The organism is Pseudomonas sp. 1 (assembly GCF_056626735.1).
The window spans coordinates 1-56,582 of sequence record NZ_JBWXMQ010000005.1 but is presented as its reverse complement, the minus strand read 5'-3'; the positions used below and the strand labels follow the sequence as shown (position 1 = coordinate 56,582).

The following is a 56,582-nucleotide window of genomic DNA, read 5'->3' as shown; positions in this document are numbered from 1 at the left end:
AACGCCTTCACCAGCGACGACTTCACCGCTTATTACCAGGTGCTGGCCCGCGACCGTCTGGGCGTGGCCTTCGAACTGGAAGCCGACCGCATGGCCAGCCTGCGGCTGCCGGCCGACGAGTTCGCCAAGGAAATCGAAGTCATCAAGGAAGAGCGCCGCCTGCGCACCGACGACAAGCCGATGTCCAAGGCCTACGAGCGCTACAAGGCCATGGCCTACCCGGCCAGCGGTTATCACACGCCGACCATCGGCTGGATGGCCGACCTTGAGCGGATGAAGGTCGAAGAGCTGCGTCACTGGTATCAGTCCTGGTACGTGCCGAACAACGCCACATTGGTGGTGGTCGGCGACGTGACCCCGGACGAGGTGAAAAGCCTCGCCCAGCGCTACTTCGGGCCGATCCCGAAACGCGACGTGCCACCGGCGAAAAAGCCGCTGGAGCTGGCAGAACCGGGTGAACGCCAGATCACCCTGCACGTGCAGACCCAACTGCCAAGCCTGATGCTCGGTTTCAACGTTCCGAGCATCGCCACCGCCGAAGACAAACGCTCGGTCAACGCCTTGCGCCTGATTTCGGCGTTGCTGGACGGCGGCTACAGCGGCCGCATCCCGACCCAGCTGGAGCGCGGTGAAGAGCTGGTGTCCGGCGGTTCGTCGAGTTACGACGCCTACACTCGCGGCGACAGCCTGTTCACCCTATCGGCCACGCCGAACACCCAGAAGAAAAAGACCATGGCCCAGGCTGAAGCCGGTCTGTGGAAACTTTTGGATCAGCTGAAAACCACCGCACCGTCCGCCGAAGAACTGGAGCGCGTGCGTGCGCAGGTTATCGCCGGCCTGGTCTTCGAGCGCGATTCGATCACCAGCCAGGCCACCGCCATCGGCCAGCTGGAGACCGTCGGTCTGTCGTGGAAACTGATGGACACCGAACTGGCCGATCTGGAAAGCGTCACCCCGCAAGACATCCAGAACGCCGCCAAGCTGTATTTCACCCGCGAACGTCTCAGCGTCGCCCACGTCCTGCCATTGGAGACGACTCATGAGTGAGCGCAAAACCCCACGCCTGCTGCTCGGCCTGATCGCCGTGGCCGTCATCGGCTCCGCTGCGTTCTATCTGGTGCCGAGCGACAACACCAAGGCCAGCGAAGCGCTGGATAACGCCAAGTCCAGCCAGAAGCTGCAATCGCTGGCGGAACTCGACGGCAAGGCCCCGGCCAGCCGCAAGCTCGACGTGCAGACCTGGAATACCGCCGAAGGCGCCAAGGTGCTGTTCGTCGAGGCCCGCGAATTGCCGATGTTCGACATGCGCCTGATTTTCGCCGCCGGCAGCAGCCAGGACGGTAACGCGCCGGGCCTGGCCCTGCTGACCAACGCCATGCTCAACGAAGGCGTGGCGGGCAAGGACGTCGGTGCCATCGCCCAAGGTTTCGAAGGCCTGGGCGCGGACTTTGGCAACGGCGCCTATAAAGACATGGCCATCGCCTCGCTGCGCAGCCTGAGCGCCGCCGACAAACGCGAGCCGGCGCTGAAACTGTTCTCGGAAGTGGTGGGCAAACCGACCTTCCCGGCCGACTCCTTCGCGCGCATCAAGAACCAGATGCTCGCCGGTTTCGAGTACCAGAAACAGAACCCCGGCAAACTCGCCAGCCTGGAGCTGATGAAGCGTCTGTACGGCGATCACCCATACGCCCATTCCAGCGATGGCAACGCGCAAAGCGTGCCGAAAATCACGCTGGCGCAACTGCGTGAGTTCCACGCCAAGGCCTATGCGGCGGGCAACGTGGTGATCGCACTGGTGGGCGATCTGTCCCGCAGTGAAGCCGAGGCGATTGCCAATCAGGTGTCCGCTGCGCTGCCAAAAGGCCCGGCGCTGGCTAAAATCGAGCAACCGACCGAACCGAAGGCCAGCGTCGGCCACATCGAATTCCCGTCCAAGCAGACCAACCTGATGATCGCGCAACTGGGCATCGACCGTGACGACCCGGACTACGCCGCGCTGTCGATGGGCAACCAGATCCTCGGCGGTGGCGGTTTCGGCACCCGACTGATGAGCGAAGTGCGTGAAAAGCGCGGCTTGACCTACGGCGTGTATTCAGCCTTCAGCCCGATGCAGGCTCGCGGACCGTTCATGATCAATCTGCAGACCCGTGCGCAAATGAGCGAAGGCACCCTCAAACTGGTGCAGGACGTGCTCGGCGACTACCTCAAGACCGGCCCGACCCAGAAAGAACTGGACGACGCCAAGCGCGAACTGGCCGGCAGCTTTCCGCTGTCCACCGCGAGCAATGCCGATATCGTCGGTCAACTCGGCGCCATGGGTTTCTACAACCTGCCGCTGAGTTATCTGGACGACTTCATGCGTCAGTCCCAGAGCCTGACGGTCGAGCAGGTTCGCGATGCCATGAACAAACACTTGAGCACGGATAAACTGGTCATCGTCAGCGCTGGCCCGACCGTGCCGCAAAAGCCGTTACCGGCCCCATCTGATAAACCTGCCGAGCAGCCGCTCGGGGTTCCGGAGCATTAATGGCCAGTCCAAAGAAACCTGTACAAAAACTGCACAACGGGGTGAACCAGTTGCGCATCATCGGCGGCGAATGGCGCAGCCGCAAACTGAGCTTTCCTGATGCGCCGGGCCTGCGTCCGACGCCGGATCGGGTACGCGAAACCCTGTTCAACTGGCTCGCGCCGTACGTTGCCGGGGCCAAGGTTCTCGATCCGTTCGCCGGCAGCGGCGCACTGTTTCTGGAAGCGCTGTCCCGTGGCGCAGCAATGGGTCAGGCCTTGGACGCCAGCCATGTTGCGGTCTCCAGCCTGAAAGAACACCTCGGCACGCTGCGCTGCACCAACGGCCACGTACAGACCGCCGATGCGCTGCGCTACCTGGAAACCCAGACCGCGACTCCGTTCGACCTGGTGTTCCTCGACCCGCCGTTCAACCAGAACCTGCTGCCGTCGGTGTGCACATTGCTGGAAGAGCGCCAATGGCTGGCCGAAGATTCGTGGATCTACACTGAAAGCGAAACCGCACCATCGACCCTCGGCCTGCCGGGCAACTGGCGCCTGCACCGCGAGCAGAAATCCGGGCGGGTGTACTACGCGTTGTGGCAGCGCAGCCTGCCCGCTCTCTGACACCGTCGATCCACGCAATGCCCGGCGTGCGGTAGATAACTACCGCACGCCTCCCCTGCAAAATCTCCACAGTGGATTACGCCATTTCCGTAATCCACTGAGGATGAATCACTTATGGACACTTTGTGCAGCAGGATGCTGCCTTGCCTGGCCCTCGCCCCGCTGCTGGCGCTGGCCGATCCACCACCGACCACCCATGAGTTTCGGCTGGACAATGGCCTGAAGGTCGTCGTCCGCGAGGATCACCGGGCCCGGCTGGTCACCTCGCAACTCTGGTTCAAAGTCGGCTCGGCTGACGAATCGCCGGGCCAGACCGGACTGTCCCACGCGCTGGAGCACATGCTTTACAAGGGCAGCAGCAAGACTTGTCCGGGTGAGGCATCGGCCATTCTGGAATCCCTGGGCGCATCGGAAAATGCCTTTACCAATAAGGACGTCACGGCCTATTACCAGACGCTGCCCAAGCCTTATCTGGGCGTCGCGTTTGAGCTGATGGCCGACCTGATGTCGACCGCTCACCTCAGACCTGAGGATTTCACCCCCGAGATTGCCGTCATTCAAGAGGAACGTCGCTGGAGTGTTGAAGACAGTCCTCTCGACACCGCAATGGAACGCCTGGAAGCTCTGGCCTATCCCTCCAGCAGCTACCGAACGCCCGTCATCGGCTGGATGAATGACCTGCACGGTCTGAACGCCACTCAGTTGCGGGGCTGGTATGAGTCACGCTATTCCCCCGGCAATGCCACGCTGGTTGTCGTCGGTGACGTCACGCTCGATTACGTTCAGCCCTTGGCTCAGCGTTACTTCGGCGGCCTGCCCGGTCGCGCCTTTCCACAAGCCGTGAAACCTCATGAACTGCCGGAGCCGGGCGAACGCCGAATCACACTCAAACAACCGGTTCCTGCCCCACAACTGATCATGGCAATCAACGTTCCCAGCCTGGCTACGGCAGACACCGATCGGACCGCACACGCACTGCAGCTGATCAGAATGTTGCTGGCAGGCTCCCAGAGCGCACGCCTGCAAAAACGCCTGTTGCACCAGGAGCATTTGCTCAGTCAAGTCGACGCCAGCTACAACCTTTACAGCCGTGGCGACACCCTCCTGATAGTGCGCACCCGGTTCGACAATTCGCAATCGGCCACGCCTGACAAGGCGCAATCACGCGTCTGGGATCTGTTCGAGGAGCTGCGCACAACGCCTCCCTCCATCGATGAACTGGAACGCGCGCGAACCCAGTTGATCGCCCAAAGGGTTTTTGCACGAGATTCTATCGAGAGCACTGCCCAACAGCTGGCCGCCCTCGAGAGCATTGGCCTGTCGTGGCAATTGCTCGATCAGGAGATTGCCGGGTTAAAGAACGTGACGCCCGAGGACATCCGTCAGACCGCTGAAAAATATCTGATCCGCGAACGCCTCAGCACCGCCCATGTGCTCATGGAGAAAAAACATGGATAAATCGGCGCGCGTCTTTGAGTCTGTCCTGGCCTGTTTCGCACTCATCGGTTGGCTGTCAGCCAGCCAGGCTACTGCCGCCAACTCGCCAGCCGGCTTTCCCGACACTCGATTGCAATCGTTGCTGGAAACAGACTCCACACAACAGGCTCCACGCCCCTTTACCATCAAGGGCTGGAAAACCACGACAGGCATCAAAACGTTATTCATCCGCACCACGGATCTGCCAATGTTCGACGTTCACGTCAGCTTCGCCGGCGGCAGTGCGCACGATGGCGACACACCCGGTCTGGCAGCGGTGACATTCAGTCTGTTCAACGAAGGCGTCGCCGACATGAGCGATCTTGCAGCGATCGCCGAAGTGTTCGACGGGCTGGGAGCGAAGCTCGGGATGGACCTGGATCAGGAACGTGCCACTTTCACGTTGCGCAGCCTGAGCGATCCAGACAAAAGCAGCCGGGCTCTGCAGCTGTTTACGCAAATGCTGGGGCAGCCCGCTCTTACCGAAGAAGCTCTGCTCAGGGTCAAGCGCGAGCTTCGTGGCTTGCAGCTGGCAGAACAGCAACAACCTGCGCAAATTGCCTCGCTGCGCCTGCAGGATCTGCTGGCTGCGGACACGCCATACGCCCGTTCGATCTACGGAACCGATGCCGGCCTGACCTCGCTCACCCGTCAGGCCGTTCAAACGTTTCACAGCCAGACCCACTCGGCAAGCCAGACACAAATTACATTGGTGGGAGACCTTTCCGTCGAACAGGCACAGGCCATCAGCCTGCAAATCGCCAACGCGCTACCCGCGCCCCTCGTTGCATTGCCCACTGTCGAACCGCTCAAGGCGTTCGGTACTGAAATGCATCGCCATGTCGAGCGCACACAGGAACAGGTTCACGTATTGCTGGGACAACCCAGCCTGTCGCGCCAACACGAAGACTTCGTTGCGCTGTATGCCGCGACGCTGATTTTCGGCAGTGGAGCAAACTCCCGTCTGATGACAGAACTGCGGCAAAAACGCGGCCTGGTGTACGACGCCAGCATTCGCACCAAAGACTGGGCGGGCAGCGGCCTGACATCAATCACCCTGCAGACCAGCCCTCAATTCGCGAATGAAACGGTGGCCCTGGTGAAATCGATGCTCAGCAAATTCCGGCGTGAGGGCCCGACACAGGAGGAATTGGCTCACTTCAAACGCCGACTGGCCAACGCCAACATCGTTGGCAGCGCCAGCAACGCGCAGATTCTCGGGCGCCTGGCCGAGATCAACCGGCATCACTTGCCACTGGACCTGGACTTCTTCGCACAACAGGTGCAGCGCCTGACGCTTGAACAGATCAGAAGGGCAATGGACAAACATCTGCCGGACGATCAGTGGCGGGTAGTGACGGTCGGTCCGACGGTACCCCAAGTGGCGCTCCCGCAACCGGCCATTTTCCCGACCGTCGAGCCGTCGGGGCATTCGTGTCGCGCCGATGCAGGCTTTGTGGCAAGTTAGACCTCCCTTGAAGTGACAGCCCTTGTATGACTGTCACTTCATGCATGACACCGTCGAGATTTACCGTGCGCGCACTTCTTTCTCCTTCCGAACCAGGTTTTCTTTTCACGCCCGCCTTCGGCCTTGGCAATCCGCACCTGCAAACCTTGTGGGGGCCGCTGTGGCGCAAGACCGTTCACCTTGACCGCCAGCGCGAACGGCTATGGCTGGAGGATGGCGACTTTCTCGACCTCGACTGGTACGGTCCGCACAGCGCCGAAGCGCCACTGGTGCTGGTGTTGCACGGGCTGACCGGCTCCTCCAATTCGCCTTATGTGGCCGGAATCCAGGCAGCGCTCGCCGCACAGGGCTGGGCCAGTGTTGCGCTGAACTGGCGCGGCTGCTCCGGCGAGCCGAACCTGTTGCCGCGCAGCTACCATTCCGGCGCCAGCGAAGACCTCGCCGAGACCATCCGCCATCTGAAAGCCAAGCGGCCACTGGCGCCGTTGTATGCGGTCGGCTATTCCCTCGGCGGCAATGTGCTGCTCAAGCATCTGGGGGAAACCGGCAGCGCCAGCGGCGTACTGGGTGCCGTGGCGGTGTCGGTGCCGTTTCGCCTCGATCAATGCGCCGACCGTATCGGCCAGGGTTTCTCCAAGGTCTATCAGGCGCACTTCATGCGCGAGATGGTGGCCTACATCAAGAACAAGCAGCGCCAGTTCCAGCACGACGGGCGCGAGGACGGTCTTGCCGCACTGGCCGCTCTCGGCTCGCTGGAAAACATGCGCACTTTCTGGGATTTCGATGGCCGGGTGACCGCGCCGCTGCACGGTTTCGTCGATGCCGAGGATTACTATCGCCGGGCATCGAGCCGTTACTTTCTTGGCGAGATTCGTACGCCGACCCTGATCATTCAGGCGGCGGACGATCCGTTCGTGTTTCCCCACAGTTTGCCTTCAGCCAGTGAGCTATCGAGCTCGACCGTGTTCGAATTGCAGAACAAGGGCGGGCATGTCGGCTTCGTCGACGGCACGCTCCGCCAGCCAGGCTATTACCTGGAACGACGGATTCCGCAGTGGCTGGCCGACGCGGGTCGCGGGTGAGGTCATGAGCGATCAGGGCGAGTCGATCCGTTTCTGGCAAGCCGCGCCTCTGGCCGGGGTCGAGCTGTTGACCGCGCGCTACATCGAGCAACGTTTCGCCCCGCACGTCCACGACGGTTATGTGATCGGCATGATCATGGCCGGTGCCCAGCGCTACCGTTATCGCGGCGCCGAACACCTGGCGGGCAGCGGCACGCTGGTGCTGATCAATCCGGATGAATTGCACACCGGCCACAAGGGCACCGAGGACGGCTGGCTGTACCGTGCGTTCTACCCGGACACCGGCAAGATTGTCTCGCTGCTTGAAGAACTGGAGCTGCCGACCGCGCCAATGCCGGCCTTTGGCGCAACGCTGTATCGCGACCCGGATCTGGTCACCGGCTTCAGTCAGTTGCACCGCTTGCTGGAAAGCCCCGCCACCGCGCTGCAACAGCAAACGGTGTGGCGCGAAATGATGATGCGGCTGTTGCAGCGTCACGCGGCGGTGCAAATCAACGGCAACCCCGGCAAGGAGCATCGCGCGGTGGCGATGGCCAAGGAGTTGCTGCACGCGCAACTGGCGGCGCCGCCCTCGCTGGAAGAACTGGCGGCGGCCGTGAACCTGTCACCCTTCCACTTCGCCCGGGTGTTCCGCCGCGCCACCGGCATGCCGCCGCACAGCTGGCTGATGCAGCAGCGGATCGCCTGTGCGCGGGGCTTGCTGCAGAGCGGCTGCGTGCCGGTGGAAGTCGCCGCGCAGCTGGGATTTGCCGACCAGAGCCATCTGAGCCGGCAGTTCAAACAGGTTTATGGTGTGGGGCCGGCGGCCTATCGCAGCGCGCGGCTGGGTCGCTGAGCGCTTATTCGCCCGTCGCGATACCGCGCGACGGCTCGTTGATCCACTCGCTCCACGATCCGGCATACAGCGAACCCAACGGGTAACCCGCCAGACACAGGGCGAACAGGTTGTGACACGCTGTCACCCCGGAGCCGCAGTAAGCCACCAGATCGGCCGGCGAACGCTCGCCGAGTTTCGCGGCGAAACGCTGCTTGAGCTGATCGGCCGGCAGGAAACGCCCGTCGCTGCCCAGATTGTCGGTAAACGCCGCGCACTGCGCGCCGGGAATGTGCCCGGCGATCGGGTCGATCGGTTCCACTTCACCCTTGAAGCGCGGCAACGCGCGGGCATCGAGCAGGGTCAGGGCCGGTTGGCCGAGGCGCTGCTGCAATTGCTCGGCGCTGAGCAGCAGGTTCATGTCCGGCTGGCCGCTGAAGTTGCCGCGGACCGCTGACGGTGGATCGAGGCTCAGCGGCAGCCCCGCCGCATGCCAGGCCTTGAGCCCGCCATCGAGAATGAACACGCCGTCGCGCTTGCCCAGCCACGCCAGCAACCACCAGGCCCGCGCCGCATAGGCGCCCGGGCCGTCGTCATACAGAACCACGTCACTGTCGTTGTTGATGCCGAAGGCTTGCAGGCGATCAATCAGCGCCGTCGGCTCCGGCAGCGGATGGCGACCGGTCACGCCTTTGGTCACCGGGCCGCTGAGGTCCCGCTCAAGATCGGCGAAATGTGCCCCGGCAATGTGCCCCTCGGCGTAGCTGCGCTGGCCGTAATCCGGGTCTTCGAGGGCAAAACGGCAATCGAGAATCACCAGCCCCGGCTGCGCCTTGCGGGCATCCAGGGCGGTCGGGCTGATCAGTTGCGCAATCGGCATAGCGAACGACTCCAGTGAGGAAATGGAATTACGGTCTCTCTTCGAGGGCCTGGGCCAGCGGCACGTAGAACTCTTCGAACAAGGCGTTGACCTCATCGCGGGCCTGCTCGGTGACGAACCCCGCTTCCAGCACCAGCACCTGATACACGCCACGTTTGATGGCCTGTTCGCTGAGGTGATTGGAATTTTCTCGGGTCGTGCACAGGAAGCGCACCCACGAGGTGAGGATGATCCACGCGTTGAGGGTCAGGGATTCGATCTGCACCCGGTCCATCTTCAGGATCCCGGCGGCAACGAAGCCTTCGTAGATCGCCGCGCCCTGGATCACGCAGCGCTGGGAGAAGCGCCGGTAACGCTCGGCCAGATCCGGATCGCTGTCGAGCAGATGCTCGAGATCGCGGTGCAGGAAACGGTAGCGCCACATCGCCGACAGCAATTCCTTGAGATAGAAACGCTTGTCTTCGACCGTCGCGGCCCGGCCCTGGGGCGGACGCAGGAAGCTGTCCACCAGGCTTTCGTACTCACTGAACAGCACGGCGATGATCGCCTGCTTGTTGGGGAAGTGGTAGTACAGATTGCCCGGAGAAATCTCCATGTGGGCGGCGATGTGATTGGTGCTGATGCTGCGCTCGCCCTGCTGATTGAACAGCTCGAGGCTGTTCTGCACGATGCGCTCGCTGGTTTTGATCCGTGGGGCCATGGCTTGAGCTTTAATTCAGAGTGCGTTGGGGGGCATCTTACGACCTAACCGGAACCGGATAAAACCAGGATGCGCAAGGAAGCCATTTGACTTTCTAGAGCATAGACTCTAAAAAGTTCGTCACAACAACATCTCCGGAGCTGACAATGACTGCCGATATTGCCTACCTGCAAACGCTGCAACAGCCGCTGGAAGAGCTCAATCGGCTGTTCGATGCGCAGCGTGCCGCCTACGCCGCCAACCCGATGCCGCCGGCGGCCCAGCGTCAGCAATGGCTCAAGGCCCTGCGCGATTTGTTGAGCAGCGAGCGGCAGGCCCTGATCGACGCCATCAGCTCCGACTTCAGCCACCGCAGCGCCGATGAAACCCTGCTCGCCGAACTGATGCCGAGCCTGCACGGCATTCACTACGCCAGCCGGCACATCAGCCAGTGGATGAAACCTTCGCGGCGCAAAGTCGGCGTTGCCTTCCAGCCGGCATCGGCGAAAGTCGTGTACCAGCCGCTTGGCGTGGTGGGCGTCATCGTGCCGTGGAACTACCCGCTGTTCCTGGCCATCGGCCCGTTGACCGGCGCCCTCGCGGCCGGTAATCGGGTGATGCTGAAACTCAGCGAATCGACCCCGGCCACCGGCCTGCTGCTCAAGCAACTGCTGGCGCGAATCTTCCCCGAGGATCTGGTGTGCGTGGTGCTCGGCGAGGCCGATGTCGGCGTGGCGTTTTCGAAGATGCGCTTCGATCACCTGCTGTTCACCGGCTCCACCAGCGTCGGCAGGCACGTGATGCGCGCGGCGGCAGAAAACCTGACCCCGGTGACGCTGGAGCTGGGCGGCAAATCCCCGGCCATCGTCTCCCACGACGTGCCGCTCAAGGATGCCGCCGAACGCATCGCCTTCGGCAAGACCCTCAACGCCGGCCAGACCTGCGTGGCCCCGGATTACGTGCTGGTGCCGGAAGCGCGAATCGGCGGTTTCGTCGAAGCCTATCGCCAGGCCGTACGCGGGTTTTATCCGACACTCGCCGACAACCCGGACTACACCGCCATCATCAACGAGCGCCAACTGGCGCGACTGAACAGCTACCTCAGCGACGCCACCAGCAAGGGCGCGCTGCTGATTCCGCTGTTCGAGCAGGGCCAGGGCCGGCGCATGCCGCACAGCCTGCTGCTGAATGTCAGCGACGAGATGACGGTGATGCAGGACGAAATCTTCGGCCCGCTGTTGCCGATCGTGCCGTATCAGGATCTGGATCAGGCATTTGCTTACATCAATCAGCGGCCACGTCCTCTGGCTCTTTACTACTTCGGCTACGACAAACGCGAACAGAAGCGCGTGCTCAGCGAAACCCATTCCGGCGGCGTCTGCCTCAACGACACGCTGCTGCATGTGGCGCAGGACGACATGCCGTTCGGTGGCATCGGCCCGTCGGGCATGGGGCATTACCACGGGCACGAAGGTTTCCTGACGTTCAGCAAGGCCAAGGGCGTGCTGGTCAAACAACGTTTCAACGCGGCGAAACTGATCTACCCGCCCTACGGCAAATCCATTCAGAAACTGATCCAGAAACTGTTCATTCGCTAACGTCACCGCCGGGTAATAACAACAATGCACCCAAGCCTGACCGAAACACCTGCCCTCTCGCGCCGTGGCCTGCTGAAATTCAGCCTGGGCGCCACAGCTTTCCTCGCCACCGCCGGCCTTGGTGCCAGCCTCAGCGGCTGTTCATCGAGCGTATCGGCCCACGGATTCACCACGCTGCGCAGCGGTGACCTGCTGTTTCTGCGCGCGCTGATTCCGGTAATGCTCGATGGCGCCGTCGCGGTGGAAAAGATGCCCGCCGCTGTCGATGGAACCCTGAAGTCGCTGGATTACAGCCTCGATCACCTGTCGCCGGAAATGCTCAAGCTCACCCGGCAACTGTTCGATGTGCTGGGCATGGCGGTGACGCGCGGGCCATTGACCGGAATCTGGGGCAGTTGGGAAAACGCCAGCCCCGAGGCGATCCGCCATTTCCTCGATCGCTGGGAAAACAGCTCGCTGAGCCTGCTGCGCATGGGCCACAGCTCATTGCTGCAAATGGTGATGATGGCCTGGTACACCCGCGCCGAATCCTGGGCCCATTGCGGTTACCCCGGCCCGCCCGCCGTTTGAGCCTGGCGACCCACGCAAAACAATAATAAGAGAACCTGATCGATGCCCGTACCCGACCCGTTTCGCGAAGGCCTTGCCCGTGGCTGGAAAACCTACAACGGCGCGCAACTCAGCGATGACCTGACCCTGGCAACCGATGTCGCCATCATCGGCAGCGGCGCCGGCGGCGGCACCACCGCGGAAATCCTCAGTGCCGCCGGCTACAAAGTGCTGTTGATCGAAGAGGGTCCGCTCAAGACCAGCAGCGATTTCAAACTGCTGGAAGACCAGGCCTACAGCAGCCTCTATCAGGAAGGCATCGGCCGCATGAGCAAGGACGGCGCGATTACCATCCTTCAGGGCCGCGCGGTTGGCGGCACCACCCTGATCAACTGGACATCGAGCTTTCGCACGCCGGAGCCGACCCTCGAACACTGGGCCAAAGAACACAACGTCAAAGGCCACAGCCCCGCCGACATGGCACCGTGGTTCGAGAAAATGGAGCAGCGCCTCGGCGTCGCCTCGTGGAGGGTGCCGCCCAACGCCAACAACGACGTGATCCGCAAAGGCTGCGAACAGCTCGGCTACAGCTGGCACGTGATTCCGCGCAACGTGCGCGGCTGCTGGAACCTCGGTTACTGCGGCATGGGCTGCCCGACCAATGCCAAGCAGTCGATGATGGTCACGACCATTCCGGCGACGCTGGAAAAGGGCGGCGAACTGCTCTATCTGGCCCGGGCCGAAAAACTGTTGATCAATGGCGACAAGGTCACCGGGCTGCAGTGTGTGGCGATGGACGAACGCTGCGTCGAGCCGACCGGACGCACGATCACCGTCAAGGCGCGGCATTACGTGCTGGCCGGCGGCGGGATCAACAGCCCGGCACTGCTGATGCGTTCGGATGCACCGGATCCGCACAAACGCCTGGGCAAGCGCACCTTCCTGCATCTGGTGAACATGTCCGCCGGGCGTTTCGACGAGGTGATAAACCCGTTCTACGGTGCGCCGCAGTCGATCTATTCGGATCATTTCCAGTGGAAGGACGGCACCACCGGCCCGATGGCTTACAAGCTTGAAGTGCCGCCGCTGCACCCGGCGCTGGCTGCCACATTGCTCGGCGGGTTCGGTCAGGAAAGTGCGCAACACATGGCGGACCTGCCGCACACCCACGCGATGCTGGCCCTGCTGCGTGACGGTTTTCACCCGGACAGCCAGGGCGGCAGCGTCGAGCTGCGCGGTGACGGCTCGCCGGTACTCGACTATCAGGTTTCGCCTTACGCCTGGGAGGGTTTGCGTCGCTCCTTCCACAGCATGGCCGAGATCCAGTTCGCCGGCGGCGCCAAAGCAGTGATGCCGATGCACGCTGATGCGCGCTACGTGAACAGCCCGGCCGAGGCCCGCTCGTTGATCGACAGCCTGAGTCTGCAGTTGTATCGCACCCGCCTGGGCAGTGCCCACGTCATGGGCGGCTGCGCGATGGGCGAAGACCCGAAAACCGCCGTCACCGACAGCCTCGGCCGCCATCATCAACTGCGCAATCTGTCGATTCATGACGGCTCGCTCTTTCCCACCAGCATCGGCGCCAACCCGCAGTTGTCGGTCTACGGTCTGACGGCGCAACTGGCGACATCCCTCGGCGAACGGCTGAGAAACCCGTGAAAAAGACGAAAATTCCGATCGTCTATAGTGCTTTCTTACCCAACAGGCGACTTTCCCGACCGGGACGGCTGCGATACCATCCGACTCCCCAACGGATTCCCGCCAGGACGACGCGATGAACCGAGTGTTGTACCCAGGTACCTTCGACCCTATTACCAAGGGCCATGGCGATCTGGTCGAACGCGCCTCGCGCCTGTTCGACCACGTGATCATCGCCGTCGCCGCCAGCCCCAAGAAGAATCCGCTGTTCCCGCTGGAACAACGGGTCGAGCTGGCCCGCGAGGTCACCAAACACCTGCCGAACGTGGAAGTGGTCGGCTTCTCGACGCTGCTGGCGCATTTCGCCAAGGAACAGAACGCCAACGTGTTCCTGCGTGGCCTGCGCGCGGTGTCGGACTTCGAATACGAATTCCAGCTGGCCAACATGAACCGCCAGTTGGCCCCGGATGTGGAGAGCCTGTTTCTCACCCCGTCCGAGCGTTATTCGTTCATTTCCTCGACCCTGGTGCGGGAAATCGCGGCCCTGGGCGGCGATATCAGCAAGTTCGTCCACCCGGCGGTGGCCGAAGCCCTGACCCTGCGCTTCAAGAAGTAACGACCGTTCAAACGGCGCCCGCGTGCACTACGGGCGCCAATGCGGCACAATTGCGCGCATTGATTCATAGCGCCCGGGCTCCCCGCCCCGGCTGGAGTTAGCATGTCCCTGATCATCACCGACGATTGCATCAACTGCGACGTCTGCGAACCCGAGTGTCCGAACGCCGCCATTTCTCAAGGCGAAGAGATCTACGTGATCGACCCGAACCTGTGCACCCAGTGCGTCGGCCACTACGACGAGCCACAGTGTCAGCAGGTCTGCCCGGTGGATTGCATTCCACTGGACGAAGCCCATCCGGAGACTGAAGAACAGTTGATGGAGAAGTACCGCAAGATCACCGGCAAGGCCTGAGTTTCTGACCGTGATCGCAGCAGCAGGCTGCGATCACGTCATTCACGCTGTTCGAATCCCTCTCCAGTGCAGCCCAGGCAACGCACGAACGCCGCTTTCGCCGGCGCCACCACCAGCGCCTCTCCCGCATCGCCAATCCCGCCACCCAGCGCGGTGAACGGCAACGACACAACGAACGCCCCGGCACCGATCACCGTCGCCACCACCAGTAACGGACGGGCAATCAGCAGATCGCCGAGCATGGCGTAGGCCGGTGGATTCTGGATGGCGTAACGAGGATCGCCGCTGCCGCCTTCCGCGGCCTGAATGGTCAGGCTGAAGCACAGCAGCAGGGCGACGATGAGGGTTTGCAAGGACTTCATGGCACGATCCTTCGGGCTGAACAGTGAGACAACTCACTATAGACCGTAGGCGTTTTTCGGACGTCCAGCTCAGCTTTGGCAGCGCGGGCACCAGACGCTGGCGCGCTGGCCGAGCTTCATTTCCCGCAAGCCTGTGCCGCAGACCTTGCAGTGCTCGCCACCGCGACCGTAGACAAACAGCTCCTGCTGGAAATACCCCGGCTGCCCGTCGCCACCGATGAAATCACGCAACGTGGTGCCGCCGCGCTCGATGGCAGCAGCGAGGATGCGCTTGATCTCGATCGCCAGCTTCAAATACCGCGCCCGGGAAATGCCTTTGGCTTCACGGCGCGGATCGATACCGGCGGCGAACAGTGCTTCGGTCGCGTAGATATTGCCGACCCCCACCACCACCGCGTTATCCATGATGAACGGTTTGACCGCCATCGAGCGCCCGCGCGACAGCTGATACAACCGCTCGCCATCGAACAGATCGGTCAACGGCTCAGGGCCCAGACGGATCAGCAACTCGTGATTGAGCGGGTCATTGCTCCACAGCATCGCGCCGAAACGTCGTGGATCGGTGTAGCGCAAGGCCAGTCCGGAATCCAGTTCGATATCGACATGCTCATGCTTGGCCGCCGGCATCCCGACCTCAACCAGCCGCAAGTTGCCGGACATGCCCAAGTGGCTGATCAGCGTACCGGCCTCGGCGTTGATCAGCAGATACTTGGCGCGTCGCTCGACCAGCACGATGCGCTGCCCGGACAGCCGCACATCGAGGTCTTCGGGAATCGGCCAGCGCAGCCGCCGGTCCCGCACGATCACCCGGCTGACGCGCTGGCCTTCCAGGTGCGGGGCGATGCCGCGACGGGTGGTTTCGACTTCCGGCAGTTCAGGCATGGATTCCTCGAATCATCAGCTTCTCTAATCAGTGCGCGCCAAGTTCGCGGATCGTCTGCTTCAACGTTTCGAAGTCGTAATCCGAGAGGCCGATGTACTCAAGCACCAGCGGCCCGACAGCCTGCCATTCGAAGTCTTCGGTCTGGTTGCCCAGCACCCGGTACGACGCACAGATGTGCTCGGCCATCTTCAGGATCGCCAGCAGGTTCTTCATCTGACTGTTGCGCGAGGTCTCGTCGCTGAAGATCGCCAGGGCATTGTGGTGGTTGGCGATGGCCGCGCTGACATGTTCCGGCAGGCGCCAGGACTTGGCGGTGTAATAACCGACCACCGAGTGATTGGTGTTGTAGACATCGTTCTCGGTATCCACGACCCGGCGCTCGGCACTCGCGTTGGCGTAGGCCTTTTCGAGCGTCGTCATGTAATCCGGGAACCGCTGAAGCATCAGCGGCACGCCGCAGTCGTGGAACAGACCCAAGGCGTAAGCCTCGTCGCTCGCCTCGGTGCCGACGCGCTTGGCCAGGGTCAGGCAGGTCATGGCCACGTCCTGGGCGGTGTCCCAGAAACGGTTCAGGGTGACGATGGTGTCGTCGTTCATCTCGCCCTTGATCGACATGGCATTGATCAGATTGATGATCGAACGGCTGCCCAGCAGGTTCACCGCGCGCTTGATCGAGGTGATCTTGTTGCTCAGGCCGTAATACGGCGAGTTGACGATTTTCAGCAGCGAGCCGGAAAGGCCGGGATCCTGGGAGATCAGCTTGGCGATCGTCTCCAGGTCCGGGTCGGGCATGTATTGCTCCATTTGCAGATCCACCATGATCTGCGGCTGCGCGGGCACGCTGATGCCTTGCAGGGACTGTTGAATCTGTTCGGTGGTCAGCTCTTGGGACATAAGTACACACTCTGGGACAGGCGGCGATTCTAACCTCTAAAAACCGCCGCACGACACACCAGTGGGCAATTCGCAGGAACTTTCACTTTTGCCCGGCCTTCGGAATCTGTAGTGCCCGGAACAGTTCTCGATCTGTCCCGGGCTGTAATCCCAACAGACTCAGGAGCTTAACGATGGCAAATTCTCTCGGCAGCAAGCGCGTCGCTTTTCTGGTAACCGATGGTTTCGAGCAAGTTGAACTGACCGGTCCCAAAAACGCACTCGAGCAGGCTGGAGCGCAGGTTGACATCCTCTCTGCCGAAACCGGCAGCGTCAAAGGCTGGAACCACGATAAACCTGCGGACGATTTCAAGGTCGACCAGACTTTCCAGGGCGCAAGCATCGATCAGTACGACGCCGTGGTGCTCCCGGGCGGCGTGCAGAACTCTGACACCATCCGCATCGACCAGGACGCGCAACATCTGGTCAAGACCGGTGCCTCCGCCGGCAAACCGATCGCGGTGATCTGTCACGGCAGCTGGCTGTTGATTTCGGCCGGGCTGGTCAATGGCAAGACCATGACCAGCTACAAGACCGTCAAGGACGATCTGGTCAACGCGGGGGTGAACTGGGTCGATCAGGAAGTCGTAAAAGACGGCAACCTGATCAGCAGCCGCCAACCGGACGATATTCCGGCATTCAGCAAAGCGCTGATTGACGCGCTGTCGGCATAGAGCACAGGCGAGTGGACACGGGGGTGGGCCTGCTTGTAACGAGGCCCGCCGCGTTTCATCGCACGCCAAACCCGGCATAAGGCGCAACACGGTATACTCCCGCTCTTTTTTCCGGAGCGACGTCATGTCCCTGCCTAGCTTGCGCCTCAAAGCCAACGCCGACCGTCGCCTGCGCGCCGGTCACTTGTGGATCTACAGCAACGAAATCGACGTGGCCGCGACCCCGTTGCACGGCTTCAAGGCCGGCGACCAGGCGATCCTCGAAGCCGCCGGCGGCAAGCCGCTGGGCATCGTTGCCATGAGCCCGAACAACCTGATCTGCGCCCGCCTGCTGTCGCGCGACATCAAGCTGGCGCTGGACAAGTCGCTGCTGGTGCATCGCCTCAACGTGGCCCTGTCGCTGCGCGAGCGCCTGTTCGACAAACCGTTCTATCGTCTGGTCTACGGCGATTCCGACCTGCTGCCGGGTCTGGTGGTCGACCGTTTCGGCGACATCCTCGTGGTGCAACTCGCTTCGGCGACCATGGAAGCCCATAAAGATGACGTGATCGCGGCGCTGACCCAAGTGCTCAAGCCAAGCGGCATCCTGTTCAAGAACGACTCCGCTGCCCGCGATGCCGAAGGCCTCGAGCGTTACACCGAAACCGTCTTCGGCGTGGTGCCGGAGTGGGTAGCACTGGAAGAGAACGGCGTGAAATTCGAAGCACCCGTCGTTCAAGGTCAGAAAACCGGCTGGTTCTACGATCACCGCATGAACCGCGCCCGCCTGGCCCCTTACGCCAAGGGCAAGCGCGTGCTGGACCTGTACAGCTACATCGGTGGCTGGGGCGTGCAAGCCGCCGCATTCGGCGCCAGCGAAGTGTTCTGCGTCGACGCATCGGGCTTCGCCCTCGACGGCGTTGAGCGCAACGCCGCACTGAACGGTTTCGCCGACAAGATGACCTGCATCGAAGGCGACGTCTTCGAAGCCCTGAAGGAACTCAAGGCCGGCGAAGAGCGCTTTGACGTGATCGTTGCCGACCCGCCTGCGTTCATCAAACGCAAGAAAGACCTGAAAAACGGTGAAGGCGCCTACCGTCGCCTGAACGAGCAAGCCATGCGCCTGCTCAACAAGGACGGCATCCTGTTCAGCGCTTCGTGCTCGATGCACCTGCCGGAAGACGATCTGCAGAACATCCTGCTGACCAGCGCCCGTCACCTGGACCGCAACATCCAGCTGCTGGAGCGCGGCGCTCAGGGCCCGGATCATCCGGTACACCCGGCCATCCCGGAAACCCGCTACATCAAGAGCATCACCTGCCGCCTGCTGCCGAACAGCTGACAGATCCACGGCATTGACGCTATCGAGAGGGGAGCCCACGGGCTCCCCTTCTTTTTGTCTTTGATTTTGCTTTCCTACATTTATATTCCTACCAACGTGCAGGATATTTCCGCAAATACTTTATTTGCTGAAATTTAACTTACACAATCAGTTCCAGCCAAAGATCACTCCGACAAAATTACTGGATTATTCCTACTTAATATTTGCTTGCGATTAATCCATTACAAACTATTATTAAGTCGTCACCACGGAGGTGACACCAACTAATCCAAGTAACAATGAACAAGGAGTTCAATCATGAAAGCAATCACTCTGGAATCCCGCACCCTCGCAAACCTGGCTTTTCTGGTCGCACCTAAAGCCCGTTAAATAAGGTGGGCGCTGGGTATAGCCGGCTACCCAGCGCCTCTGACAAAGCAACTATCCAGAGCAGCGTGTCCCAACATGCATATAAACCCTTATTTATTCATACTGCCGCGAACTCCCGGCCAGATAGTCTGGAATTACAGAGACCATACTCAACATGAACTTGATCTTGAGTATTCCTCACGACTGGCACAACTTATTCACAACCCCGACTTATATGACAGCAGCAACATAATAGATACACAGCTATTAAATGCCGAAATACTGACTTCTTCAAAAATCTCCGCCCCTGCCTGGGGCTGGGATGAACTGTCCATGATCTACCATATCGGGACTCGGGATATTCCTTGCGAACATACTCCCCAAAATATTCAGGAATGGTCCAGGCAATACCTCGAACACTGCAACACCGTGCTCGCCACTCCACCGCCACACGACATGCCTGTGGATATCGGTCCGAACGCACTCATCGCCCTGCCCGAGCCGCTGGCATTGAATGACGACAGCCTGTCGAATTCGCTGACCCGGCGAAAGACCTGCCGATCCTTCACCGGCGCCGCCGTGTCGCTGGACGATGTCGGCACCTTGCTTTATCTGTCACTTGGTTACCTGCGAGAACGCGACGCCGATCGCGACGACAGCATCGCCGATGGACTTGGCGCGCGACGCAGCAGCCCTTCCGGCGGCGGCCTCAATGCCTGCGCCGGGTTCGTGCTGGTACAGAACGTCGACGGACTGGCGCCCGGCGTGTATGCCTACCGCCCCACCGAACATGCCCTGAGCTTCATCAACCCTTTGCCCGATACCGCGCCCGGCAATCTGCTGGGAGGCCAGCACTTCATCAATAACCTGCCATTGGGGCTGTTCATCACCGCCCGTTTTGACCGGCTCTGGTGGAAATACCCGCATTCGCGTGCCTATCGAATGGCATTCGTCGAAGCCGGGCACCTTTCGCAGGCGTTTCAACTGGTGGCCACGGCCCTGGGCATGAACACCTGGCTCACGGGCGCGTTTTCCGATGAGCAGGTCGAAACGTTGCTGCAACTCGAGAACAGTGCGGAGCAACCCTTGTTTTTCGTCGGTTGCGGGGAAAGCGACGGTCAGGCGATGTGTCAGGAAATGCGCGACCTGCTGCGTGAGGCACAACCATGAACGCCCTCGCCCCGGCACCGGTTTTCCAGTTCACCCTGAGTGACTGGAACACCCGCGCCTCGGTCCGCACCAGCCCTCACGATTACCGCTTGCCGGACAACGTGCAGGAACAACTGGAGACCCGGCACTGGTTTCCGCCGACATTCCTGCCCTACCTGGCCCACCCGGCCATCAAGGCAGCGGGCCGTTCGATGCTGCATCGGCTTACGGCCCGACATCTGGTGCATTTTCTCGACTACACCACATTGCTCGAACACCGGATCGTCAATCGCGCCGTCGAAACCATCGTCCACGAAGAACTGCCGGTCGCGGTGCCGGCGCCGATGAAAACCGCCGCACTGCAGCTCTATACCGACGAGGGCTATCACGCTCTGTTTTCCAGTCAGGTGGCGGAGCAGATCGCCAGCCTCTACGCCATCACCGGGCGCCCGGTCATGCCCGGACGGATCACCCGGATGAACCTGCTGATCGCACGCACCGGGCAGGAGCACCAGCCGCTGGCGCGCTTTCTTCTGGGTTTCGTCTCGGAAACCATCATTGCCCGTGAACTGCTGGATGTCTGCCGCGACAGCCTGGTGTCCGGCGTCAACGATATGTTGCGCGATCACCTTACCGACGAAGCGCGCCACAGCCGCTATTTCACCGAAGTGTTCCACTACCTCTGGTTGCACCTGGACCCGCGACAGCGAACGTTCACCGCAACGACCTTGCTCGACATTCTGGAAATCTTCTTCGAAGTGGATGAGCACTGGCTGCAGGAAAGCCTCTGTGGCGAGGGCATTGCCGACACCACGGTGATGGACATTCTCGGCACGATGACTACAGCGCAGGCCATTCGACAGCGAGCACGCTCCGGCAGCCTCGCCACGATAAGCGCATTGAAGAAAGCCGGATTTTTCGCCGAACCTCAAAACCAGACACTTTTTGCCAGGGCGGGACTGATCGATGGATGACGGACAATCTGTGGTGACCGGACGTCAGCGGCGCGGAGCTGTCAGTCTTTTGCTGGCGATGGTGTTGCTCGGCGTCTTTCCGCTGGATGTCCTGCTGCCTTCGTTCCCGGCACTGGCCGAACACTTTCACCGCACCCCGGCAGACATCGCCCTGTCGATCAGCCTGTTCGCCGTCGGTATCGCCTTCGCCCAGTTGCTGATCGGGCCGCTGTCGGATGTGATCGGACGCAAAGGCCTGCTGCTCGCCGGCATGAGCGTTTCTATGCTCGGCGCCCTCGGGTGCGTGATGACCTCGGACTATTCGCTGTTTCTGACGTTCCGGGTGGTGCAGGCGCTGGGGTGCGGTTGCTTCGTGCTGTCCCAGGCGCTGGTGCAGGATCTGTTCGAAGGCGAAGAACGCGATCGCCTGCGGATCCTGATGGTCACCGCCGGCGGGATATTCATCTCGGTATCGCCGCTGGCAGGCACCTTTCTTCAGGCGACACTGGGTTGGCGCGGCAGCTTCTGGGTGTTCATCGGCTTATCCGCCGCAGTGCTGCTCAAGGCCTGGCTGCTTCTGGAAAACACCCGACCGACCGCCAGTGACACACGTACGAACTTCCTCATGGCCTATCGACGGGTTCTGGGAGATTTCGACTTCGTCGGCTACTGGCTGATTTCAGCGTTTGCATTCGCCTGCCACTTTTCATTCATCGTGATCTCGCCGCTGATCTTCATGGATCGGCTGCAACTTTCCGCTTACGAATTTTCGTTGATCCTGCTGATCTACGGTGCGGCTTACGTCACCGGGGGTATCCTCGCCAGCCTGTTGAGCAGACGCCTCAACAGCGACCAGCAGATGGTCGTCGGCCTGAGCCTGATCCTGTCCGCGGGCCTGAGCATGCTTTACCTGTCATCAAGCTTTGCACTGGCTCCGGCGACCGTGCTGATCCCGATGCTGATCTGTACCGCCGGCACTACCATTGCACGGCCGGCGGCCACTTCCCGGGCCATGAGCCTGTTTCCGGAAAACGCCGGCACCTCGGCCTCGGCCGGCAGCACGATCATTTTCATCTGCGGCGGCATGATCAGTGCCTTGATCAGCCTGAGCCCGGCCAACCTGCAATCCACGCTCGGCTACAGCTTCGTGATACTCAGCGGGGTAGCACTGGCATTGAACGTCCGGATCAGTCGGCGCAACGATCTCGTGGGGCGACCGGACAGCGATTAACCTTGCCGGTCGTCATCCCGAACGCTTCGTCAGCACTGGAACAACGCTTTGCGCCATTCCCTCCTGACGCCAGCGGTGTAGAATCGCGAGATTCATCGCCATTCATCCCCGGCGGGTTTATGAGCTCAGGCTGAGACCAGCGGCGATCCCGCAACGTCATCGGCAACATCAGGACACACGGCCATTTCTGAGTGTTCCAGACGTCAATAGAAGCTCACTCCCTTTTGATACCTGATTAGCCGCCCGGAGTGCTCCATGCCAGATTACCGCTCGAAAACATCCACCCACGGCCGCAACATGGCCGGCGCCCGCGCACTGTGGCGCGCCACCGGGATGAAAGATGACGACTTCAAGAAGCCGATCATCGCCATTGCCAACTCCTTCACCCAGTTCGTACCGGGCCACGTTCACCTGAAGGACCTGGGCCAGCTGGTTGCTCGCGAGATCGAACGCGCTGGCGGCGTCGCGAAAGAATTCAACACCATCGCCGTGGACGACGGCATCGCCATGGGTCACGACGGCATGCTCTATTCGCTGCCGAGCCGCGAGATCATCGCCGACTCCGTCGAGTACATGGTCAACGCCCACTGCGCCGACGCCATCGTCTGCATCTCGAACTGCGACAAGATCACCCCGGGCATGCTGATGGCTGCGCTGCGCCTGAACATACCGGTGATCTTCGTCTCCGGCGGTCCGATGGAAGCCGGCAAGACCAAACTGGCCAGCCACGGTCTCGACCTTGTCGACGCCATGGTGATCGCCGCCGACTCCAGCGCTTCTGACGAGAAGGTTGCCGAGTACGAGCGCAGCGCCTGCCCGACCTGCGGTTCGTGCTCCGGCATGTTCACCGCCAACTCGATGAACTGCCTGACCGAAGCCCTGGGCCTTGCATTGCCGGGCAACGGTTCGACCCTGGCCACCCACAGCGATCGCGAACAGCTGTTCCTGCAGGCCGGCCGCACCATCGTCGAACTGTGCAAACGCTACTACGGCGAGAACGACGAATCGGTTCTGCCGCGCAACATTGCCAACTTCAAGGCGTTCGAGAACGCGATGATGCTCGACATCGCCATGGGCGGTTCGACCAACACCATCCTGCACTTGCTGGCCGCCGCCCAGGAAGCCGAGATCGACTTCGACCTGCGTGACATCGATCGTCTGTCGCGCAAGGTGCCGCAACTGTGCAAGGTCGCACCGAACATCCAGAAGTACCACATGGAAGACGTGCATCGCGCTGGCGGCATTTTCAGCATCCTCGGTTCGCTGGCCCGTGGCGGCCTGCTGCACACCGACTTGCCGACCGTGCACAGCCGCAGCATGGAAGAAGCCATCGCCAAGTGGGACATCACCCAGACCGACGATGAAGCCGTGCACCACTTCTTCAAGGCAGGCCCGGCCGGCATTCCGACGCAAACCGCGTTCAGCCAGTCGACCCGTTGGGAAACCCTGGACGACGACCGTGAAAACGGCTGCATCCGCAGCTTCGAACACGCCTATTCGAAAGAAGGCGGCCTGGCCGTGCTGTACGGCAACATCGCCCTGGATGGCTGCGTGGTGAAAACCGCCGGCGTCGATGAGTCGATCCACGTCTTCGAAGGCAACGCGAAGATTTTTGAAAGCCAGGACAGCGCCGTGCGCGGCATCCTCGCCGACGAAGTGAAGGAAGGCGACATCGTCATCATTCGCTACGAAGGCCCGAAAGGCGGCCCAGGCATGCAGGAAATGCTCTACCCGACCTCGTACCTGAAATCCAAAGGCCTGGGCAAAGCCTGCGCCCTGCTGACCGACGGCCGTTTCTCCGGCGGTACTTCCGGCCTGTCCATCGGCCACGCTTCGCCAGAAGCTGCGGCCGGCGGCGCGATCGGTCTGGTGCAGGACGGTGACAAGGTGCTGATCGACATTCCAAACCGCTCGATCAACCTGTTGATCAGCGACGAAGAACTGGCGGCACGCCGGGTCGAGCAGGACAAGAAAGGCTGGAAACCGGTCGAGAAGCGTCCACGCAAAGTGACCACGGCCCTCAAGGCCTACGCCCTGCTGGCGACCAGCGCCGACAAAGGCGCGGTGCGCAACAAGGCGATGCTCGACGGACTGTGATGCTTAACCGTCGTGCATAAAAATGCCCCGCCAAGTGCGGGGCATTTTTTTGCCTTCAGTTTGATCGTTCCCACGCTCTGCGTGGGAATGCAGCCCATGACGCTCCGCGTCACTGGACGCGGAGCGTCCCCGTAGGCATTCCCATGCGGACGGTTCGACGCCTCGACGTGGGAACGATCATCGTAGAAAGGTTTACTGGATTTCTTCCGGCTTCACGATCACCCAGTTCTTGTCCGCCGTCACCGGCAAACCTTCTTTCGCCTGGGCCGCTGCGTGCTTGGCCATCATGCCGTTGAGCTGGGTCATGTACTTGTCCTTGCGGTTGATCCACAGGTGAATACCGCCCTTGGCCACGTCCACATCGTGGAACAGCATGTAGCCGTCGCTGGTCGGCGTGTCGCCACCCACCAGGACCGGTTTTTTCCACTCGTCGATGTAGGTCAGGATCGCCGCGTGCTTGCCGGCCATCCAGGTCGCCGGGGTCCACAGGTACGGAGTCAGTTCGAGGCCGAGGTTGGCCTTCTCGTCATACTTGCCGGCGGTGATCTGCTTGCGCGCGGTGGTCAGTTCGCCGGTCTCGCGGTTCTTCAGCAACGTGGTCACGCCGATCACGTTCTGCGGTTTGACGTTGTAGCCATACTTCGGATCGGCCGCGACCATGCGCACCAGTTCTTCGGAGGCGGCGGTCATCACGTAGACCTCGATGCCGTTTTCCATCAACTTGTTGTACAGCTCTTTCTGGCCGGTGAAGATCTTCGGCGGGTTCACATCCAGATTCTTGACCACATCACCTTCGTAATAGGTCGTCGGCACCGGTTTGCCTGAGGCCATCAACTCATCGACGTAGCCCTTGAGTTCCTTGAGGGTGAAACCGGAAAACACCTGCGCGACCCATGGATAGCAAACCATGTCGTCGACTTCGCAGAGACGGTAGTAGTAGCTGAACAGGCTTTCCTTGTGGTCGGCGGTGTCCTTGAACGGCATCAGTTTCAGGGAAGGGTCGAGCTTGTCGCGGGTGATCAGGCCCTTGTTTTCCATGAACGGCAACAACGACTCTTCGAGGTCGTAGCGGTAACTGGTGTTGTCCATGTCGAACACCGCGTAGTTACCCTTGTTGGCATTGGCGGCGATCATCGCGTCCAGTGCCTTGGCCTGATCCGCCGGCCAGTGTTTCAGGTCGGTGGCGAATGCCTGAGTGACCAGGCCCATTCCCACAGTCAGTGCGACAGCCAGAAATTTCGGTGCAAACTTCATTGGCGCTTCTCCCTGGGTCAAAGAAATCGACGCTAACAAATAAATGTGACAGTCCCCGTCTGTCAGCGACCATCCGCGTCCGTTTCGCGCCAGTTGCATCCCCGTGAGCGACACCCGCTTATTCCAAAACCGACGGACGACCTTTGATTTCGGTATTAAATCATTGGAAATCAAACTGTTAGGCTTGCCGGTTCGCAACAGCCCCGGAAGGTTGTTGGCACAGTCTTTTCTGGAGTTCTCATGAATCTGCCCCTGATTCTCAACTTGCTGGTGTTCCTTGCCCTGCTCTTCGGCCTGGCGCAAACCCGTCACACCACGTGGAGCCTGGCGAAAAAAGTCCTGCTCGCGCTGGTGCTGGGCGTGGCATTCGGCGTCGCGCTGCACACGATCTACGGTGCCGGCAACCCGGTGCTGAAAGCCTCGATCGGCTGGTTCGACCTGGTCGGCAACGGTTACGTGCAACTGCTGCAAATGATCGTGATCCCGCTGGTGTTTGCCTCGATCCTCAGCGCCGTGGCCCGTCTGCACAACGCTTCGTCGCTGGGCAAGATCAGCTTCCTGACCATCGGCACGCTGCTGTTCACCACCGCGATTGCCGCGCTGATCGGCATCGGCCTGACCAACCTGTTCGGCCTGACCGCCGAAGGCCTGGTCGCCGGGACGCAGGAAATGGCCCGCCTGCAAACCATTCAGACCGACTATGCCGGCAAGGTCGCCGACCTGAATGTGCCGCAATTGCTGCTGTCGTTTATCCCGCAGAACCCGTTCGCCGACCTGGCGCGGGCCAAGCCGACCTCGATCATCAGCGTGGTGATTTTCGCTGCGTTCCTGGGGGTTGCCGCGCTGCAACTGCTCAAGGATGACGTCGAGAAAGGTCAGAAAGTGATCAACGCCATCGACACCCTGCAAGCCTGGGTAATGCGCCTGGTGCGTCTGGTCATGAAGCTGACCCCGTACGGCGTGCTGGCACTGATGACCAAAGTGGTTGCCGGTTCCAACCTGCAGGACATCATCAAGCTCGGCAGTTTCGTGGTGGTGTCGTACCTCGGTCTGGGCCTGATGTTTGTGGTGCACGGCCTGCTGGTGTCGGCGGCCGGGATCAACCCGCTGCGTTTCTTCCGCAAGATCTGGCCGGTGCTGACCTTCGCCTTCACCAGCCGCTCCAGCGCGGCGAGCATTCCACTGAGCATCGAAGCGCAGACCCGTCGTCTGGGCATTCCGCAATCGGTGGCAAGTTTCGCCGCTTCGTTCGGCGCGACCATCGGCCAGAACGGTTGCGCCGGTCTGTACCCGGCGATGCTGGCGGTGATGGTTGCGCCAACCGTCGGCATCAACCCGCTGGATCCGCTGTGGATCGCGACGCTGGTGGCGATTGTTACCTTAAGTTCGGCCGGTGTGGCGGGCGTGGGGGGCGGTGCGACCTTCGCCGCGCTGATCGTGCTGCCGGCCATGGGCTTGCCGGTTTCGCTGGTGGCGTTGCTGATTTCGGTCGAGCCGCTGATCGACATGGGTCGCACGGCGCTGAACGTGAGTGGTTCGATCACCGCCGGTGCGATTACCAGCCAGGTGATGCAGCAGACCGACAAGGCCCTGCTGGATGCCGATGAGCATGCGGAACTGGCTCAGGCTTGATTGACGTTGTGGCGAGGGAGCGTGCTCCCTCGCTGATCGTTCCCACGCTCCGCGTGGGAATGCAGCCCGTGACGCTCTGCGTCACTGGACGCGGAGCGTCCCTAGAGGCATTCCCACGCAGGAGCGTGGGAACGATCGAGATTCAGGCTTTTTCCCAGACTTCGAAGTTGTAAGCCGGTTTGTCGCCTTCAGCCGGATTCGGCACGTTCGACACCAATTTCCACTGGTTCAGATCGAACTCCGGAAACCACGCATCGCCTTCCGGGCTCAGTGCCACACGGGTCAGATACAGACGATCCGCCTGCGCCAGTCCCTGCGCATACAGTTGCGCCCCGCCAATCAGCATCAACTCATCGACGCCCTGCTCTTTCGCCCAAGCTTCGGCGCGAACCACGGCCGCTTCCAGCGATGGATAGACTTCGGCGCCTTCCAGCACCAGATCCTGCTGACGGCTGACTACGATGTTCAAACGGCCCGGCAATGGACGACCGAGGGAGTCCCAGGTCTTGCGACCCATGATGATCGGCTTGCCGAGCGTCGTGGCCTTGAAGTATTTGAAGTCCCCCGGCAAGTGCCAGGGCATGCTGTTGTCGACGCCGATCACGCGGTTTTCACCGAGGGCTGCGATCAGGCTGAGGGGGAGAGATTTAGTCATGCCGGCGAGGATACCAGAGCCGCGCTTACCCCGATAAGCGCCACAGCGGTTATGCTCACGGCTCAATCAAGCAACGGGATGCCGCGTGACTGAACTGACTCCACTGCAAAACCTCTGGCTCACCGAAACCGTGCGCCTGCGCGAAGAACACGCAGGCCCGCTGGACGATCCGGAAGCCAATCGCCTGGCCCGCGCGGCCGGCGGCGATCTGCCCGGACGCATTCAACGCCGCGCCCTGTGGCTGGCCGAGCGCGATGGCCTGACCTCGGCGCTCAAGCACTGGCTGCAAGGCGCGCGCCTGGCGCTGGTGTTGTTGGCGATCTTCGCGGTACTGAGCGGCGCCGGCCTGGCCTTCGCCGCACTGGGCCAGACCCCGGTCAATGTGTTCTGGGCGCTGGGCAGCCTGCTCGGGCTGAACCTGATCCTGCTGTTGAGCTGGGCGCTGGGGCTGATCTTCGCTGGCGAACATGGCGCCACTCTCGGCCGCTTGTGGCTGTGGCTCAGTGAAAAACTCGCCCGCGACGCCAAGGCTGCGCAACTGGCGCCGGCCCTGCTGCTGATGCTGCAGCGCCGGAAACTCAATCGCTGGGCGCTCGGCACGCTGGTCAATGGCCTGTGGTTGCTGGCAATGCTCAGCGCGCTGGTTTTGCTGCTGACGCTGATGGCGACCCGGCGCTACGGCTTCGTCTGGGAAACCACGATTCTCAGCGCCGACACGTTCATCAACATGACTCAGGCCCTCGGCGCCTTGCCGGCGCTGCTGGGCTTTAACGTGCCCACGGTCGAAATGATCCGCGCCAGCGGTGACACCGCGCTGAACATCGAAAGCGCCCGTCAGGCCTGGGCGACCTGGCTGGTCGGCGTGCTGGTGGTGTACGGCGTGCTGCCGCGTCTGCTGTTGGCGCTGTTCTGCTTCTGGCGTTGGAACAGCGGCAAGGCTGCGCTGCGTCTGGACCTGAACCTGCCCGGATACGCCCAGTTGCGCGAACGCCTGATGCCGACCAGCGAACGTCTCGGCATCACCGATCCCGAGCCTGCGCAATTGCATCGCGTCGAAAGCACCGTCGGCGAACACGCCAGCGATGGCGCGTTACTCGTGGCCATCGAACTCGATGATCAACACCCATGGCCGCCGACGCTGCCGAAAAACGTCAGCAACGCCGGCATCCTCGACAGCCGTGAATCGCGCAACAAACTGCTCGAACAACTCAGCCGCTTCCCGCCGGCGCGCCTGGCGATCGCCTGCGACCCAAGGCGTTCGCCGGATCGCGGCAGCCTGGCGCTGATTGCCGAGTTGGCGCGCAATGCCGCCGCCACCCGCGTCTGGCTGATGCAGGCGCCGCAAGGACAAGCACTGGACGCCGAACGCCTCGGCGACTGGCATGTGGCTCTGCAACAACTCGAACTGCCGTTTGCCGATTGCGCCCCGTTGAACTGGCTGGAGCACGGACATGACTGATGCCTGGAAAGCGCCGCTGAAACTGGCGGTAGTCGGCCACACCAACGTCGGCAAGACTTCACTGTTGCGCACCCTGACCCGCGATGTCGGCTTCGGCGAAGTCTCCCATCGCCCAAGCACCACGCGGCATGTCGAAGGCGCGCGGCTGTCGGTGGATGGCGAGCCGTTGCTCGACCTCTACGACACGCCGGGCCTGGAAGACGCCATCGCCCTGCTGGATTTTCTCGAGCGCCTGGAACGCCCCGGTGAACGCCTCGACGGCCCGGCGCGATTGGCGCGGTTTCTCGACGGCAGCGAAGCGCGCCAGCGTTTCGAACAGGAAGCCAAAGTGCTGCGGCAACTGCTCGCCTCCGATGCCGGCCTGTACGTGATCGACGCCCGCGAACCGGTGCTGGCCAAATACCGCGACGAACTGGAAGTACTGGCCAGTTGCGGCAAGCCGTTGCTGCCGGTGCTGAATTTCGTCAGCAGCGCCAACCACCGCGAGCCGGACTGGCGCGAAGCACTGGCGCGTCTCGGCCTGCATGCGCTGGTGCGTTTCGACAGCGTCGCCCCGCCCGAGGATGGCGAGCGGCGGCTATATGAAAGCCTCGCCCTGTTGCTGGAAAACGCCCGCCCACAACTTGAACGCCTGATCGCCGATCAACAGGCCCAGCGCCTCGCCCGCGAGCAAAGCGCCGCACGCCTGATTGCCGAATTGCTGATCGACTGCGCCGCGTGCCGACGCAGTGTGGCGAGCAACGCCGAACAGGAACAACAAGCCATCAGCGAATTGCGCAAAGCCGTGCGTCAGCGCGAACAACGCTGCGTCGAAGCGCTGCTCAAGCTCTACGCCTTCCGCCCACAGGACGCCGCCGCGAGTGATCTGCCGTTGCTCGACGGGCGCTGGGGCGATGACCTGTTCAACCCGGAAACCCTCAAGCAGCTCGGCGTGCGGGTCGGCGGTGGAATCGCCGCCGGTGCCGCAGCCGGTGCGGGTGTGGATCTGCTGGTCGGCGGCATTACGCTCGGCGCTGCCGCTCTGGCCGGTGCCATTGCCGGTGGCGCCCTGCAAACCGCCCGCAGCTATGGCAATCGCCTGCTCGGCAAGATCAAAGGCCAGCGAGAACTGACGGTCGACGATAACGTGCTGCGCCTGTTGGCCCTGCGTCAGCGGCAATTGCTGCAAGCGCTGAACGCCCGAGGCCATGCGGCGCTGGACAGCATTCAGGTGGCAACGCCGCAGGACAAGACCTGGCGCGAAGGCAAGTTGCCGGAGGCGCTGAACAAGGCGCGGGCGCATCCGCAGTGGTCTTCGCTGAACCCGCATCCGAAGCTGAATCAGACGGAGCGGCAGGAAGAGATTGAGTCTTTGGCCACAGAGCTGTAGTGCCTGATCCGCCGTCTTCGCGAGCAAGCTCGCTCCCACAGGTACTTTGAGCGTTCACAGGATCTGTGTTTACCAAAGATCTTTGTGAGAGCGAGCAAGCTCGCGAATGCAGCAGCCCGGTCCAAAGACTTACACAGCAAGCAACCGCGCTGCCTTGCCCTTCAGCACGCCCAGATCCATCACCGGCACGGCCATTTCCTTCGCCAGCTCATCCCACCGGCGCATCCGCAGGCTGACGGCACACAACGGATCCTGCTCGAACGCATCGGCTTCAGCCTCGGTCATCACCCCGCCCTGATAGTCCAGGGTGCGGCGACTGGCTTCGCTCAAGCGCTCGTAATAGCCCGACTCCCTGAGCGTCAGATAGCGCTTGGCCTGGACGTGATACTCGACCAGCCGCGCCAGGCGCTCGCTGAATCCGGCCTCGCGCAAATAATCCGCGCCGAGGCGTTCGTGGCTGACCACGCCGTAACCACCCATGTTCTCCGCACCTTCGGCACACAAATGGCCGATGTCGTGGAAGAACGCGGCGAGCACCACTTCGTCGTCGAAGCCTTCGGCGATGGCCAGTTGCGCCGCCTGGGACATGTGTTCGATCTGCGATACCGGTTCGCCGATGTAGTCGCTGGCGCCGAAGCGCTCATAGAGGCCGAACACCCGGTCGATGACTTGCTCGTGACTCAACATCAGTTCTCTCCCAAAAGCTGTGCGACATTGCGCTCGGCCATGGCCGGGCCGACGCTCATACCGACGCCGCTGTGCATCAGCGCCACACTCAGCCCCGGCGCCGGGCGCAGGAACGAAAACGGCCCCGGCCCCCGGGAACCATAGACACCCTGCCAGCGCTCGACCACTTGCACCTTGCAACCGAGAGTCTGCTCGGCCAGTTCGAGCATCCAGTTGTCCACCTGCTCGGCGTTGAACGGCGACGGATCGCTGCCGTAATGGTGCGAATCGCCGATGATCAGCTCGCCATAGGGCGTCGGGCTGATCAAAAGGTGGATGCCGTTTTCCTGCAAGTGCGGTTGTTCGCGCAGGATTTGCGCCTGCACCGCCGACGCTTCCGGCAAGTCAGCGAAGGCGCCGTAGTGCACGCAGCTGAGGCCGGTGAGCAAGGCATGTTGCAAGTTCAGGTCGATTTGCGGCCGGACGCGAAGCATTTGCAGGCGGCAGATTTGCGGGTCGAGGGCGGCAATCGGTTCGGCCAGCAAGGTCTGATAATCATGGCCGGAGCAGACGATGATCTGCTCGGCGGTGAAGGTGCCGGCCGTACTGTGCAGGCGTCCCGGTTCGACGTCGCGCACCAGCGTCGAGAAGTGAAACCCGACGTTGAGTTCGCGGCGCAGGTATTGGATCAGCGCCGGAATTGCTTCCCGGGAATACAGTTGTTGATCGTCCATCCCGTGCAGCGCGGCGCGGTGATGGCTGAACTGGCCGCCATACAGATCGCGCAGCGCGGCACCGCGTAGCAGCTCGACGCGGTAGTCGTGCTCGACGGCGCGCCCGGCGCAGAAGGCTTCGAGCAAGTGTTCTTCGGCCTCGGTGCGGGCGAACAGGTACGAGCCGTTGCGCTTGAGTTGGAGGCCGGCGAGCTGCGCCCACTGGCCCCAGATTTCGCGGCTGGCCTTGGCCAGCTCCAGCATCGGGCCCGGTGGCTGGCCGGTGACCAGCGCCTGGCCGAAGTTGCGTACCGAGGCGCCGAGAGGCGTGGCAGTGCGCTCGAAAACCGTGACCCTGAGACCGCGCCGGGCGGCGGCGTAAGCGTGGGACAGGCCCAGGATGCCGGCGCCGACGATCAGCAAGTCTTTGTGGTGTGTCATGCAGCCCCCAATGATCGTTCTCGCGTCCAGGCGCTTCTCGTTCCCACGCTCTGCATGGGAATGCAGCCAAGGACGCTCCGCGTCCTCTGTGACGCAGAGCGTCACGGTATTCATTCCCACGCGGAGCGTGGGAACGAGCGGGCAAGAAGATTTACTTGGCGGCGATTTTCTCGGACTTGCCGTCATAGCGCTTGCGCCATTCGGTCAGGATCTCGTCGCGGTTCTTCGAGGCCCAGGCGAAGTCGTTCTTGATCAGGCGCTGCTCGTAGTCGGCCGGCAGTTCGGTCTGCGGCTTGGCGATGCCCGGCTGGGCGAGGACGGCGAAGTTTTCCTTGTACAGGTCCATCGCCGGGGCGCTGGCGGAGAAGTCGGCCAGTTTCTTCGCGGCCTCTTCATGCGGCGTGCCTTTGATCACGGCAGTCGCTTCGATCTCCCAGCCCAGGCCCTCTTTCGGCAGGATGATGTCCAGCGGCGCGCCCTGACGCTTCAGCTGAACGGCCGGGTACTCAAAGGAAATCCCGATCGGGAATTCGCCCGCTGCCGCCAGTTTGCAAGGCTTGGAACCGGAGTGAACGTACTGGCCGATGTTCTGGTGCAGACCGTCCATGTAAGCCCAGCCCTGTTTCTCGCCGAAGGTTTGCAGCCAGGCGCTGACGTCCAGAAAACCGGTGCCGGACGAGGCCGGGTTCGGCATCACGATCTTGCCTTTGTACTCAGGCTTGGTCAGGTCTTGCCAGCTCACCGGTTTGGTCAGGCCCTGCTTTTCGGCTTCGACGGTGTTGAAGCAAATGGTCGCGGCCCAGACGTCCATGCCGACCCAGGCTGGCGGGTTGGCGGCGTCGCGGTAGTTTGCGCCGATCTTGCCCAGGTCCTTCGGCGCATAGCTTTGCAGCATGCCCTGTTGATCGAGGATTGCCAGGCTCGACGCCGCCAGGCCCCACACCGCGTCGGCCTGCGGGCGATCCTTTTCGGCCAGCAGTTTGGCGGTGATGATCCCGGTGGAATCACGCACCCACTTGATCTCGACGTCCGGGTTGGCTTTTTCGAAGGCCTCTTTGTAGGACTTCAACTGCTCGGCTTCGAGGGCGGTGTACACCGTCAACTCGGTTTTTGCCGCGAAGGCATTCAGGCTGAAAGTAGCGAGCACAGCAGCGGCCAGGGCCATAGGCTTGAACATGATCGTTTTCCTGTAGGTGAGTTGAGCGATAGGGGACAAGTCGTGGATCAGTGGCCGGGCGCCGTTTGCCGCCAGGCCTGGGAACGGCGCAGCAAGCCGCGCGAAGCCCACGCCAGCAGCAAGGACACGCCCGCCGAGGTGAACAGAATCAGGGTCGACATCGCCGCCGCGCCGCCGACGTTGCCGGCGTCATCCATGTTCAGTACCGCCACCGCCGCGAGGATGGTGTCGGGGCTGTAGAGGAAAATCGCGGCGGACACGGTGGTCATGGCCGAGACGAACAGGTAGCGCACGATGTCCAGCAGCGCCGGCAGGCAGATCGGCACGGTGACCCGCAGGTAATGTCGGTACAGCGGCGCCTTGAGCGACAGCGCGGCGGCTTCGAACTCGGCGTCGAGCTGACGCAGCGCGGTGGTGGCGGTCATCTGCGCAGTGGTCAAATAATGAGCAATGGTGCAGACGATCAGCAGGGTCATGGTCCCGTAGAGCACGTGCAGCGGGTTGCCGGTCAGGTTGAAAAAGAAGACGTAACCCAGACCGAGCACCAGCCCCGGTACCGCCATCGGTACGAAACTGAGCATGCGCAGTGTCAGATTCAGCCCGCGCTGGCTGCGGGTCTTTTCCATCAGGTAGGCGCCGGTGAAGATCAGCACACTGCCGATCAACGCCGTGCCCAGCGCCATCTTCAAACTGTTGCCGTAGGCCAGCCAGCCACCGCCGGCGGTCTCGTTGAACTGATAGTGGTTGAGCGACAGCGACAGGTTGTACGGCCAGAACTTCACCAGCGACGAGAACACCGCCATGCCGAACACCAGCAGCAACGAGGCGCTGATCAGCAGGACAACGGCGAGATAAAAGGCATCACGCTTCTTCGACGGCGCCGGTTTGAACACCTGGGCGCGGCCGCTTATGGAGTCGCCGTGACGACGACGCAACCAGGCATCGACGCCGAAGCTGAACAGCGCCGGCAGCAGCAGAACCATGCCGATCAACGCACCGCGACCGAATTGCTGCTGGCCGACCACGGCTTTGTAGGCTTCCAGCGCCAGCACCTGATAGTCGCCACCGACCACCACCGGTACACCGAAATCGGTGATGGTCAGGGTGAACACCAGACAGAACGCGGCGAACACGGCCTGACGGGTCGCCGGCCAGGTGATGCTGCGAAAGGCTTTCGCGGGACTGGCGCCCATGCTCGACGCAGCGTCGAACAGTCGTGCATCCGCCAGTGACAGGGCTGACAGCAAAATCATCAAGGCATGTGGGAAGGTGTAGATCACCTCACCCAGAACAATCCCCCAGAAACCGTAGATGTTGTCCGAGAGCAGTCCGCGCAGCATGCCCTGATTGCCGAACAGATAGACCAGCGCGATCCCCGGCAACATCGACGGCGCCATCAATGGCAGCAACGAAATCCCACGCCAGATGCCCTTTGCCGGAATCAATGTGCGCTGCAAGGCGTAAGCAAACAGGTAGGCCAGCGGTACGACGATGGCCGCGACGCTGAGGGAAACTTTCAGGCTGTTGCCGAGCAGCCAGTGGAAATTGTCGCTGGTCACCAGTTCCTTCGCGGCGAGCCAGCCACCGCCCTGCCCGGCTTCGCTGCTGAAGCCGCGCCAGAAGATCGCCAGCAATGGCAACAGCACCGCCACACCGAGCAGCACCAGCAGCAGGAGTTTGCCGCCGAGGACGAAGATCCGGTCGCCGACCTCGGCCCCGGACACCTGCCGCGCCTGCTTTTGCGGTAGTGGCAGTGCGAGGTTGCTGTTCATCAGGCAAACACCTGCAGGCTGCGGGGCGGCAAAGCAACCATGATCTGCTGGGCGCCGAGGCGCGGCATGGCTTCCGGCGCCAGTTCGGCGAGCAAGGCATGACCGGGCAATTGATCGAGCTCGAAGCTCATGCGGCAGCGATTGCCGAGGAAGGTGATCTCGCGGACCCTGGCCGGGAACAGGTTTTCCTCATGCACCAGCGGATTGACGTTGATCGCTTCCGGGCGGCAGAACAGTCGGCCCGACGGACTGTGGACGCTGCCGTCGGCCAGGCGCAGGTCCATCCCGCCAACCTTGGCGTGGCCGTCGCTGCTGCGCTGGAACGGCAGCCAGTTGCCCTGGCCGACAAACTCGGCCACGAACGGTGTGGCCGGGCGGTTGTAGATTTCCTGCGGGGTGGCGTACTGCTCGACCTTGCCGTTGTTCATCACCGCAATCCGGTCGGCCATCAGCATGGCCTCGTCCTGATTGTGCGTGACCATCAGGGTGGTGATGCCGAGGTTGCGTTGCAGTTGGCGCAGCTCGGTGCACAGATGCTCGCGCACCCGGGCATCGAGGGCCGACATCGGTTCGTCGAGCAACAGCAGCGACGGCGCGGGGGCCAGGGCTCGGGCCAGGGCTACACGTTGTTGCTGGCCGCCGGACAACTGGCCCGGGTACTTTTTCTCACTGCCGCTGAGGCCGACCAGTTCCAGCATCTGACCGACACGACGGCGCACTTCATCGCGACCACTGCCGGCGAGGCCGTAGGCAATGTTCGCTTCGACGGTCAGATTGGGAAACAGCGCGTAGGACTGAAACAGAATGCCGTAGTCCCGAGCCTGTGGCGCGAGGTGGGAAACGTCGCGCTCACCGAGGTACAACTCGCCGCTGTCCTGCTTCTCCAGACCGGCGATGCAACGCAACAGCGTGGTCTTGCCACAGCCCGACGGGCCGAGCAGGCACACCAGCTCACCGGCCGCGACATCGAGGGAGACATTATCCAGCGCGGTGAAGGCGCCGAAGCGCTTCTGCACGCCACGCACTTTCATCGGTGCGCCGGGGTTGGTCAGGGCAGTTGCGATTGCAGGGTTCATGGACAGGCCTCATCAAGCGGATGAGGCAGATCCTAGAGTTGTAATGCGTCGGTCATATGGCAACGAGGCAAAAACGACCGATAGTGGTATTCAGGGATTTTGGTTCCCCGCGGATCGTTCCCACGCTCTGCGTGGGAATGCAGCCCGGGACGCTCCGCGTCCCAAGAGCGGACGCAGAGCGTCCAATGAGGCATTCCCACGCAGAGCGTGGGAACGATCATTACGATCAGGCCGGGGACATTTCCTGCGCCAGTCCAAGAAACGCTGCCGGCAACCGGGCGCTCTTGCGCTCCTTGAGGCAGTAGAGGTATTCGGGAATCTGCGGTGCATTCTCCAGAGTCAGCACCCGCAATTGCGGATCATGCGGCACTTCCTGACGGGCGATGATGCTGATGCCGATATTGCGCAGCACCGCTTCGCGGATCGACTCGCGGCTGCCGATCTCCAGCAACGGCCCGAAACTGACGCCGGCGCCGGCCAGCAACTCTTCGGTCAGGCGACGGGTGGTCGAGCCGGATTCACGCATCAGCAAGGTATGCCCGGCCAGCGCACTCAGCGCTACATGGTCGTGCGCTGCCAGCGGATGATTGCGATGCACCGCCAGCACCAGCGGATCGCTGCCGAGCACTCTACGGATCAACCGCGCATCGTCGAGCAGCTGCGACGACGCCGCGACATCCACCCGATAGTCCTCCAGCGCTTCGAGCACCTGCTGCGAGTTGCCGATTTCCACCGACACTTCCACCTGCGGCAGTCGCTCACGGAAGGTCTTCACCAGATCGAGGATGTAATACGGCGCGGTGGCAGCGATACGCAGCGTGCCCTGCACCTGACCACTGTTGCGCAGGAAGAACTCGATATCGGCCTCCTGCTGCAACAGCGCCTTGACCATCGGCAACAGCCGCGCGCCTTCGTCGCTGACACTCAGGCGCCGGCCGCCACGGTAGAACAGTTCCACCGAATACTGGCTTTCCAGATTGCGGATCTGGGTGGTCACGGTCGGTTGGCTGAGGCCGAGCTTTTTTGCCGCCAGCGTGATGCTGCCCAGACGGGCCACCATGTAAAACGCTTTCAGCTCGGCACTCAGCACAACCGTCCCTCTTCCTCTACTTGCGCAACAGGCGCAAACCGTTGAACACCACCAGCAGGCTCACGCCCATGTCGGCAAACACCGCCATCCACATGGTGGCGAGCCCGGCGAAGGTTACCCCAAGAAAGATCGCTTTGATCACCAGTGCCAGCGCGATGTTCTGTTTCAGGATAGCGGCGGTATGGCGCGACAGGCTGATGAAGGCCGGAATCTTGCGCAGATCGTCGTCCATCAGGGCGACATCGGCGGTTTCGATCGCTGTATCGGTACCGGCCGCCGCCATCGCAAACCCGATCTCGGCCCGAGCCAGCGCCGGCGCATCGTTGATGCCGTCGCCGACCATGCCGACTCGACGGCCCTGCGCGTACAGATCTTCGATGGCTTGCAGTTTGTCGGTCGGCAACAAGTCGCCCTTGGCCTGATCGATCCCGACCTGCGCCGCAATCGCCTGGGCGGTGTGGACGTTGTCGCCGGTCAGCATCAGGGTTTTCACGCCCAGATCATGCAACTGGCGGATCGCCTCGCGGCTGGTTTCCTTGACCGTGTCGGCTACGGCGAACAGCGCCAGCGGGCCGGAACGGTCGAGCAGCAACACCACGGACTTGCCCTGTTTCTCCAGCGCGAACAGCTTTTCTTCCAGTTGCGGCGAGCACAGACCCAGCTCTTCGACCAGTCGGTGGTTGCCCAGGTGGTAGGCCTGACCGTTGACCTCACCTTTCACACCGCGCCCGGCCAGCGCTTCGAAGTTATCCACAGCCAGGGTCGCGAAGCCTTTATCCACAGCCGCGTTGGCGATGGCCAGCGAGACCGGGTGATCGGAACGCCCGGCCAACGCGGCGGCAATCGCCGGAGCCGTGGCGTCGGCGGTCGGGTCGAGGGACAGGTAATCGGTCTGCACCGGCTTGCCGTGAGTGAGGGTGCCGGTCTTGTCGAGGGCCAGATAGTCGAGTTTGAAACCGCCCTCCAGGTACACGCCACCCTTGACCAGAATGCCTTTGCGCGCCGCCGCCGCGAGGCCGCTGACGATGGTCACCGGGGTGGAAATCACCAGCGCACACGGGCACGCGACGACCAGCAGCACCAGCGCACGGTAGATCCAGTCGAACCACGCGGCGCCCATGAACAGCGGCGGGATGATCGCCACGGCCAGGGCCAGGACGAAGACCACCGGGGTGTAGATTTTCGAGAACTGATCGACGAAGCGCTGGGTCGGTGCCCGCGCGCCTTGCGCCTGTTCTACGGCGTGGATGATCCGCGCCAGAGTGGAATTGTTCGCCGCTGCGGTCACCGCGTATTCCAGCGAACCAGCCTGGTTGATGGTGCCGGCAAACACTTTGTCGCCGACGGTTTTCTCAACCGGCAGGCTTTCGCCGGTGATCGGCGCCTGATCGATGGTCGAACTGCCGCTGACAACTTCACCGTCCAGCGCAATACGCTCGCCGGGTTTTACCCGCACGCGGGCGCCGATATCGACGCTTTTCACCTCCAGATCGACCCAGTTGCCGTCCGCCTGCAACACCGTCGCCCGCTCCGGCGTCATCTGCATCAGGCCGCTGATGGCGTTGCGCGCGCGATCCAGCGAGCGCGCTTCGATCAGCTCGGCCACAGTGAACAGGAACATCACCATCGCCGCTTCCGGCCACTGGCCGATCAACACCGCACCGGTTACGGCGATGCTCATCAGCGCGTTGATGTTGAGGTTGCGGTTCTTCAGGGCGATCCAGCCCTTTTTGTAGGTGGTGAGGCCACCGCTGAGGATCGAGATCAGCGCGATGATCGCTACCACCCAGGTCGGCGCAGCGCTGGTGAAGTGAATCACTTCGGCAGCCAGCGCACCGACGCCGGACAGCGCCAGCGGCCACCAGTGTTTTTTCACCGGAGCTGGCGCTGGTGCTTCAACGCCCGCCTCCAGCGGCTCGGCCTGCATGCCGAGGGATTTGATCGCGTCGATGATCGGCGCGGTGTCCGGCAGATTGTGGGTCACGCCGAGCACGCGGTTGATCAGGTTGAATTCCAGCTGCTGGATCCCGGTGAGTTTGCCGAGCCTGTTCTGGATCAGCGTCTGTTCGGTCGGGCAGTCCATTGCCTCGATGCGGAAACTGCTCAGCCGGGCGTCAGCGCTTTTCGCTTCGCTCAGTTGAATCAGCGACGGCGCCGCCGCTTTCGATGCACAGCAGGCATCAGCGCCGTGGTCGTGTTTATGCACAGGCTGCAATTTGTGGCGGTGGTCGTGTCCCGCGTGGGATTGGTGGGTGTGCTGGGAATCGCTCATTGGTCGCGTCCATGAAGGTGCCTGTTGCCAAGTAAAGACCCTGTAGCCACTATAGGGTCAAGCACCCTTTTGGAGATGGCCGTCATGAAAATCGGAGAACTGGCGAAACAGACCGATTGCGCCGTGGAAACCATCCGCTACTACGAGCGCGAAAACCTGCTGCCGGAACCGGCCCGCAGCGACGGCAACTACCGGGTCTACACACAGGCCCACGCCGAGCGCCTGACCTTCATCCGCAACTGCCGCACCCTCGACATGACCCTCGAAGAAATCCGCAGCCTGCTCGCCTTGCGCGACAGCCCGCAGGATCAGTGCGAAAGCGTGAATGCGCTGATCGACGAGCATATCCAGCACGTCAGGGCGCGGATCGACGGGCTACTGGCATTGCAGACGCAACTGCTCGACCTGCGACAGCGGTGTGGCGAAGGGCCGGAGGCGGATCAGTGCGGGATCCTGCAGCGGCTGGAGGTGAGTGGCGGGGTTGTGGCGGCGGAGGTTGAGCATTCGCATGTGGGCCGTAGTCACGGTCACTGAGCACACCACATAACACTGTGGGAGCGAGCTTGCTCGCGAAGGCGGAGTGTCAGTTGGTAAAAATATCGACTGACCCGACGCTTTCGCGAGCAAGCTCGCTCCCACAGTTTTTTACATTGCCTGTCAGACCGCCATCGGCGCGGTCATCGGCGCATGGTGCTCGTAGCCTTCCAGCGAGAAGTCGCTCGGCTCCACCATTTCCAGCCACTCCGGCTGATAAACACCGGTCTTCGCAAATTCCGGCACACGATCCGAAATCTTCAGCTTCGGCATGGCGAACGGCTCGCGCTTGAGCTGTTCGTTGAGCATGTCCAGGTGGTTTTCGTAGACGTGGGCGTCACCGATGAAATAAGTGAACCAGCGCGGCGTGTAGCCGGTCAGGCGACCGATCAGGCTCAGCAGCGCCGCGCCTTCGGTGAGGTTGAACGGCGTGCCCAGGCCCAGGTCGTTGGAGCGGATGTAGAGGGTCAGAGAGATCTCTTTGGTCTCGACATTCGGGTGGAACTGGTACAGCAGATGGCACGGCGGCAAGGCCATTTCATCGAGCTGGGCACAGTTCCAGCCGTGGAACAGGATGCGCCGGCTGCCCGGGTCCTTGATGATCGTGTCGACGCACTGGCGCACCTGATCGATGGCTTTGTACAAGACCACGTAGGCCTGGCCGTCTTCTTCGCCCTGGGCAATCTGCTTGTAGCCGTTGCTCAGGGTCTGTTCGATGGCGGCGGTGTTGCTCAGCGGAATCTGCTTGTAGGCCGGCCATTTGCGCCATTGCACGCCGTAGATTTCGCCGAGGTCGTCTTCACCCTGGCGGAACGGGTTGGCCAGCCACTGGGCGTTTTCGTTGGCGTTCTGATCCCAGACCTTGCAGCCCAGCGCACGGAATTCGGCGGCGTTGTTCACGCCACGCAGAAAGCCGCACATCTCGCCGATGGCCGATTTGAAGGCCATCTTGCGGGTGGTGATCGCCGGGAAACCTTCCTGCAGATCGAAGCGCAGCATGGCGCCCGGAAAGCTGATGGTGTTCACGCCGGTACGGTTGGCCTGTTTGGTGCCGTTGTTGATGACGTGCGACACCAGATCGAGATATTGCTTCATGAGTTACCTGTGTCCTTGAGCCCCGGCAAACATCGCCGGGGTTCGAATGTTTAAGCTGTCGGTGCAACCGGCGCCGCCGGGGCGCGGTGGTAGGCCAGCCAGATCAGGAACAGCCCGCCGATGATCATCGGTACGCAGAGTACCTGCCCCATGGTCAGCCAGTTCCAGGCCAGATAGCCCAGTTGCGCGTCCGGCACGCGAACGAATTCGACGATGAAACGGAAGATGCCGTAGAACAGCGCGAACATGCCGGAGACCGCCATGGTCGGCCGGGGCTTGCGCGAGAACAGCCAGAGGATCAGGAACAGCGCCACGCCTTCGAGCGCGAACTGATACAGCTGCGACGGGTGACGCGGCAGTTGCGCCGGGTCGCTGAACGGCGGAAACACCATGGCCCACGGCACGTCGGTGGCCTTGCCCCACAGCTCGGCGTTGATGAAGTTGCCGATGCGCCCGGCGCCCAGGCCGATCGGCACCATCGGCGCCACGAAGTCCATCAGCTGGAAGAACGACTTGCCGTTACGCTTGCCGAACCACAGCGCGGCCAGCATCACGCCGATGAAACCGCCGTGGAACGACATGCCGCCCTTCCACACCTCGAAAATCAGCGTCGGGTTGGCGATGTAGGCGCTCAGGTCGTAGAACAGCACATAGCCCAGACGTCCGCCGACAATCACCCCCATCGACAGCCAGAACACCAGATCGGAGAGTTTCTCCTTGGTCCAGGTCGGGTCGAAACGGTTGAGCCGGCGCGATGCCAGCAACCACGCGCCGCCGATGCCGACCAGGTACATCAGGCCGTACCAGTGGATTTTCAGCGGACCGATGGCCAGGGCCACCGGATCGATCTGCGGGTAAGGCAGCATTGCGACTCCTCGTTAGCATTCAAATCTTCAAAAATTCCCGGGCGACGCTGTCACCTCAGGATTAAGCCAGGATTGCGACCTGCCAAAACAGACGGTTCAGAACAAAAAGCTCAAGCCCACGCAAAACAGCAAAGCCGCGAACAGCCGTTTCAGCAACTTCGGCGACAACCTGTGCGCCAGCCGCGCGCCGAGACGGGCGAATACCATGCTGGTCAGGGCAATGCCGAGCAGCGCCGGCAGATACACAAAACCGAGACTATGAGCCGGCAGTAACGGATCATGCCAGCCCAGAATCATGAAACTTATTGCACTGGCCACGGCAATCGGCAGGCCGCAGGCCGACGAGGTCGCCACCGCCTGCTGCATCGGCACGCTGCGCCAGGTCAGGAACGGCACGGTCAGCGAGCCGCCGCCGATCCCGAAAATCGCCGATGCCCAGCCGATCACACTGCCGGCCACGGTCAGACCGAGTTTGCCCGGCACCGTTCGGCTGGCCTTGGGTTTGACATCCAGTGCCAACTGCGCCGCGATCACCAGGGCAAACACACCGATGATCTTTTGCAGGTTGGGCCCGGAGATCGCTTCGGCGGTCAGCGCACCGAAACCGGCGCCGAGCAGGATGCCGACGGTCATCCAGCGGAAGATCGGCCAGCGCACCGCGCCGCGTCGATGATGCTCGCGCACGGCATTGACCGAGGTGAAGATGATCGTCGCCAGGGACGTGCCGACCGCCAGATGGGTCAGGATCGACGGATCGAAGCCCTGCAAGGTGAAACTGAACACCAGCACCGGCACGATGATGATCCCGCCGCCCACTCCGAACAGCCCGGCCAATACGCCCGCACAGGCGCCGAGCGCCAGATAGAGCAGAAATTCCATGACTGCCTCCCAAGGCGCGTCCCCAAAACCGGAGCGGCATGGTAACGGATGGATACCCTTCGGCTCCACTGGCGATGGATGCACGGACAATGTCTGCGTAGAGTGGGCAAAAAACACACAAGGACCACCTTATGTGCCTGATCGTTTTCGCCTGGCGGCCGGGGCATGCCCAGCCGCTGATCGTTGCGGCCAACCGCGACGAGTTCTACGCGCGGCCCAGCCTGCCGCTGGCGCAGTGGCCCGAGTCGCCGCATGTTCATGCCGGCCGGGATCTGGAGGCTGGGGGCACCTGGCTCGGCCTGGGCGCCAACGGTCGTTTTGCGGCGCTGACCAACATTCGCGATCCGCATCAACCGCCGGCCCGACGCTCTCGGGGCGAGCTGGTGGCGGGATTTCTGACCGGAAACCTGTCGATCGATGACTATTTGTCCGACGTTGTCGCCCGCTCCCCGGAATATGCCGGCTTCAACCTGCTGCTGGGCAATGCCAACGAGCTGTGGCATTTCAATGCGCGGTCATCGGAACCGGTGATGTTGCAGCCCGGCGTTTATGGTTTGTCCAACGCCGGGCTGGATACGCCATGGCCGAAACTGCTCAAGGCCAAGGCAGCGTTGAGTGGCGTGCTGGATGATCCGCAGCCCAAGCGGTTGTTGGCGTTGTTGGGGGATGCGCAAACGGCGCCGTTTGCCGAGCTGCCGGATACCGGCGTGGGGCTGGCGACCGAGTCGTTGCTGTCGAGTGTGTTTATTGCCAGCCAGAGCTACGGGACACGGGCGAGTACGGCGTTGATTGTGCAGGCTGACGGGACGCGGCGGATGGTGGAGCGCAGTTTCGGGCCGTATGGCGGGCACTTGGGGGAAGTGGAAATTCTGATTTAGGCGTTGCTATACGGGCGCCATCGCTGGCAAGCCAGCTCCCACAGGATGCTCGGTGGACACATATTTTGTGAACACTAGAGGAAACTGTGGGAGCTGGCTTGCCAGCGATGAGGCCCTCAGAATTTCAGAGCGGGTTGGCTGCCGCCGGATTGACCATCTTCGCCAACCCGAGTTTCTTCAACGCCAGTTGCAGCGAGCTGTGGATCACCTGCGGGTTGTCGATGGTCATCAACTCCGCCAGCAGTTCCTTGGCCTTGCTCAGGTTGATCTGGCGCAACATCCATTTCACCTTCGGCAGATTGGTGGCGTTCATCGACAGGCTGTCGAAGCCCATCGCCATCAACAGCACCGCCGCCGCCGGGTCACCGGCCATCTCGCCGCAGATGCTCACCGGCTTGCCTTCGGCATGGGCGTCGCGCACCACGGTTTGCAGGGCTTGCAGCACCGCCGGGTGCAGGTAGTCGTAGAGATCGGCGACCCGCGGGTTGTTGCGATCCACGGCCAGCAAGTACTGGGTCAGGTCGTTGGAGCCGACCGACAGGAAGTCCACCATCCGCGCCAGCTCTTTGGTCTGGTAAACCGCCGCAGGAATTTCGATCATCACACCCACTGGCGGCATCGGCACGTCGGTGCCTTCGTCGCGCACTTCGCCCCAGGCACGGTGAATCAGGTGCAGCGCTTCTTCGAGCTCGTGGATGCCGGAGATCATCGGCAACAGGATCCGCAGGTTGTTCAGGCCTTCGCTGGCCTTGAGCATCGCGCGGGTCTGCACCAGGAAGATTTCCGGATGGTCGAGGGTGACGCGGATCCCGCGCCAGCCGAGGAACGGGTTGTCTTCCTTGATCGGGAAGTACGACAGCGACTTGTCGCCGCCGATGTCCAGGCTGCGCATGGTCACCGGTTGCGGGTGGAACGCGGCAAGCTGCTCGCGGTAGATCGCCAGTTGTTCCTTCTCGCTCGGAAAGCGCTGGTTGATCATGAACGGCACTTCGGTGCGGTACAGACCGACGCCTTCGGCGCCACGCTTCTGCGCCCGCGCCACGTCTGCCAGCAGGCCGGTGTTGACCCACAGCGGCATGCGGTGGCCGTCGAGGGTCACGCACGGCAGGTCGCGCAGGGAGTCGAGACCCAGCGCCAGTTGCTTCTCTTCTTCCACCACCTCGGCGAACTGCTTGCGCAGCACATCGCCGGGGTTGGTGTAGACCTCGCCGCGATTACCGTCGACGATCAGTTCGATGCCGTCGACCTTGGCATACGGCAGGTCGACCAGGCCCATTACCGTCGGGATGCCCATGGCCCGGGCCAGGATCGCGACGTGGGAGTTGCCCGAACCGAGTACCGACACCAGACCGACCAGCGTGCCTTCCGGCACCTCGCCGAGCATTGCCGGCGTCAGTTCTTCGCTGACCAGAATGGTCTTTTCCGGATAGACCAGGTTCTGCTGACGCTCTTCCTGCAGGTAGGCGAGCAGGCGACGGCCCAGGTCCTTGACGTCCGACGCCCGCTCACGCAGGTATTCGTCGTCCATCAATTCGAAACGGTTGACGTGATCGGTCACGACCTGGCGCAGCGCACCCTGGGCCCACTGGCCGGTCTTGATCACGGTGGTGATTTCGCTGCCCAGCGAGGCATCGTCGAGCATCATCAGGTAGACGTCGAACAGCGCGCGCTCTTCCGGACGCAGCTGGGTCGCCAGTTTGGCCGACAACGCACGCATGTCGGCCCGCACGCCTTCGATGGCGGTCTTGAACAGCGCGAGTTCCGCGTCGATGTCGGTGATGGTCTTGTCCGGCACCACGTCCAGATCCGCCGGCGGCAGCATGACCACCGCGGTACCGACCGCCGCACCCGGCGAACCCGGCACGCCGACGAACTTGGCTTCCTGGATGCCCTTGCCCTGACGGCCAAGGCCACGGATCGAGCCGGTAGCCTCGGCGTGAGCGATGACACCAGCGAGTTGCGCGCTCATGGTCACGAGGAAGGCTTCTTCACCTTCATCGAACTGGCGGCGTTCTTTCTGCTGGATGACCAACACGCCGACGACGCGGCGGTGGTGAATGATCGGCGCCCCGAGGAACGAGGCGTAGCGCTCCTCGCCGGTCTCGGCGAAGTAGCGGTAGCGCGGGTGATCCGCGGCGTTTTCGAGGTTCAGGGGTTCTTCACGCGTGCCGACCAGGCCGACCAGACCTTCGTTGGGTGCCATGCTGACCTTGCCGATCGAGCGCTTGTTCAAGCCCTCGGTGGCCATCAGCACGAAGCGGTTGGTCTCTGGATCAAGCAGGTAGACCGAGCAGACCTGGCTGCCCATGGCCTCTTTGACGCGCAACACAATAATCCCCAACGCCGCCTTGAGATCCTTGGCGGAGTTAACTTCCTGGACGATCTTGCGCAGCGTATTGAGCATGGCTCGGGGTCGAACTCCGTCGTCAGTCGCGCGCTAAAAGGCGCGGGGCAAGCTCTTTGAGAGCGCGGCGATACACTTCGCGCTTGAATGTCACCACCTGGCCCAACGGATACCAATAACTGACCCAGCGCCAGCCATCGAACTCCGGTTTACCGGTCAAATCCATCCGCACCCGCTGCTCGTTGGAGACCAGGCGCAGGAGAAACCATTTCTGTTTCTGGCCGATGCACAGCGGTTGGCTGTGGGTTCGCACCAGACGTTGCGGCAAACGATAGCGCAACCAGCCCCGGGTACAGGCGAGAATTTCAACATCTTCGCGTTCCAGGCCAACTTCTTCGTTCAGCTCGCGGTACAAGGCGTCTTCCGGCGTCTCCTCGGGATTGATTCCCCCTTGCGGAAACTGCCAGGCATCTTGATTGATACGGCGAGCCCATAGCACCTGGCCGGCGTCATTCGTCAGAATGATCCCGACATTAGGGCGGAAACCATCGGGGTCGATCACGGCAACAACCTCGCAAACGCATGTCGCCGCATTGTTCCACAAAGGTTGTGAAGGCGGCAACGAAGGTTCCGAGCTTATGTGCACTCTTGTGAAAAGACCGTATTCTTGTGGCCTTTTTACTGACTTTTCAGCGGGTAACTGCAATGCGCCTGGCTTTATTCGATTTGGACAACACCCTTTTGGGCGGCGACAGCGACCACGCCTGGGGCGATTATCTGTGCGAACGCGGCTTCCTTGACCCGATCGCCTACAAGACGCGCAATGACGAGTTCTACCAGGATTACCTGGCCGGCAAACTGGATAACGCCGCCTACCTGAACTTCTGCCTGGAGATTCTTGGCCGCACCGAGATGGCCGTGCTTGAGCAGTGGCACAACGATTACATGCGCGACTGCATCGAACCGATCATGTTGCCAAAGGCCGTTGAGTTGCTGAACCAGCACCGCGACGCCGGCGATAAGCTGGTGATCATCACCGCCACCAACCGCTTCGTCACCGCACCGATTGCTGCGCGCCTGGGCGTCGAAACCCTGATCGCCACCGAATGCGAGATGCAGGACGGCCGCTATACCGGACGCAGCACCGACGTGCCGTGCTTCCGTGAAGGCAAGGTGACGCGCCTGAACCGCTGGCTGGAAGAAACCGGGCATTCGCTGGAAGGCAGCTATTTCTACAGCGACTCGATGAATGACCTGCCGCTGCTGGAGCAGGTGGTGAATCCGGTCGCAGTCGACCCGGATCCGAACCTGCGGGCCGAAGCCGAGAAACGCGGCTGGCCGGTAATCAGTCTGCGCGACTGACTACGCCTTCGTCGGAACGCCGCCCGGACCAAGCCCGCCCCAACATTGGATCTGTGTCGCACACAATCCCCTGTGGGAGCGGGCTTGCTCGCGATTGGGGTCGACTCGATCCCGGGCCTTAAACCGGCTTGGCGCCCATCAACCCGGCAATCGCGATAAAGCAGACCAGCCCGAACAACGCCAGCCCCAGACTGAACCGGCCCACGCCGCCCGGCGCCTTGCGCAACCGGTTCAAGCGCACCAGCAGCCAGAACCACGCCAGTGCGGCCACGGTGTACAGCACGCTGGAAGCCAGAACCCACGTCTGCCCCAGCGGCCAGCCCACCAGATGCACCATCCACCAGCCGGTGAACGGCATGCTCACCAGCGCCAGTACGATCAACAACCAGACAAACAGCCATGGCCGCTGCAACGTGCGGCTGCCCGCCGTCGCATCACCGTTGCGCCGTGCGCGCCAGACGCCTGTTCCGAGGCCCAGCGCACCGAGCAGCAACACCGCGGTCGCCAGCATGTGCGCCGCTTTCAGGGCGGTTAACGTTTCCATGATCCGATTTCCTTATGGCCTGCCCATCAGCGTAGCCGTTCAGCCAAGAAACAGCTTATAGGCCGGGTTGTCGCTTTCGTCCCAGTACGGGTAGCCGATTTCCTCAAGGGCTGCGGGCACCAGATGACGTTCGTCGTGGGGCACTTGCAGGCCCGCCACCACACGGCCGTCCGCCGCACCGTGGTTGCGGTAGTGGAACATCGAGATGTTCCAGCGACCGCCGAGTTTGTTGAGGAAGTTGAACAGCGCACCCGGACGCTCCGGGAACTCGAAGCGCAGCACCACTTCATCGACCACGTGCGCCGCACGTCCGCCGACCATGTGACGGATGTGCAGCTTGGCCAGCTCGTTGTCGGTCAGGTCGAGCACCGGGAAACCCTGCTCGGTCAGGCTCGCCAGCAACGCACTGCGCGGGTCGCTGTCCGGGTGCGTCTGCACGCCGACGAAGATGTGCGCTTCGCTGCCATTGTTATAGCGGTAGTTGAATTCGGTGATCTGGCGCTTGCCGATGGCCTCGCAGAATGCCTTGAAGCTGCCGGCCTTCTCCGGGATGGTCACGGCGATGATCGCTTCACGACCTTCACCCAGCTCGGCGCGCTCGGCGACGTGGCGCAGACGGTCGAAGTTGACGTTGGCCCCGGAATCGATGGCCACGAAGGTCTGGCCGCTGACGCCGCGCTGCTCGACGTACTTCTTGATACCGGCCACGCCGAGGGCGCCGGCCGGTTCGGTGATCGAACGGGTATCGTCGTAGATGTCCTTGATCGCCGCGCAGATTTCGTCGGTGCTGACGGTGATCACTTCGTCGACGTAATCCTTGCAGATGTCGAAGGTGTGCTGGCCGATCTGCGCCACCGCCACGCCGTCAGCGAAGATGCCCACGGCCGGCAGCACCACGCGCTCGCCCGCCGCCATCGCCGCTTGCAGGCAGTTGGAGTCGTCGGGTTCGACGCCGATGACCTTGATGTCCGGACGAAGGTATTTCACGTACGCCGCGATGCCGGCGATCAGACCGCCGCCGCCCACCGGGACGAAGATCGCGTCCAGTGGCTGCGGGTGCTGGCGCAGAATCTCCATCGCCACGGTGCCCTGCCCGGCAATGGTGTGCGGATCGTCGTACGGGTGGATGTAGACGTAGCCTTTTTCATCGACCAGTTTCAGCGAGTAGGCCAGCGCTTCCGGGAACGAATCCCCGTGCAGCACCACTTTGCCGCCACGGGAGCGCACGCCTTCGACCTTGATTTCCGGGGTGGTCTTGGGCATCACGATGGTCGCCTTCACGCCCAGCACTTTCGCCGCCAGGGCCAGGCCCTGCGCGTGGTTGCCCGCCGACGCGGTGACCACGCCACGGGCGCGCTCTTCGTCGCTCAACTGGGTCAGCTTGTTGTAGGCGCCGCGAATCTTGAACGAGAACACCGGCTGCAAGTCTTCGCGCTTGAGCCAGATGTCGTTGCCCAGCCGCTCGGAGAGCTGGCGGGCGTTCTGCAGCGGGGTTTCTACGGCAACGTCATAAACGCGCGAGGTGAGGATCTTCTTGACGTACTGTTCGAGCATCGGAAAGCATCACTGAGCGGGTTGGGCAGGGCCAACGAGTCTAACCCGGCTTTTGGGCGCACGACCACACGAATCCAGAGGTTTTAGCCCGGCTTGAGGCTATAATGCCGGCCTTTCCGTTCTTACCTTGCCCGCTTCCGGAGCCCGCATGACCCAGGATCAACTCAAACAGGCCGTGGCCCAGGCCGCCGTCGACTTCATCCTTCCGAAACTCGACGACAAGAGCATCGTCGGCGTCGGCACCGGCTCCACCGCCAACTGCTTCATCGATGCCCTGGCCCAGCACAAGGGCGCATTCGATGGCGCGGTCGCGAGCTCCGAAGCCACCGCCGCGCGCCTCAAGGGCCACGGGATTCCGGTGTACGAGCTGAACACCGTGAGCAATCTGGAGTTCTACGTCGACGGCGCCGATGAAAGCGACGAACACCTGAACCTGATCAAGGGCGGCGGCGCAGCACTGACCCGCGAGAAGATCGTCGCGGCCGTGGCCAAGACCTTCATCTGCATCGCCGACGCCAGCAAACTGGTGCCGGTGCTGGGCGCGTTCCCGCTGCCGGTGGAAGTGATCCCGATGGCCCGCAGCCACGTGGCCCGCCAGCTGGTGAAGCTGGGCGGCGACCCGGTCTACCGCGAAGGCGTGCTGACCGACAACGGCAACATCATCCTGGACGTGCACAACCTGCAGATCACCAATCCGGTGGAGCTGGAAGCGCAGATCAACGCGATTGTCGGCGTGGTCACCAACGGCCTGTTCGCGGCACGCCCGGCGGATCTGTTGTTGCTGGGCACTTCCGAAGGTGTGAAAACACTGAAAGCTGAATAAGCCGAAACTACCCACATCTTTGTGGGCAGATGAAAAAACCTGTGGGAGCTAGCTTGCTAGCGATAGCGGTGTGACAGTCGACATGTTTGGCGACTGACCCTCCCTCATCGCGAGCAAGCTCGCTCCCACAGTGTTTTGGGGTTTTGGTTAGTTCTGCGCAGGCCTCTTGAAGACGTAGAACAGATTCGGCTCGCTCACCAGATACAACGTCCCATCGTCATCCATTGCGATACCTTCCGCCTGCGGCACGGTTTTCTTCAGGCCCTGTCGACCACCGCTCAACGACATCGTGCTCAACGGGCGCCCGTCCACATCCAGTTCCAGAATCAACCGCGATTCATCGGACAGAGCCAGCAAATGGCCGCTGCGCTCGTCGTATTGCAGGCTCGACAGATCTCGCACGAACATCCCGGCATCGCGTTTGGGATTGTTGATTACGTGTACCGCGTAGGATTTTTCCGGGTTGAAGTGCGGAAAACCGTGCACTTCATAGATCAGCATCGGGTCCCGTTCCTTGGCCACGAACAGGCGCTTGCCCACCGAGTCGTAAGCCAGGCCTTCAAACCCCTTGTTGCCGCTCATGTGCACACCAAGGGTCATCTGCTCGGCGTCCGCCGCATCGAGGAACGTAGTGTCGTGCTCCAGATGGATCTTGATCAGCCGTTGCTGGCGCTCATCGGTGATTACGTAGGTATCGGCGCTGATGAACTCCACCGCCTCCGGATCGCCGAAGCCGATCAAGGCAACACGGCGCAGGATCGTGCCATCCAGTGACAGCTCGATCAGCTCGGCATTCTTGTTGGTCACGGTGAACAGGCTCTTGCGCACCGGATCGTAGGTCAGCGCCGAGACGTCGTCGTTCAGTCCGTCAATGACCTTCGCTTCGATCGCTACCCGATATTGATCCAGCCCGATGGCCTCGCTGTTCATCGGCTGCCAGAGCGTATTCAGGTTGAACCAGGCACGCTCGAACAGGCGCATGTATTGGCCGATCGCAATCAGCGCGATCAGGGCAATCACCGACAGGATGATGAACAGAGGCTTGGGACGGGCAAGTCGACGCATTCGGGGCAGGCTCGGAATCAAAACAGGCGGATGAAATATCACGCCTGTCTGAACTGAAGCTTAATGGCCACTTGCCTCAAGCCACAACTCCACAGATCTGCAATTGCTGCGGGAGCAATTACTTCTGCTTTTCGAAGCGGTAGAACAGGTTCGGCTCGCTGACCATGTACAGCGTGCCTGCCTCGTCCATGGTCACGCCTTCGGCGCGGGGAATGGTGTTCTTCAAGCCGTTGAAACCGCCGAGCAGGGTCATGAAGCTGACTTGTTCGCCCTTCTCGTCCAGCTCCAGCAACAGGTGCGAATCGGCGGACAGCACCAGGGTGTGACCGGTGCGCGGGTCAATCGCTAATGCTGAAAGGTTGCGCAGGTCCAGCTCATCGCTGTCGAGTTTCTGCTTGTCGCCTTTGAGCGTCTGGCTGCCGTCGCTTTTCCAGGTGAACAGCGCAGGCGGACGCTCCTCGCCCAGCAGCAGTTGCTGATTGCGGGCGTCCCAGGTAATGGCTTCGAAAGCTTTGTTCTGGTCTTTCGACGGGCCGAGGTCGTATTTGGGGAAATCGTCGCGCTTCAGCTCACGGGTGTCAGCATCGACCTTGACGATGGAGAGCATGTGCGCGCGCTCGTCGACAATCGCCATCAAGCCGTTTTCCATCACCGTCAGGCCTTCCGGATTGCTCCAGCCCACCAGCGGCATCTTGCGCAGCACGTCGCCCTGCAGAGTCAGCTCGACCAGAAACGGGTTCTTGCCCATCACCGAAAACAGGGTTTTGGTCTGCGGGTTATAGGACAGGTCCGAAGCTTCGTCCTTCTCCATGCCAGGCAGCAGTTTGGCGTCGATGACCGCCCGGTAGTCCGGAAGCCAGACGCTTTCCTGCTTCTCGGTCGAACTCTCGAAGCGCTCCAGCACCCACAACAGGCCACGGTCATCCCAATGCATGGCAAACGCCAGCCCGTACGTAGCGGCGGCTACCAACAACAGCCAGGAATACCAGCGCAGGGCGAAGCGTGAACGGCGAGCGGGTTTGAGCTGAGTTTGAGATGACATCAAAGGACGCGTTCCGAAAATTCAGGCTACGGGTAATAGCACAAAGAGGCCGGCTCAGACGCCAGAATGACCGGAATTATCCGGACTAAATGTGAAAAAAACGGCAAATGGCCGGAACGCCTTATATGTTTGCGAGCTGAAACGCACAAAAATGTGGGAGCAAGCTCGCTCCCACAGTTTTTTTCAGAGTTGCCGTCAGCGAACGCTGCTGGTGAAGCGACTGGCGCCCGGCAGTTCCAGCACGATTTCATCGCCAACGTTCAGCGGACCGACGCCCACCGGTGTGCCGGTGAGAATCACGTCACCGGCCTGCAGCGAGAAGCAGCCGGCCATGTGCTGGATCATCGGCACGATCGGGTTGAGCATCGCGCTGCTGTTGCCGTCCTGGCGCACTTCGCCGTTGATGGTCAGGCGAATGCCGATGTCGGTCAGGTCGGAAAAGGTGCTGCCGACCACGAACGGTGCAATCACCGCCGCGCCGTCGAACGACTTGGCGATTTCCCACGGCAGCCCTTTCGACTTGAGCTCGGCCTGCTTGTCGCGCAGGGTCAGGTCCAGCGCCGGGGCGAAACCGGAGATCGCGTCCAGCACTTCTTCACGGCTCGGCTTGGTCGACAGTGGCTTGCCGATCAACACAGCGATTTCCGCTTCGTAATGCACCGAGCCACGCTCGGTCGGAATGCTGAAACCGCCTTCCAGCGGTACCACGCAACTGCCGGGTTTGATGAACAGCAACGGCTCGGTAGGCACCGGGTTGTCCAGTTCCTTGGCGTGTTCGGCGTAGTTACGGCCGATGCACACCACTTTTCCCAGCGGAAAATGAATCCGCGTACCGTCGACATACTGGTGCTGATAGCTCATTACCGACTCCTGCCTTCATTGATTCATCAGGGATTGCCAATCAAACCGCGAAGATCTTGCCCGGGTTCATGATGCCGTTCGGGTCGAACACCGCCTTGACCGCTTTCATGTATTCGATTTCCACCGGCGAGCGGCTGTAGGTCAAGTAGTCGCGTTTGGTCATGCCCACGCCATGTTCGGCTGAAATCGAACCGTTGTACTTCTCGACGGTTTCGAACACCCACTTGTTGACGGTGGCGCACTTGGCGAAAAACTCGTCCTTGCTCAGGTTGTCCGGCTTGAGGATGTTCAGGTGCAGGTTGCCGTCACCGATGTGGCCGAACCAGACAATTTCGAAATCGGGATAGTGTTCGCCGACGATCGCGTCGATTTCCTGCAGAAATGCCGGGACTTTCGAGACGGTCACCGAGATGTCGTTCTTGTACGGCGTCCAGTGGGAAATGGTTTCGGAGATGTATTCGCGCAACTTCCACAGGTTCTGCAACTGGGTTTCGCTCTGGCTCATCACGCCGTCCAGCACCCAGCCCTGCTCCACGCAATGCTCGAAGGTTTCCAGCGCGGTATTGGCCACTTCTTCGGTGGTCGCTTCGAATTCCAGCAAGGCATAGAACGGGCAGTCGGTTTCGAACGGCGCCGGGACGTCGCCACGGCCCATGACCTTGGCCAGGGCCTTGTCGGAGAAAAATTCGAACGCGGTCAGGTCCAGCCGGCCCTGGAATGCGTGCAGCACCGGCATGATCGAATCGAAATCAGCCGTGCCGAGGACCATCGCGGTCAGGTTTTTCGGTGAACGGTCCAGGCGCATGGTCGCCTCGACCACAAAACCCAGGGTGCCTTCGGCGCCGATGAACAGCTGCCGCAGGTCATAACCGGTGGCGTTCTTGATCAGGTCCTTGTTCAGTTCCAGCACATCGCCCTTGCCGGTCACCACTTTCATGCCTGCGACCCAATTGCGGGTCATGCCATAGCGAATGACCTTGATCCCGCCGGCATTGGTGCCGATATTGCCGCCAATCTGGCTGGAACCTGCCGAGGCGAAGTCGACCGGGTAGTACAAGTCATGTTCTTCGGCGGCATTCTGCAATTGCTCGGTGACCACGCCCGGCTGACAGACGGCGGTGCGGTCGGTGAGGTTGATATCGAGAATCTGGTTCATGTAGTCGAACGACACGACCACTTCGCCATTGGCGGCCACGGCGGCGGCGGAAAGCCCGGTGCGCCCGCCCGACGGCACCAGCGCCACGTTATGTTCGTTGGCCCAGCGCACGACGGCCTGCACCTGCTCGATGGTCTTGGGGAACACGATGGCGCTGGGCGCCGGGGCGAAATGCTTGGTCCAGTCCTTGCCATAAGCGTTCAGGGAGTCGGCATCGGTCAGGACCTTGCCAGGCTCGACCAGGGTCTTCAGTTCATCAATCAGGGCAGGATTGGTCATCGACGGAACTCTCGAACAATTCATGGTCATCCTGAGAACGCTTCACGTCGCAGGAATGAGTGATTAGCGGGGTGGCTATGCTAGCATACCGACCCCGCAGGCCAGTGCCCCAGGCCGGTTCTGCGGTGACGGCTTTCTTGTCGTCCAGGTCAATGTCTGTTGACCATTTCCTGCCATTTTTCTCCGGGATACAGGTTTACGCAGATGAGCAAGACTTCTCTCGATAAGAGCAAGATCAAGTTCCTTCTTCTCGAAGGCGTCCACCAATCGGCTGTCGACGTCCTCAAGGCGGCGGGCTACACCAGCATCGAATACCTGACAGGCTCCCTGCCGGAAGCCCAGCTCAAGGAAAAGATCGCTGACGCTCACTTCATCGGCATTCGCTCGCGCACCCAGCTGACCGAAGAGATCTTCGATCACGCCAAGAAGCTGGTCGCTGTCGGCTGTTTCTGCATCGGCACCAACCAGGTTGACCTGGAAGCGGCCCGCGAGCGCGGCATCGCCGTGTTCAACGCGCCGTACTCCAACACCCGCTCCGTGGCCGAGCTGGTGCTGGCCGAAGCGATTCTGCTGCTGCGCGGCATCCCTGAGAAAAACGCTTCCTGCCACCGTGGCGGCTGGATCAAGTCCGCAGCCAACTCCTTCGAGATCCGTGGCAAGAAACTGGGCATCGTCGGTTACGGCTCGATCGGTACTCAGCTGTCGGTCCTGGCGGAAGGTCTGGGCATGCAGGTGTTCTTCTACGACACCGTGACCAAGCTGCCACTGGGCAACGCGACCCAGGTCGGCAACCTGCACGAGCTGCTGGGCATGTCCGACATCGTCACCCTGCACGTTCCGGAAACCGCTGCGACCCAGTGGATGATCGGCGAGAAGGAAATCCGCGCCATCAAGAAGGGCGGCATCCTGATCAACGCTGCACGCGGCACTGTGGTCGAGCTGGATCACCTGGCCGCCGCGATCAAGGACAAGCACCTGATCGGCGCCGCCATTGACGTGTTCCCGGTCGAGCCGCGCTCCAACGACGAAGAGTTCGAAAGCCCGTTGCGCGGCCTGGACAACGTGATTCTGACCCCGCACATCGGTGGTTCCACCGCTGAAGCGCAGGCCAACATCGGTCTGGAAGTAGCAGAAAAACTGGTCAAGTACAGCGACAACGGTACCTCGGTATCGTCCGTGAACTTCCCGGAAGTGGCCCTGCCGGCTCACCCTGGCAAGCACCGTCTGCTGCACATCCACGAGAACATCCCGGGTGTGATGAGCGAGATCAACAAGGTCTTCGCCGAAAACGGCATCAACATTTCGGGTCAGTTCCTGCAGACCAACGAGAAGGTCGGCTACGTGGTGATCGACGTCGACGCCGAGTACTCGGAGCTGGCGCAAGAGAAGCTGCAACACGTCAACGGCACCATCCGTAGCCGCGTGTTGTTCTGATCCGGCGCTGAGCGACAAAAAAGGGAGCCTTCGGGCTCCCTTTTTCATGCACG

The 56,582-nt window shown here is 61.8% G+C and carries 51 protein-coding genes (1 of these 51 running past the window's edge); 26 read left to right on the top strand and 25 right to left on the bottom strand.

The annotated features are described in order from the left end of the window. The 7 genes from AC1MDC_RS09260 to AC1MDC_RS09230 all read left to right on the top strand — a co-directional run. Positions 1-1,047, top strand: the 3' portion of a protein-coding gene (locus AC1MDC_RS09260; protein WP_085702912.1) for a M16 family metallopeptidase. The gene continues 309 nt to the left of window position 1, outside the view; only the last 1,047 of its 1,356 coding nucleotides appear in the window; the start codon falls outside the window, past its left edge; its stop codon occupies positions 1,045-1,047. Next, positions 1,040-2,527, top strand: a complete 1,488-nt coding sequence (locus tag AC1MDC_RS09255) for a M16 family metallopeptidase (protein WP_227233798.1) — start codon at positions 1,040-1,042, stop codon at positions 2,525-2,527. The genes AC1MDC_RS09260 and AC1MDC_RS09255 overlap by 8 nt, the downstream gene beginning before the upstream one ends. After that, on the top strand, positions 2,527-3,132 hold the full coding sequence (rsmD, locus tag AC1MDC_RS09250) for a 16S rRNA (guanine(966)-N(2))-methyltransferase RsmD (protein WP_085697863.1): 606 nt from the start codon (positions 2,527-2,529) through the stop codon (positions 3,130-3,132). The genes AC1MDC_RS09255 and rsmD overlap by 1 nt, the downstream gene beginning before the upstream one ends. A 114-nt stretch (positions 3,133-3,246) precedes the next feature. Then, on the top strand, positions 3,247-4,590 hold the full coding sequence (locus AC1MDC_RS09245; protein WP_480392888.1) for a M16 family metallopeptidase: 1,344 nt from the start codon (positions 3,247-3,249) through the stop codon (positions 4,588-4,590). Continuing rightward, a complete protein-coding gene (locus AC1MDC_RS09240; RefSeq protein WP_480392887.1) occupies positions 4,583-6,076 on the top strand; it encodes a M16 family metallopeptidase in 1,494 nt (497 codons plus the stop codon). The genes AC1MDC_RS09245 and AC1MDC_RS09240 overlap by 8 nt, the downstream gene beginning before the upstream one ends. A gap of 65 nt (positions 6,077-6,141) precedes the next feature. Continuing rightward, positions 6,142-7,158, top strand: a complete 1,017-nt coding sequence (locus AC1MDC_RS09235) for a hydrolase (RefSeq protein ID WP_256579264.1) — start codon at positions 6,142-6,144, stop codon at positions 7,156-7,158. A 4-nt stretch (positions 7,159-7,162) separates the two neighbouring features. Beyond that, complete coding sequence (locus AC1MDC_RS09230; RefSeq protein WP_480392886.1) at positions 7,163-7,993, top strand: AraC family ligand binding domain-containing protein; 831 nt, start codon at positions 7,163-7,165, stop codon at positions 7,991-7,993. 4 nt (positions 7,994-7,997) lie between these two features. Here AC1MDC_RS09230 and AC1MDC_RS09225 read toward each other — a convergent pair whose 3' ends face one another. Then, a complete protein-coding gene (locus AC1MDC_RS09225) occupies positions 7,998-8,852 on the bottom strand; it encodes a sulfurtransferase (RefSeq protein ID WP_085697868.1) in 855 nt (284 codons plus the stop codon). A gap of 28 nt (positions 8,853-8,880) precedes the next feature. Beyond that, positions 8,881-9,552 carry a TetR/AcrR family transcriptional regulator gene (locus AC1MDC_RS09220; protein WP_085697869.1) on the bottom strand — a complete coding sequence of 224 codons (672 nt, stop codon included), beginning with the start codon at positions 9,550-9,552 and terminating at the stop codon, positions 8,881-8,883. A gap of 146 nt (positions 9,553-9,698) precedes the next feature. Here AC1MDC_RS09220 and AC1MDC_RS09215 point away from each other — a divergent pair, with 146 nt between their 5' ends. The 5 genes from AC1MDC_RS09215 (at position 9,699) to AC1MDC_RS09195 (ending at position 14,286) form a co-directional block, all read left to right on the top strand. Beyond that, a complete protein-coding gene (locus AC1MDC_RS09215) occupies positions 9,699-11,129 on the top strand; it encodes a coniferyl aldehyde dehydrogenase (RefSeq protein ID WP_085702918.1) in 1,431 nt (476 codons plus the stop codon). Positions 11,130-11,153: 24 nt separating this feature from the next. Further along, positions 11,154-11,699: a twin-arginine translocation pathway signal protein gene (locus AC1MDC_RS09210; protein WP_085697871.1), complete on the top strand. Its 546-nt coding sequence runs from the start codon at positions 11,154-11,156 to the stop codon at positions 11,697-11,699. 42 nt (positions 11,700-11,741) lie between these two features. Beyond that, positions 11,742-13,337 (top strand): GMC family oxidoreductase, encoded by a 1,596-nt coding sequence (locus AC1MDC_RS09205; protein ID WP_480392885.1) that lies wholly within the window; start codon positions 11,742-11,744, stop codon positions 13,335-13,337. Between the two features lie 115 nt (positions 13,338-13,452). After that, positions 13,453-13,932, top strand: a complete 480-nt coding sequence (coaD, locus tag AC1MDC_RS09200) for a pantetheine-phosphate adenylyltransferase (protein ID WP_007953414.1) — start codon at positions 13,453-13,455, stop codon at positions 13,930-13,932. 102 nt (positions 13,933-14,034) lie between these two features. Further along, a complete protein-coding gene (locus AC1MDC_RS09195; protein WP_003195146.1) occupies positions 14,035-14,286 on the top strand; it encodes a YfhL family 4Fe-4S dicluster ferredoxin in 252 nt (83 codons plus the stop codon). Positions 14,287-14,324: 38 nt separating this feature from the next. Here the strand turns inward: AC1MDC_RS09195 and AC1MDC_RS09190 are convergent, their stop codons facing one another. From AC1MDC_RS09190 to AC1MDC_RS09180, 3 genes are all read right to left on the bottom strand, one after another. Next, positions 14,325-14,648 carry a multidrug transporter gene (locus AC1MDC_RS09190; protein ID WP_085697873.1) on the bottom strand — a complete coding sequence of 108 codons (324 nt, stop codon included), beginning with the start codon at positions 14,646-14,648 and terminating at the stop codon, positions 14,325-14,327. Between the two features lie 69 nt (positions 14,649-14,717). Next, entirely contained in the window at positions 14,718-15,530 is an 813-nt protein-coding gene (mutM, locus tag AC1MDC_RS09185) for a bifunctional DNA-formamidopyrimidine glycosylase/DNA-(apurinic or apyrimidinic site) lyase (RefSeq protein ID WP_085702920.1), read from the bottom strand. Positions 15,531-15,558: 28 nt separating this feature from the next. Next, a complete protein-coding gene (locus tag AC1MDC_RS09180) occupies positions 15,559-16,371 on the bottom strand; it encodes an HDOD domain-containing protein (protein WP_176247728.1) in 813 nt (270 codons plus the stop codon). 227 nt (positions 16,372-16,598) lie between these two features. On the opposite strand from AC1MDC_RS09180, the gene AC1MDC_RS09175 reads away from it, so the two are divergent. From AC1MDC_RS09175 to ilvD, 6 genes are all read left to right on the top strand, one after another. Then, on the top strand, positions 16,599-17,138 hold the full coding sequence (locus tag AC1MDC_RS09175; protein ID WP_085689565.1) for a type 1 glutamine amidotransferase domain-containing protein: 540 nt from the start codon (positions 16,599-16,601) through the stop codon (positions 17,136-17,138). Between the two features lie 124 nt (positions 17,139-17,262). Continuing rightward, positions 17,263-18,459: a class I SAM-dependent rRNA methyltransferase gene (locus tag AC1MDC_RS09170; RefSeq protein WP_480392884.1), complete on the top strand. Its 1,197-nt coding sequence runs from the start codon at positions 17,263-17,265 to the stop codon at positions 18,457-18,459. A gap of 444 nt (positions 18,460-18,903) precedes the next feature. After that, positions 18,904-19,977, top strand: a complete 1,074-nt coding sequence (locus AC1MDC_RS09165; RefSeq protein WP_480392883.1) for a SagB family peptide dehydrogenase — start codon at positions 18,904-18,906, stop codon at positions 19,975-19,977. Further along, complete coding sequence (locus tag AC1MDC_RS09160) at positions 19,974-20,930, top strand: diiron oxygenase (protein WP_085697877.1); 957 nt, start codon at positions 19,974-19,976, stop codon at positions 20,928-20,930. The genes AC1MDC_RS09165 and AC1MDC_RS09160 overlap by 4 nt, the downstream gene beginning before the upstream one ends. Beyond that, complete coding sequence (locus AC1MDC_RS09155; RefSeq protein ID WP_480392882.1) at positions 20,923-22,140, top strand: MFS transporter; 1,218 nt, start codon at positions 20,923-20,925, stop codon at positions 22,138-22,140. Before AC1MDC_RS09160 ends, AC1MDC_RS09155 begins: the two co-directional genes overlap by 8 nt. 255 nt (positions 22,141-22,395) lie before the next feature. Beyond that, positions 22,396-24,237: a dihydroxy-acid dehydratase gene (gene ilvD / locus AC1MDC_RS09150; RefSeq protein WP_064380052.1), complete on the top strand. Its 1,842-nt coding sequence runs from the start codon at positions 22,396-22,398 to the stop codon at positions 24,235-24,237. 192 nt (positions 24,238-24,429) lie between these two features. On the opposite strand, the gene AC1MDC_RS09145 is transcribed toward ilvD, so the two are convergent. Then, positions 24,430-25,491, bottom strand: a complete 1,062-nt coding sequence (locus tag AC1MDC_RS09145; protein ID WP_085702925.1) for an HAD family hydrolase — start codon at positions 25,489-25,491, stop codon at positions 24,430-24,432. 240 nt (positions 25,492-25,731) lie between these two features. Between AC1MDC_RS09145 and AC1MDC_RS09140 the strand changes: the two genes are divergently transcribed. After that, positions 25,732-27,123, top strand: coding sequence for an L-cystine transporter (locus AC1MDC_RS09140; RefSeq protein ID WP_064600151.1), 1,392 nt, complete (start codon positions 25,732-25,734; stop codon positions 27,121-27,123). 142 nt (positions 27,124-27,265) lie between these two features. On the opposite strand, the gene AC1MDC_RS09135 is transcribed toward AC1MDC_RS09140, so the two are convergent. Then, positions 27,266-27,778 carry a dihydrofolate reductase gene (locus AC1MDC_RS09135; protein ID WP_085612000.1) on the bottom strand — a complete coding sequence of 171 codons (513 nt, stop codon included), beginning with the start codon at positions 27,776-27,778 and terminating at the stop codon, positions 27,266-27,268. 85 nt (positions 27,779-27,863) lie between these two features. On the opposite strand from AC1MDC_RS09135, the gene AC1MDC_RS09130 reads away from it, so the two are divergent. Then, positions 27,864-29,237 carry a DUF2868 domain-containing protein gene (locus AC1MDC_RS09130; protein ID WP_480392881.1) on the top strand — a complete coding sequence of 458 codons (1,374 nt, stop codon included), beginning with the start codon at positions 27,864-27,866 and terminating at the stop codon, positions 29,235-29,237. Beyond that, on the top strand, positions 29,230-30,606 hold the full coding sequence (locus tag AC1MDC_RS09125; protein ID WP_085697883.1) for a GTPase/DUF3482 domain-containing protein: 1,377 nt from the start codon (positions 29,230-29,232) through the stop codon (positions 30,604-30,606). Before AC1MDC_RS09130 ends, AC1MDC_RS09125 begins: the two co-directional genes overlap by 8 nt. 129 nt (positions 30,607-30,735) lie before the next feature. Here AC1MDC_RS09125 and AC1MDC_RS09120 read toward each other — a convergent pair whose 3' ends face one another. The 7 genes from AC1MDC_RS09120 to AC1MDC_RS09090 all read right to left on the bottom strand — a co-directional run bounded on the left by AC1MDC_RS09120 (position 30,736) and on the right by AC1MDC_RS09090 (position 39,813). Further along, positions 30,736-31,293 (bottom strand): phosphonate degradation HD-domain oxygenase, encoded by a 558-nt coding sequence (locus AC1MDC_RS09120; RefSeq protein ID WP_234206119.1) that lies wholly within the window; start codon positions 31,291-31,293, stop codon positions 30,736-30,738. Continuing rightward, entirely contained in the window at positions 31,293-32,426 is a 1,134-nt protein-coding gene (locus AC1MDC_RS09115; protein ID WP_480392880.1) for a TIGR03364 family FAD-dependent oxidoreductase, read from the bottom strand. The genes AC1MDC_RS09120 and AC1MDC_RS09115 overlap by 1 nt, the downstream gene beginning before the upstream one ends. Before the next feature lie 151 nt (positions 32,427-32,577). Continuing rightward, a complete protein-coding gene (locus tag AC1MDC_RS09110) occupies positions 32,578-33,603 on the bottom strand; it encodes a putative 2-aminoethylphosphonate ABC transporter substrate-binding protein (RefSeq protein WP_480392879.1) in 1,026 nt (341 codons plus the stop codon). A 47-nt stretch (positions 33,604-33,650) separates the two neighbouring features. Then, positions 33,651-35,375 carry a putative 2-aminoethylphosphonate ABC transporter permease subunit gene (locus tag AC1MDC_RS09105; RefSeq protein WP_480392878.1) on the bottom strand — a complete coding sequence of 575 codons (1,725 nt, stop codon included), beginning with the start codon at positions 35,373-35,375 and terminating at the stop codon, positions 33,651-33,653. Further along, the gene (locus AC1MDC_RS09100; RefSeq protein WP_480392877.1) at positions 35,375-36,451 is read right to left on the bottom strand and encodes a putative 2-aminoethylphosphonate ABC transporter ATP-binding protein; all 1,077 of its coding nucleotides are present in this window, start codon (positions 36,449-36,451) and stop codon (positions 35,375-35,377) included. Before AC1MDC_RS09100 ends, AC1MDC_RS09105 begins: the two co-directional genes overlap by 1 nt. Positions 36,452-36,677: 226 nt before the next feature. Then, positions 36,678-37,541 (bottom strand): LysR family transcriptional regulator, encoded by an 864-nt coding sequence (locus AC1MDC_RS09095; RefSeq protein ID WP_085697889.1) that lies wholly within the window; start codon positions 37,539-37,541, stop codon positions 36,678-36,680. Positions 37,542-37,557: 16 nt separating this feature from the next. After that, on the bottom strand, positions 37,558-39,813 hold the full coding sequence (locus AC1MDC_RS09090) for a heavy metal translocating P-type ATPase (RefSeq protein ID WP_480392876.1): 2,256 nt from the start codon (positions 39,811-39,813) through the stop codon (positions 37,558-37,560). Between the two features lie 84 nt (positions 39,814-39,897). Here AC1MDC_RS09090 and cadR point away from each other — a divergent pair, with 84 nt between their 5' ends. Further along, positions 39,898-40,347, top strand: coding sequence for a Cd(II)/Pb(II)-responsive transcriptional regulator (gene cadR, locus AC1MDC_RS09085; RefSeq protein ID WP_480392875.1), 450 nt, complete (start codon positions 39,898-39,900; stop codon positions 40,345-40,347). Between the two features lie 123 nt (positions 40,348-40,470). Here the strand turns inward: cadR and AC1MDC_RS09080 are convergent, their stop codons facing one another. From AC1MDC_RS09080 to AC1MDC_RS09070, 3 genes are all read right to left on the bottom strand, one after another. Beyond that, on the bottom strand, positions 40,471-41,442 hold the full coding sequence (locus tag AC1MDC_RS09080; RefSeq protein ID WP_480392874.1) for a thymidylate synthase: 972 nt from the start codon (positions 41,440-41,442) through the stop codon (positions 40,471-40,473). Between the two features lie 50 nt (positions 41,443-41,492). Continuing rightward, a complete protein-coding gene (gene lgt / locus AC1MDC_RS09075; protein ID WP_007953463.1) occupies positions 41,493-42,308 on the bottom strand; it encodes a prolipoprotein diacylglyceryl transferase in 816 nt (271 codons plus the stop codon). 96 nt (positions 42,309-42,404) lie between these two features. Continuing rightward, positions 42,405-43,187 (bottom strand): sulfite exporter TauE/SafE family protein, encoded by a 783-nt coding sequence (locus tag AC1MDC_RS09070; RefSeq protein WP_011336421.1) that lies wholly within the window; start codon positions 43,185-43,187, stop codon positions 42,405-42,407. Between the two features lie 131 nt (positions 43,188-43,318). On the opposite strand from AC1MDC_RS09070, the gene AC1MDC_RS09065 reads away from it, so the two are divergent. After that, entirely contained in the window at positions 43,319-44,065 is a 747-nt protein-coding gene (locus tag AC1MDC_RS09065) for an NRDE family protein (RefSeq protein ID WP_480392873.1), read from the top strand. A gap of 124 nt (positions 44,066-44,189) precedes the next feature. On the opposite strand, the gene ptsP is transcribed toward AC1MDC_RS09065, so the two are convergent. Continuing rightward, positions 44,190-46,469: a phosphoenolpyruvate--protein phosphotransferase gene (ptsP, locus tag AC1MDC_RS09060; protein WP_085697894.1), complete on the bottom strand. Its 2,280-nt coding sequence runs from the start codon at positions 46,467-46,469 to the stop codon at positions 44,190-44,192. Between the two features lie 22 nt (positions 46,470-46,491). Then, positions 46,492-46,971, bottom strand: a complete 480-nt coding sequence (locus AC1MDC_RS09055; RefSeq protein WP_053163553.1) for an RNA pyrophosphohydrolase — start codon at positions 46,969-46,971, stop codon at positions 46,492-46,494. 143 nt (positions 46,972-47,114) lie between these two features. Between AC1MDC_RS09055 and AC1MDC_RS09050 the strand changes: the two genes are divergently transcribed. Next, a complete protein-coding gene (locus AC1MDC_RS09050) occupies positions 47,115-47,771 on the top strand; it encodes a histidinol-phosphatase (protein ID WP_085702383.1) in 657 nt (218 codons plus the stop codon). Positions 47,772-47,889: 118 nt separating this feature from the next. On the opposite strand, the gene AC1MDC_RS09045 is transcribed toward AC1MDC_RS09050, so the two are convergent. Further along, positions 47,890-48,315 carry a DUF2269 family protein gene (locus AC1MDC_RS09045; RefSeq protein ID WP_085702382.1) on the bottom strand — a complete coding sequence of 142 codons (426 nt, stop codon included), beginning with the start codon at positions 48,313-48,315 and terminating at the stop codon, positions 47,890-47,892. Positions 48,316-48,354: 39 nt separating this feature from the next. Then, the gene (gene ilvA / locus AC1MDC_RS09040; protein ID WP_480392872.1) at positions 48,355-49,869 is read right to left on the bottom strand and encodes a threonine ammonia-lyase, biosynthetic; all 1,515 of its coding nucleotides are present in this window, start codon (positions 49,867-49,869) and stop codon (positions 48,355-48,357) included. A 148-nt stretch (positions 49,870-50,017) separates the two neighbouring features. Here ilvA and rpiA point away from each other — a divergent pair, with 148 nt between their 5' ends. Further along, entirely contained in the window at positions 50,018-50,692 is a 675-nt protein-coding gene (gene rpiA, locus AC1MDC_RS09035; protein WP_085697898.1) for a ribose-5-phosphate isomerase RpiA, read from the top strand. Between the two features lie 147 nt (positions 50,693-50,839). Here rpiA and AC1MDC_RS09030 read toward each other — a convergent pair whose 3' ends face one another. From AC1MDC_RS09030 to AC1MDC_RS09015, 4 genes are all read right to left on the bottom strand, one after another. After that, positions 50,840-51,757, bottom strand: a complete 918-nt coding sequence (locus AC1MDC_RS09030) for an SdiA-regulated domain-containing protein (RefSeq protein WP_227233822.1) — start codon at positions 51,755-51,757, stop codon at positions 50,840-50,842. A 118-nt stretch (positions 51,758-51,875) separates the two neighbouring features. After that, complete coding sequence (locus AC1MDC_RS09025; protein ID WP_085702379.1) at positions 51,876-52,799, bottom strand: SdiA-regulated domain-containing protein; 924 nt, start codon at positions 52,797-52,799, stop codon at positions 51,876-51,878. A 195-nt stretch (positions 52,800-52,994) separates the two neighbouring features. Next, entirely contained in the window at positions 52,995-53,660 is a 666-nt protein-coding gene (locus AC1MDC_RS09020) for a fumarylacetoacetate hydrolase family protein (RefSeq protein WP_085697901.1), read from the bottom strand. Between the two features lie 40 nt (positions 53,661-53,700). After that, the gene (locus tag AC1MDC_RS09015) at positions 53,701-55,095 is read right to left on the bottom strand and encodes an FAD-binding oxidoreductase (protein WP_266201924.1); all 1,395 of its coding nucleotides are present in this window, start codon (positions 55,093-55,095) and stop codon (positions 53,701-53,703) included. 204 nt (positions 55,096-55,299) lie between these two features. Between AC1MDC_RS09015 and serA the strand changes: the two genes are divergently transcribed. Further along, positions 55,300-56,529, top strand: coding sequence for a phosphoglycerate dehydrogenase (gene serA / locus AC1MDC_RS09010; RefSeq protein ID WP_007953487.1), 1,230 nt, complete (start codon positions 55,300-55,302; stop codon positions 56,527-56,529). The last annotated feature ends 53 nt before the right edge of the window (positions 56,530-56,582 follow it).

Coding starts and splice junctions, on each gene's coding strand:
- AC1MDC_RS09255 (WP_227233798.1), top strand. CDS start 1,040: ATGAGTGAGCGCAAAACCCCACGCCTGCTGCTCGGCCTGATCGCCGTG.
- rsmD (WP_085697863.1), top strand. CDS start 2,527: ATGGCCAGTCCAAAGAAACCTGTACAAAAACTGCACAACGGGGTGAAC.
- AC1MDC_RS09245 (WP_480392888.1), top strand. CDS start 3,247: ATGGACACTTTGTGCAGCAGGATGCTGCCTTGCCTGGCCCTCGCCCCG.
- AC1MDC_RS09240 (WP_480392887.1), top strand. CDS start 4,583: ATGGATAAATCGGCGCGCGTCTTTGAGTCTGTCCTGGCCTGTTTCGCA.
- AC1MDC_RS09230 (WP_480392886.1), top strand. CDS start 7,163: ATGAGCGATCAGGGCGAGTCGATCCGTTTCTGGCAAGCCGCGCCTCTG.
- AC1MDC_RS09225 (WP_085697868.1), bottom strand. CDS start 8,852: ATGCCGATTGCGCAACTGATCAGCCCGACCGCCCTGGATGCCCGCAAG.
- AC1MDC_RS09220 (WP_085697869.1), bottom strand. CDS start 9,552: ATGGCCCCACGGATCAAAACCAGCGAGCGCATCGTGCAGAACAGCCTC.
- AC1MDC_RS09215 (WP_085702918.1), top strand. CDS start 9,699: ATGACTGCCGATATTGCCTACCTGCAAACGCTGCAACAGCCGCTGGAA.
- AC1MDC_RS09210 (WP_085697871.1), top strand. CDS start 11,154: ATGCACCCAAGCCTGACCGAAACACCTGCCCTCTCGCGCCGTGGCCTG.
- AC1MDC_RS09205 (WP_480392885.1), top strand. CDS start 11,742: ATGCCCGTACCCGACCCGTTTCGCGAAGGCCTTGCCCGTGGCTGGAAA.
- coaD (WP_007953414.1), top strand. CDS start 13,453: ATGAACCGAGTGTTGTACCCAGGTACCTTCGACCCTATTACCAAGGGC.
- AC1MDC_RS09195 (WP_003195146.1), top strand. CDS start 14,035: ATGTCCCTGATCATCACCGACGATTGCATCAACTGCGACGTCTGCGAA.
- AC1MDC_RS09190 (WP_085697873.1), bottom strand. CDS start 14,648: ATGAAGTCCTTGCAAACCCTCATCGTCGCCCTGCTGCTGTGCTTCAGC.
- mutM (WP_085702920.1), bottom strand. CDS start 15,530: ATGCCTGAACTGCCGGAAGTCGAAACCACCCGTCGCGGCATCGCCCCG.
- AC1MDC_RS09175 (WP_085689565.1), top strand. CDS start 16,599: ATGGCAAATTCTCTCGGCAGCAAGCGCGTCGCTTTTCTGGTAACCGAT.
- AC1MDC_RS09170 (WP_480392884.1), top strand. CDS start 17,263: ATGTCCCTGCCTAGCTTGCGCCTCAAAGCCAACGCCGACCGTCGCCTG.
- AC1MDC_RS09165 (WP_480392883.1), top strand. CDS start 18,904: ATGCATATAAACCCTTATTTATTCATACTGCCGCGAACTCCCGGCCAG.
- AC1MDC_RS09160 (WP_085697877.1), top strand. CDS start 19,974: ATGAACGCCCTCGCCCCGGCACCGGTTTTCCAGTTCACCCTGAGTGAC.
- AC1MDC_RS09155 (WP_480392882.1), top strand. CDS start 20,923: ATGGATGACGGACAATCTGTGGTGACCGGACGTCAGCGGCGCGGAGCT.
- ilvD (WP_064380052.1), top strand. CDS start 22,396: ATGCCAGATTACCGCTCGAAAACATCCACCCACGGCCGCAACATGGCC.
- AC1MDC_RS09145 (WP_085702925.1), bottom strand. CDS start 25,491: ATGAAGTTTGCACCGAAATTTCTGGCTGTCGCACTGACTGTGGGAATG.
- AC1MDC_RS09140 (WP_064600151.1), top strand. CDS start 25,732: ATGAATCTGCCCCTGATTCTCAACTTGCTGGTGTTCCTTGCCCTGCTC.
- AC1MDC_RS09135 (WP_085612000.1), bottom strand. CDS start 27,778: ATGACTAAATCTCTCCCCCTCAGCCTGATCGCAGCCCTCGGTGAAAAC.
- AC1MDC_RS09125 (WP_085697883.1), top strand. CDS start 29,230: ATGACTGATGCCTGGAAAGCGCCGCTGAAACTGGCGGTAGTCGGCCAC.
- AC1MDC_RS09120 (WP_234206119.1), bottom strand. CDS start 31,293: ATGTTGAGTCACGAGCAAGTCATCGACCGGGTGTTCGGCCTCTATGAG.
- AC1MDC_RS09115 (WP_480392880.1), bottom strand. CDS start 32,426: ATGACACACCACAAAGACTTGCTGATCGTCGGCGCCGGCATCCTGGGC.
- AC1MDC_RS09110 (WP_480392879.1), bottom strand. CDS start 33,603: ATGTTCAAGCCTATGGCCCTGGCCGCTGCTGTGCTCGCTACTTTCAGC.
- AC1MDC_RS09105 (WP_480392878.1), bottom strand. CDS start 35,375: ATGAACAGCAACCTCGCACTGCCACTACCGCAAAAGCAGGCGCGGCAG.
- AC1MDC_RS09100 (WP_480392877.1), bottom strand. CDS start 36,451: ATGAACCCTGCAATCGCAACTGCCCTGACCAACCCCGGCGCACCGATG.
- AC1MDC_RS09090 (WP_480392876.1), bottom strand. CDS start 39,813: ATGAGCGATTCCCAGCACACCCACCAATCCCACGCGGGACACGACCAC.
- cadR (WP_480392875.1), top strand. CDS start 39,898: ATGAAAATCGGAGAACTGGCGAAACAGACCGATTGCGCCGTGGAAACC.
- AC1MDC_RS09080 (WP_480392874.1), bottom strand. CDS start 41,442: ATGAAGCAATATCTCGATCTGGTGTCGCACGTCATCAACAACGGCACC.
- lgt (WP_007953463.1), bottom strand. CDS start 42,308: ATGCTGCCTTACCCGCAGATCGATCCGGTGGCCCTGGCCATCGGTCCG.
- AC1MDC_RS09070 (WP_011336421.1), bottom strand. CDS start 43,187: ATGGAATTTCTGCTCTATCTGGCGCTCGGCGCCTGTGCGGGCGTATTG.
- AC1MDC_RS09065 (WP_480392873.1), top strand. CDS start 43,319: ATGTGCCTGATCGTTTTCGCCTGGCGGCCGGGGCATGCCCAGCCGCTG.
- ptsP (WP_085697894.1), bottom strand. CDS start 46,469: ATGCTCAATACGCTGCGCAAGATCGTCCAGGAAGTTAACTCCGCCAAG.
- AC1MDC_RS09050 (WP_085702383.1), top strand. CDS start 47,115: ATGCGCCTGGCTTTATTCGATTTGGACAACACCCTTTTGGGCGGCGAC.
- AC1MDC_RS09045 (WP_085702382.1), bottom strand. CDS start 48,315: ATGGAAACGTTAACCGCCCTGAAAGCGGCGCACATGCTGGCGACCGCG.
- ilvA (WP_480392872.1), bottom strand. CDS start 49,869: ATGCTCGAACAGTACGTCAAGAAGATCCTCACCTCGCGCGTTTATGAC.
- rpiA (WP_085697898.1), top strand. CDS start 50,018: ATGACCCAGGATCAACTCAAACAGGCCGTGGCCCAGGCCGCCGTCGAC.
- AC1MDC_RS09030 (WP_227233822.1), bottom strand. CDS start 51,757: ATGCGTCGACTTGCCCGTCCCAAGCCTCTGTTCATCATCCTGTCGGTG.
- AC1MDC_RS09025 (WP_085702379.1), bottom strand. CDS start 52,799: ATGTCATCTCAAACTCAGCTCAAACCCGCTCGCCGTTCACGCTTCGCC.
- AC1MDC_RS09020 (WP_085697901.1), bottom strand. CDS start 53,660: ATGAGCTATCAGCACCAGTATGTCGACGGTACGCGGATTCATTTTCCG.
- AC1MDC_RS09015 (WP_266201924.1), bottom strand. CDS start 55,095: ATGACCAATCCTGCCCTGATTGATGAACTGAAGACCCTGGTCGAGCCT.
- serA (WP_007953487.1), top strand. CDS start 55,300: ATGAGCAAGACTTCTCTCGATAAGAGCAAGATCAAGTTCCTTCTTCTC.